The sequence below is a fragment of the Streptomyces varsoviensis genome, assembly GCF_000718635.1.
In the GTDB taxonomy this organism is placed as follows: domain Bacteria; phylum Actinomycetota; class Actinomycetes; order Streptomycetales; family Streptomycetaceae; genus Streptomyces; species Streptomyces varsoviensis.
In genome coordinates this window covers 1-56914 of sequence record NZ_JOBF01000017.1, presented here as the reverse complement: position 1 = coordinate 56914, position 56914 = coordinate 1, and the positions used below count along the sequence as shown (strand labels likewise).

The following is a 56914-nucleotide window of genomic DNA, read 5'->3' as shown; positions in this document are numbered from 1 at the left end:
CACGGCGGGGAAGGAGTGGGGCGCGTGAGCGACCGCACCGTGCACGGCCGGGTCGAGCTGGACCGGGACACCGTCGAGCGCGATCTGATGAAGCTGGTGCTCACCGTCGTGGAGCTGCTGCGTCAGTTGATGGAGCGGCAGGCGCTGCGACGGGTGGAGCAGGGCGATTTGACGGAGGAACAGGAGGAGCGGATGGGGCTGACCCTGATGCTGCTCTCGGAGCGGATGACGGAGCTGCGCGAGCGGTACGGGCTGTCGGCCGCCGATCTCAATCTGGACCTGGGCCCGCTCGGGCCGCTGCTGCCCCCGGAGCCTCCGGAATAGCCGGGAACACGAGACCGGACGGAGCCGGAACACGGCGTGATCCGCGCCCAGAAGCAACGCGACGCGCCCTCGCGCAACCGCCGGGCGGCGAGCATCATGGCCTGAGCCCGAATGCTCGTAGGCCCTGGGCCCCTGCCCGCGCTCAGGACCCCAATGGCTCACGCCCACGGCTCAGAGCCTGTGTCATATCCCTGGCCGGGCGCCCGACGCCTGGCCAGGGATATGACACAGGCTCTCAAGGCCCGGCGCGCGAGAGCCGAAGAACCCTTCATACCGCGGCACAGGCGACATCGAGGGAGCGCAGATGGGTGCGGACACCGCGCAGGCGGCCGCCGGTCCGGTGCGGGTGCGTCGGCCCGGAAGCATCGTCGTCGACTGGCTGACGACCACCGACCACAAGAAGATCGGCCATCTCTACCTGATCACGTCGTTCGGCTTCTTCCTGATCGGCGGTGTGCTGGCGCTGCTGATGCGCACCGAACTGGCCCGCCCCGGGCTCCAGATCATGACGAACGAGCAGTTCAACGAGGCGTTCACGGCGCACGGCACGATCATGCTGCTGCTGTTCGCGACGCCGGCGTTCGCGGGGTTCGCCAACGAGATCATGCCTCTGCAGATCGGTTCCCCCGATGTCGCCTTCCCGCGCCTGAACATGCTCTCCTACTGGCTGTTCCTGTTCGGCGGGCTGATCGTGGTGGCCAGCCTGCTGATGCCCGCGGGCGGCGCGGCCTTCGGCTGGACCGCGTACGCGCCGCTGAACAGCATGGTGCGGTCGCCGGGCGGCGGCGCCGATATGTGGATCATGGGGTTGGCGCTGTCCGGCTTCGGCACGATCCTCGGCGCGGTGAACTTCCTGACCACCATCATCGGGATGCGCGCGCCCGGTATGACGATGTTCCGGATGCCCGTCTTCACCTGGAACGTGCTCTTCACCTCGATCCTCGTGCTGATGGCCTTCCCGGTGCTGGCGGCGGCGCTGCTCTCGCTGGAGGCGGACCGGCGGTTCGGGGCGGTGGTCTTCGAGGCCCCGTACGGCGGCGCGCTGCTCTGGCAGCACCTGTTCTGGTTCTTCGGCCATCCCGAGGTCTACATCATCGCCCTGCCGTTCTTCGGCATCATCACGGAGATCATCCCGGTCTTCTCCCGGAAGCCGATCTTCGGCTATATCGCGCTGATCGGCGCGACGATGGCGATCACCGGGCTGTCGGTGGTCGTGTGGGCGCACCATATGTTCGCGACGGGGGCGGTGCTGCTGCCCTTCTTCTCGTTCATGTCGTTCCTGATCGCGGTGCCGACCGGGGTGAAGTTCTTCAACTGGATCGGCACGATGCTCAACGGCTCGCTGTCCTTCGAGACGCCGATGCTGTGGTCGATCGGGTTCCTGGTGAGCTTCCTGTTCGGCGGGCTCACGGGCGTGATCCTGGCCTCCCCGCCGCTGGACTTCCACGTCACGGACACCTACTTCGTCGTCGCGCACTTCCACTACGTGGTGTTCGGGACGGTGGTGTTCGCGATGTTCGCGGGGTTCTACTTCTGGTGGCCGAAGTTCACCGGCAAGCTGCTCGACGAACGGCTCGGGAAGATCCACTTCTGGACGCTGTTCGTGGGGTTCCACACCACGTTCCTGGTGCAGCACTGGCTGGGCGTGGAGGGCATGCCGCGCCGCTACGCGGACTATCTGGCCGCCGACGGCTTCACCACGCTCAACACCCTCTCCACGGTGGGCGCGTTCCTGCTGGGCATGTCCACGCTGCCGTTCCTCTACAACGTCTGGAAGACCGCGAAGTACGGGCAGCGGGTCGAGGTGGACGACCCATGGGGGTTCGGTCGCTCGCTGGAGTGGGCGACCTCCTGCCCGCCGCCGCGCCACAACTTCCTGACCCTGCCGCGCATCCGCTCCGAGTCCCCCGCCTTCGACCTGCACCATCCGGAGGTCGTACGGGCGGAGAAGGGGCTGCTCGACCAGACGGGGCCGCTCCGCACGGGGTCCGGGCCCACGGTGCCGGGGCCGTCCGGGCCGCCCGGTGCGGGCGGTACGGAGCAGTCGGCGACTCCGGAGAACGGCTGAGCCCGCCGGCCGTTCCGCGGGACGGTTGGAGCCCACCGTCCGTTCCTCGGGGCGGCTGGAGCCCACCGCGCGTCGCGGGACATGCCTGCGCCGGGCGCCTCGCGGACATGCCTGCGCCGGCCGCCGAGGAGCGTCGCTGCCTCGGCGGCCGGCGGTCGCGTGGATGTGACGGGGAGCGGGTCACGGCGTCCGGCGGCGAGCGCCGCCGGTCACCATCGGTACCAGCGTGACCTGCTCCCCCCGGCGGCAGTGGACCTGAAGAGGAAGCCGAGCAGCCAGATCACCAGGACCGCCACCGCGACCCACCACAGAACCTTGATCGCGAAACCTGCGCCGAAGAGGATCAGGGCGAGCAGGAGAACGAGAAGAACTGGAACCATTATTCGCACCTCCGCGGCTCCGAGTGCCCCTGGATGCGCGTTCCATACCCCTTTCTCCCCCGCCCAGCTTCTCCCCCGCCTGGCCCGCCCGGCGGGCCGTCAGCCGAAAGAGCGTCAGGGCGACGAGCCGTCGGGGTGACGGCTCGTCAGGCGGCGTTCCGTCAGCGGGCGGCGGGCTCGCGCTCGTCAACGCGCACCGACAGGTCGTTGTCGGCCGTGTAGTACGGGCCGGCCTGGGCGGGGGCGTACTCGGCGGCGACGGGGCGCGCCGGGTAGACGAACACCGGCTTCTTGTCCGCGATGTCGTCGAGGATGCGGGCGATACGGACCGGCTCGCCCTCGGCCGGGCGCAGCCACAGGTCCCAGACATCGAGCCCGCCGCGCCACACCTCGGCCAGCGGCCCGTACGGCAGGGTGAAGGCGAACTCCGCGCCCTCGGCGGTCGCCGGGACCGTATGGACCAGGGCGGCGTCGCGCCGGCAGCGGGCCTCGACCACGGCGCCGGCCAGCCACGCCTGCGGGTCCTGCACGCGGTAGAGGACACCGCGGGCGGTTATGCCGGCGCTCTCGACCTGGATGTCGGCGGCCTCGGCGTGCGGCAGCCGCAGCCAGCTCCGCAGCGAGAGGTTGCCGTGCTTGGTCGCGTACGGGATGCGGACGGCCAGCGGGGACGCGCTCTGGCTGGGCGTGCGGTCGACGAGCGAGCGCAGGTCGTTCAGGCCGGGCACGAGCCGCCGTACGTCGTCCTCGCCGCAGGCCACATGGATGTCCCAGCGGCCTTCGGGGAGCGCGACCGTGCTGGGCAGCACGGCCCTGAGCCGTCCGTCGCCGTTGGGCGACAGGGGCAGGCGGACCTCGTCGGAGTCGGCGTCGGCGTCCGCCACCCGGCGGCGCAGGACGAGCGCGGCCGTCCAGTCGCCGCTGGGGGCGGGACGGCCCCAGACGTCGACGTCGAAGGTGAGTCCGCCCGCGGAGTCCGCGATGCAGTCGGCGCGCGGCGGGGCAGACACGATGGTGGGCTCCTCGGGTGGGGTGACGGGGTGGTGACGCGGGGCGGAGGTCGTCATGCGGCTCGCCCCCGTCGCAACGCGGATCTGCCGGCGTCCTTGGTGCGGAACGCGTTGCTCAGCAGGGCGCCGCGGGTGCGGTGCAGCGAGCCGCGCAGCGCGCCGCGGGCCACGAGGTCGGCGAAGAGCGACTCGTAGCGGCCGGCGATCCGTGCCGGGTCGAAGCGCTCCGAGCGGGCGAGGGCCTCGCGGCCCATGCGCTTGCGGAGCTCGTCGTCGTTGATGAGGCGCAGCAGCCCGTCGGCGATGGCGTCGACCTTCCCGGTGGGGACGAGGAGGCCGTCGACTCCGCTGTCGATGATCTCGCCGGGGCCGTGCGGGCAGTCGGTGGAGACCACCGGCAGGCCGCAGCGCATGGCCTCGACGATGGTCATGCCGAAGGATTCGAGGCTGGAGGTGACGGCGGCGACGGAGCCCTTGACCCACTCGGGGTCCAGCGGGTTGGCGGGGCCCATCAGAAAGACGTGGTTGTAGAGGCCACGCTTATCGATCTGGGCCCGCAGCTTGGCGCGCTCGGCCCCGGCGCCGTAGATCCTCAGCCGCCAGTCGGGGCGCTGGGCGACGACCTTCTCGAAGGCGCGGATCAGCAGGTCGTACCGTTTGGCGGGGGCCAGCCGGCCGGCCGCGACGACCCATTTCCCGGTCCCGTCGGCGGGGGCGACCGCGGGCGCGGGTACGGAGTTGGGCACGGCCTCGACGCGCACGCCGGGCAGCCTCATGAGCTTGCGGTAGGTGGCGGCGTCGGCCTCGGTCACGGTGGTGACCGCGTCCAGCCGCGGGTAGACGGTGCGCAGCGTGCGCTTGAGCGGCGCGGAGTGGGTGGAGAGCGTCAGGTGCTCCTGGCCGACCCGGACGGGGCCGCGCCGGGCCTGCTGGGCGATGTGCACATTGAGGCCGGGGCGGGTGCCAATGACGACGTCGCAGTCCAGGGAGCGCAGGTGCGCGGCGATCCGCCGGTCGGTGAGGGCGCTGTACTGCTTGTAGCGGCCCTCGGCGGCGGGGAAGACGGTGGCGGGGCGCTCCTGCTCGGGGTCGTCGCCCTCGTAGCCGGGGGTGTCCTTGCGGAGGTCGACGAGGTGGCGCAGGCGCACGTCGCCGCCCGGCGCGAGGATCGGCTCGTCGCGGTGGCGGAATACCGAGACGATCTCCACGTCGTGCCGCTCGGCGAGCGCGCTCGCCAGGTTGAACGTCGTACGGATCGTTCCGCCGATGCCGTACGCATTGTGGATAAGGAATGAAAGGTGCATTCGACCCCGTATGCCGCTGATTTTCAGCGGACGTTACCACTCGCCCGCCTACCTTGAGATAAGACCGTCGCCCGGCGGCCGAGGTTGACCGTACTCACCAAGTCGTTCTTGAAGCGATGACGAATCGGTAGCCGAAACCGGGAACTTTTCACTCTCCCCCGCGTTACGGCCGGTAGGCAAGGAGCGGAACGGTGAAGCAATTGTGGATCATGTCGCCGCCCTCGGTGACCCAGCGCCCCGCCCCGCCGCCGGCCCCGTCCCGCCAGCGCGCCACCGACAGGCACGTACGGCGGCTCGCGGGCGGCTCGGCCAGCCGCTCGTACGAGACCGGGAGCAGCAGCCCACGCGCCGTATAGGGGGTCCGGCGCTCCATGAAGCGCTGTACGCAGTCCCGGGTGACGTCCCCGGAACAGCTCGTGGCGGCGTCGGCGAACCACATGGCGGCGGCCCAGCCCTCCAGCGCCCACTGCGACAGCGGCGTCTGCCGCGCGTAACGCTGCATTCCCGCCCGGAACGCCCGTACTTCCCGCGCGGCGGTGCCGTCAGCGGCCTTGGCGGAGTCGGTTGAGCCGGTTGAGTCAGCGGCCTCGGTGGAGTCAGTGGAGTCGGCGGCCTCGGTGGAATCGGTGGAGTCGGCGGCCTCGGCGGAGTCGTAATTTCGGCTGGAACCCGTCGCCCACAGAGCGTTACGGCAGCCCGGAGCCCCCTTGTAGTCCTCGCGGACGGTCGCGTTCCAGTTCTGCACGTTGGTGACCTTGGCGGTGACCTTCACCCCGGCGGCGTCCATCGCCGCGCACAACTGCGCGTTGCCGTGTGTGTCCAGAGCGTCGAAGACCAGGTCCGTGCCGCGAGCCCGCAGGTCCGCCGCGACCGCCCGGAAGTTCGGCAGCGCGAAGTCCACCTGCTCGCCGACCACGTCGTAGCCCTCCGCCTGGAGGCCGCGCGTCACGAGCCGGGCGTACGAGGCCGAGGCCGCCTGGTTGTAGGAGACGACGGCGGCGCTGCGGGCCCCCTGCGCGCGCTTGAAGTAGCGGTAGACCTCCGTACCGCCGTAGAGCCGGCCGTCCCAGCCGGGCTCGCCGTCGCGCGGGGCGAGGCTGCCGTAGATCCCGTACAGCCCCGGATAGGTGTCGTACGCGGCCCCGATCGGCTGGCCGCCGATGTCCGGCACGCCCGCCGCGCTGACGCGGGGCGCGCCCGCGTAGTCGAGCGCCGTGGTGGCGACCAGCGCCACCACCCTCTCCTGCTCCACCAGCCGCCGCACACAGTCGTTGTTCCCGACGCCGCTGCCGCCGTCGTCGCAGGTCACTGCCTGTATGGGACGGCCGGGGCGGCCTGGGCCACCGGCCAGGCCGCCCGCGGCGTTCAGCCGGGCGAAGTAGGCGCGGGCGCCGTCGCGGGGGCCGGTGAAGGCGGCGGCGCCGACGGGGCTGGTGGCGCTCGCGATGATGCCGACCTTGACGGGTTCGCTTGCCGCGGCGGTCGGCGCGGGGGCGCCGGACGCGGGGTCGGTCGGCGCGGGGGCGCCGGTCCCGCGGGTGAAGTCGCGCTCCGGGAGGCGGCTGCCGCAGGCGGCCACGGGCGCGAGCGCCATCAGCAGCGCGAGGAGCAGGGCGGGCGCCGCCGGGGCGGCGCGGTCAGCAGCCCGGCGCCTTCGGCGCATCGCCGCTCAGCTTCACCAGCGCGCACAGCGTCTTGACCGACACCTTCCAGGTCTTGTCCTGGAGTACGGACGTGCCGGACGCGCCCGGCAGCGCGGTCTGGCCGCTGAGCAGCAGCGCGTACCGCACCTCGGCCTCGGTGGCGGAGGAGAACGTCACGCCCGAGACGCGGGCCTCGACCTGCCCGCCGCGCTCGTCGCCGCTGAACGCGGCGAGCAGTGGCTTCAACTGCCGCCCGTTCTGGAGCAGTTCCGCCTTCTCGTCGCTGGAGGTCGCCGGGTCGAAGAACTTCTCCCAGTTCGCCTTCACCTGCCGCCGCGCGGCGGCCTCGTCGGCCGGCCGGTCGCCGGCGGATGAGGGGCTCCGCTCCGTCGCGGAGGGCGAGGGGGTGGGGGCCGACGCGGCCGGGTTCTTCGGCGGCTGGTCCGTACCGCCCGAGTCGTCGCTGCACCCGGCGAGCCCGGCGGTCGTGGCGGTCACGGCGGCCACGGTCAGTACGGCGGCCGATGCTCCCCGTGCGACGCGCCGCGCGCGGCTCACGCGGTTCTGGACCGGTCGGGCCGTCGCCGGTTGATCGTTCGCCGGTCGGGCCTTCGCCGGTTGGTCCTTCGCCGGTCGGACCTTCATCGGTCGGGCCTTCATCGGCTCACCACCGTCCGAGACTTGGGGGATTGGAGGTTGGAGGTTTTCCCTCACTCGGCATAGTGCATCCGCCCGGGTGTGATGCACAGTCATTGCACGGTCATCGCTCGGTCATCGGACAGCCGCCTCGGCCCCGGGGGTCTTGATGCGCACCACGCGATGGGGCGGCTGGGCCGCCCTGGCAGGCGGAGCGGTGCTCTGCGCGGTCGGCTGGTACGGGATCTCGGGCGAGCGCTTCGCCGAACGGCAACTCCCCTACCTGGCCTCCTGCACCGTGCCGGGCGCGGCCCTGATCGTGGCGGGGGCGGTCCTGCTGGCCTTCGGCGACCAGGGGGCGGCGGCGGAGCGGGTGGCGGAGCTGCACCGGCTGCTGGTGGCGGCGGAGCCGCCGGAGACCACGGAGCCCTCGGAGACGGAGGAGGACCCGGCGGGCGTCGGGGCCGCTCACGGCCGGCTGGTGACCGTACCCGGCGGCACGATGTACCACCGAGCGGACTGCCCGCTGGCCGAGGGGCGTACGGGCGTAGGGGCGCCGGACGCGTTCGACGGCCTGTCCCCGTGCCCGGTCTGCGAACCGGCCGCCCCTCCCCCGCCCTCCTGAACGGGCGGCGCGGGCGATGGGGTCGCTGACCTACGAACTCACCCTGGCGGGGCTGGCCGTCGGCAGCGCGGCGGCGCTGACCGGCATCGGACTGATCGTCACCTACCGGGCCACCGGCGTGCTCAACCTCGCGCACGGGGCGCTGGCGATGGTGACGGCGTACGCGCTGCGGCAGTTCGCCGTGGACTGGTCCTGGCCGCTGCCGCTGGCGGCGGCGGTCGCCCTGCTGGTGGTCGCGCCGGGCCTGGGGCTGCTCCTGGACCGCCTGGTCTTCCGCCCGGGCGCCGGGACGGCGCTGACCGCTGACGGGACCGACCAGGCCCGTTCCTTGGTCGCCTCGCTGGGCGTCTTCGTCCTCCTGGTGGGCGCGGCGAGCCTGCTGTGGGGGCCGGGGGCGCGGGCGGACGCGCCGGCGCTGCTGCCGTCCGACCCGTGGGCGCAACTGGGCACGGCGATCGCCCTGGCCGCCGCGGTGGGCGCCGCCACCCGCTGGACCGCCTTCGGCCGCCGGCTGCGCGCCGTGGTGGACAACCGCCCCCTCGCGGCGCTCAGCGGCGTGAACGCGGACCGCGTCGCGGCGGCCGGCTGGGCCTTCGGCTCCTTCACCGCGGGCCTGACGGGCGTACTCCTCGCCCCCTACCTGCGCCTCGATCCGTACGGCCTGCCGCTGCTGGTGATGGAGGTGATAGCGGTCGCGGCGCTCGCGGGCATGCGCAGCCTGCCGACAGCGGTACTCGCGGCGCTCGCCATCGGCATCGCCCAGAGCCAGTTGACCCGCCTCCACCCCACCGGCTGGGCCGCCCCCCTCCTCCAAGCCGTCGGCGCGAACCTCTTCGTCGTCGCACTGCTGGTGGCCGCGCTGATCCTGCCGGACTGGACGGGCGGGGGGCGGCGGGGCCCTCGGGCGAAGCGCCGAGGGTGGGCCGCGAGCACCAGGACGGCTCGGGCGGGCACAAGGCCGGGCATGCGGTCAGACACGTGGTCGCACAGGTGGTTGGGCATGCGGTCGGGCAGGTGGTCAGACACGTGGTCGGGCACGTGGTCGGGCACGTGGTCGGGCGATGGGACGGCGGCCGGGGCGGTCGGCCGGGCCTGGCCTCGGCTCGACCGGGACCCGCGGGCGTGGACGGTGTGCGGGGCGCTGTTCCTCCTGCCGCTGGGCTTCGCCGGTACGGACCTGCACACATCGGTGCAGGTGCCGGCGATGGGCGTGATCCTGCTCTCGCTGACCGTCGTCACCGGGCGCGGCGGACAGCTCTCCCTCGGCCAGGCGGCGTACGCCGGACTCGGCGCCCTCTTCACCGCGCTGCTGGCGGCCGGCCGCCTGCCGCTGCTCCCGCCGCTGCCGGAACTCGCCGCGCTGCCGCTGGCCGCGGCGCTCGTCGCCCCGCTCGGCCTGCTCACCGGCGTTCCCGCGATCCGCCGGCACGGCCTCGCGCTGGCGCTCGCCACGCTCGCCATCGGCGTAGCGGTGAGCCGCTTCGTCTTCGCCCAGCCGTACGCCACCGCCGGTCTGGGCCTGGGCCTCGGCCGCCCGGCCGGCTTCGGCCACGACCGCGCGTACTACGTCTTCGAACTGCTGGTCCTCGCCGCCGCGTTGACGGCGGTGGCCGCGCTGCGGCGTGGCCGGTACGGGCGCGCCCTCGCCGCCATGCGCGACCACGAGGCGGGCGCGGAGGCCGCGGGCGTGGCGGTGCCCGCCCTCAAACAAGCCGCGTTCACCGCCGGCGCGGCGCTAGCCGCCCTCGGCGGCGGCCTCCTCGCCCTGGGCGTCCGCGCCTTCGACCCGACCGCCTTCGACCCCATCCGCGGCCTCTTGTGGTTCGCCGCCTCAGTAGTCCTCGGCGCCGACAGCCCCCTCGCCGCCCTCACCGCCGCGGCCCTCCTCGTCGGCCTCGACTCCGGCACCCAGGGCGGCACAGCCGCCACCACCATCGGCCTCCTCGCCGCCACCCTCGGCCGCTTCCCCCGGGGGCGGCCGCGGGCGGCACGGCGGCGGGGCGGCGGGCTCCGGCCGGTGGGGGCGAATGTGGCGGCGCGTCGAGGGCGCAGGGGGCGTTTCCCGCCGGGAACGGGGAGGTGGGACGGCGGGCCTCCGCCGGTGGGGCGAAGTGCGACGGCCCGGCGAGGGCGCGGGGCGCGACTTCCGCTGGGTGCGGGCAAGCAGGACGGCGGCCCCCCGCCGGCGGCGGCCGACTCGGGGGTGCGACGAGGCCGCCGGGTGCTCCGCCCGCCCAGGGCGTGGACGAAGGCGAACGAGAGCGGCGCGTTCCTGCCGACGGGGCTACGCGCGGCAGCGCGCCGGGCCCGCCGGGCGCTCCTCCCGCCGAGGCCGCATGCGACGCGGAAGCGGAGTAACGCGTTCACGCTGGTGGGGCTACGCGCGGCGACGCGACGAGCGTTCCCTACGCCTCGGACGCGCGCGGCCGGGCAGCAGAGCGGCGCGCGCCGGGCAGCGTTCCTACCGGCGAGGCTACGTGCGGCAGCACGAGGAACGTTCCTCACGCCGAAGGCCCGCAGGGCGAGGAGACAGGGCGGCGCGCGCCTGCCGGTGGAGCTTCGCGCAGCGAACCGGCAGAATCCGGACCAACTCGCCCAGTCCGGGCCAGGCGTAGGAGCCCGGCAGGCTCGGGGCGCGCCGACGCCGCCCGGCCTGCGGGCGGGGGCGGCAGGGCAGCGGCCCGGCGGGCTCACGCCGTTGGGGGTGCGTACGCGTGAGCGCCTCGCGCCGCTCGTAGCGGCTCAGGCACAGGCCCAAGCGCAGGCACGCGATGGCGCGGGACGCGGTACGGGCGTCAGCGCAGCCGCCCGGCTGCTGCGCCACGCGGCGGCTCTGCGCCCCGTTCCGGCCCCCTCCGCCCGCCCGAACCCGCCACGGCTCCCGTCCGGCCCGGCGGCGCGCGGCAGGCACCTTGACCGCCCTCACACGCAGGCGGACCGCCCCCGGCCCGGTCGCCTTACGGCGCGTTCCGTTCGGGTGTCCTTCGACGGGTTCACCGTGCTCGACGGTGTGGACGTGTCCGTGGCCCCCGGCCGCGTAACGGCTCTCATCGGCCCGAACGGCGCGGGCAAGAGCACGCTCTTCCACTGCCTGTGCGGCACGCTGCGACCTGACTCGGGGCTGGTCCTGCTCGACGGCCGAGATGTCACCGGCCGCCCACCCCACGCCCGTACGCGCCTCGGCATCGCCCGCACCTTCCAGCGACTGGCGGTCTTCCCGTCGCTGACGGTGGCCCAGAACGTACAGGTCGGTGCCGAGCAGGGACGGGTCCGGGACCCCGCCGCCACCCAACGGGCCCTGCGCCTGACGGGCCTGGACGGGACCGTACGCGACGCGCTCGCCGGAGAACTGCCCACCGGTTCGCTGCGCCGCGTGGAACTGGCCCGCGCCCTGGCCGGCGGCCCGCGCGTACTGCTCCTCGACGAGCCGACGGCCGGCCTGGACACGGCGGAAGTGGAGGCTTTGGCACGGCTGTTGCGGGCCCTGGCCGCCGACGGCATGGCCCTGCTCATCGTCGAACACGACCTCGACCTGGTCGGTGAACTCGCCGACACCGCGTATGTCATGGCCGCGGGCCAGATCGTGGCCGCCGGCCCGGCCCGCCGCGTACTGAACACGGAGCCGCCATGACGGCCCCGGCCCGACACCCCTCGCCAAGCGCCTCCGGCGCGGCCTCGGTGGCCGACAGCCCCGCCCGCCCGGCACGGAGGCACCGCGACAGCCGCAGTCCCACTGCGCGCCGCGCACGTACGGCACGAGCCCCTGGCCGCGCACCACGCGAACGACCTCACGACACCACCACCACCGCGGCGCCGCAGGCTCAGCCGGGCCCAGACCCACCCCCTCGGGCACGGCACAGGGCCCCCGCTCCCCGGGGCCCCCGGCCGCGCCCCCCGAGCCGCAACGCGGCAAATCGCACCCCCGATGGCGGAGCCACCACGCCCCCACCCCCGAACCACGTACCGCGCGCGTACGGTATGGGCCCCGCAACCGGGTCACAACGGCGATCAGGTGCAGACCCGCCCAGCGGCCCCAGCACACGGCCCGCGCCGCCGGAGCCGCAGCGCGGCAGGCCACCCCCACCCGACGACGGAGCCGCCATGAGCATCGACATCGAGTTGCGCGCCGCGCGCGTGCGGTATGGGGCCCTGGAAGCGCTGCATGGGGTCGACCTCGCGGTGCCTGCCGGGCTGATGACTGTGCTGGTGGGGCGCAACGGGGCGGGGCGGACCACGGCGTTGCGGGCGCTGGCGGGGGTGGTGCCGCTCGCGGCGGGGCGGGTGGTGTGGCGGGGGGAGGATGTGACGCGGCTGCCCGCGTACGCGCGGGCCCGGCGCGGGCTGGTCTTCGTGCCCGACCAGCGCGCGGTCTTCGGAACGCTCACAGTTGCCGAGAACCTCGAACTCGCCCGGCCCGGTGGCGGTTCGGCCGAGGCGGCGCTGCCCTTTCCCGCGCTCCTACCGCTCCTGCCCCGCCGCGCCGGCACCCTCTCGGGCGGGGAGCAACGGATGCTGGCGCTCTCCCGCGCCCTGCTCTCCCCCGCCCCGCTCCTCCTGCTCGACGAGCCGACGCAGGGCATGTCGCCCGCCGCCACCGCCCGTACGCACACGCTCCTGGCCGAGGCTTGCGCCCACGGCCGTACGGTCGTCATCGCCGAACAGTTCCTCCCGCCCGGCCTGCGGCGGGCCGTGACCGTCGTCCACGAACTCCGCCGCGGCACGGTCGCCTTCAGCGGCGAGCCGACGACGCGGTGACCGTCGCGGCGCGTACGAGCCGCTCGACGCCCACCCGCGCCGTAAGCCCCAACCCGCCCCGAGCCATGAGCCGCAACGTCGGTCGGCCCCGCGGCGCGTACGGGCCGCTCGACGCCCATACGCGCCGTGAGCCCCGGCCCACCTCACCCCCAACGCCCGGCCCCACGCGAGGCGCGAGCCATGAGCCGCAACACCGGTCAGCCCCGCGGCGCGTACGGGTCCCCCGCACCCACCAGCCATCCCGTACGAGCCCGACACCGGCCCCCGCCGCCCAGGGCCACCTGGCCCGGGCCCACGCAAACCGGCCCGCCCGGTCGATGCGGCCGGGCGGGCCGTACAGCGGTGTCGGCGCGGTGCCACGCCTCTCTCTACGAGGCCCGGCCGCGCGGCCTGGTGCGGAACGGAACCCGTGCCGCTCACGCGGCCGCCGGCTACGGAGCCGTCACCACCGCGGACGGACGCCATGGGCGTCACCGTCACCGCCGCGCACGCGACCCGTCACAGGACGAGCCGCTGCCCCGGCAGGATCAGGTTCGGGTCCGCGCCGACGACGGCGCGATTGGCGGCGTGGAGGGCGTGCCACGTGGTGCCGTGGGCGGCGGCGATGCCGCCGAGGGTGTCGCCGGGGGCGACGGTGTAGTGGTGCCGACCGGACCGGGGGTACGAGCGGTGGACCGGTCCCGGTGCGGTCTTGCGCACGGTCCTCGGCGCGGCCTGCGGCGCCGCCTGGCGTGCGGGGGCGGACTTGGGGGCGGATCGCGGCGCGGACGGCGCCGCTTGGTGCCCGGGGGCCTTGCCGTAGGCCCCGGCGCGGGCCGAGCAGGTGGGCCAGGCGCCCCAGCCCTGCGAAGCCTGGACGCGGGAGGCGACGGCGATCTGCTGGGCGCGGCTGGCCCGGTCGGCGGTGGCGGCGTAGGCCCCGCCTCCGTGCGCCCGCCAGGTGCCGGCGCTGAACTGGAGGCCGCCGTAGTAGCCGTTGCCGGTGTTGACGTGCCAGTTTCCGCCGCTTTCGCAGGCGGCGATGCGGTCCCACACTCCGCTGTCCGCCGCCTCGGCCGGGCCGGTGGCGGCGAGCAGTGCCAGCGGGGCGAGAAGTACGGCCCCGGCCAACGCTGCTGTCTCGCGACGACGTCTGGACATGGATTCCCTCTCGACGGACCCGAGGTCCCCCTGCCGGTGCGGGGACCGCCGTATCGGACGCCGGTACTCCGCTCCGGTCTCGGGCGGTGCTCGCTGCACACGGCCGGTGAATGTAGGGAGCCGTTCGACCGGACGGCAACCGCTTCCTCTCTCGCAGCAGGCCAGCTCCCCGTTACCGTCGGTATCAGCCTTTTTCGGACACCCACTTGATGGTGAGATATCAGCATTTACCGCTCACTCCATCACGTGATCTGTGACCCAGCTCACCCGGTTAACTTCCATGCATTACCCACGCGTTGGCAGGGAGTGAGCGATTCCGCCGCCCTCCTCACCGTGTGCGCCGATTGCCGCGATCCCGGCGCGGCCGACGCGTGACCCTCGACACAGATCGCCCGTTGTCTTCTTCATGAGCCGGGAACAGCCCGGCGCACGCACCGAGTTCAAGGAGCCCCAGTGCCGCGCATGCTCGACGTCAGCGACGAGGTACGCGCCGAGATCGGCGACGAGGAAGCCGACCGGCTGCTCACCGGCGACAACGCCCCGGGCAGCTACGACTGCACCTCCTGCCGCACCGCCGGCGACACCGAACAGGAGCGCACCAGCACCGTGCTCTTCGTGGGCAAGGAGACGGCCGTACTCGCCTTCGCCCACGCGAGCTGCGTCCCCTCCCAGGTCGTCCCGGTCCCGGAGGAGCAGCTCCAGGGGGCCGTCCGGTCCATCAACGGACAGGCCGACGCGGCGTCCGCGCCCGTGCCCACCATCCCCGCGCCCACCCAGCAGATCGAGACGCTGCCGCGGCAGGCCGTCCTCGGCGTGACCAGCGGCCTCGTGCTGATCAGCGGCGATCTCTACCCGGCGCTCGTGGTCGAGCCGACCGAGCCGATCGTCCGCCCGGGCACGGACGGCCCCGAGGACGAGTTCCTCACGCTCCTGACCGAGCAGGGGTTCGTGCCGGTCGGCCACCTCAAGGAGGCGCCCGCCGACAACCCCGGCTGGTCCGTGCTCCTGGTCACCGGCCTGCTGCACGCCGTCCTGCAGCCCGGCCCCGGCGTCAAGCCGACCGCCTGGTGGCAGGCGCACCAGCCGCTCCAGGTCACCGACGACTGGCGGGCCACCGTCAACCGGACCAAGAAGGTGCTCGTGTTCGCCGCGCCGGTCGGCACCATCGGCGCGCAGCCGCGCGAGGACCTGCTGGCGGAGGCGCTGGAACGGGCGGCGGCGGCCGGGCTGCTGGTCGGCGCCGCCATGCCGCTGGCGGGCACGTGACCCCCGCACCGCACCGGACACAACCCCCACCAACGGGACATTCCCCGTCGCACCCGCATCCGAGCGGCAATCGGGTCGTTGGCACCTATGTGCACTCATACGACCCCTCGTCCCGGAACCCGTACCAGCATCAGATCCCCGGCATGCGCCCGTCGCACGACGGCTCGGCGGATCACCACGGCTCGGCCACGCCCATCTACGACGCGCTGTACTCCGAGTACCGGCGGTCCTTCCGGGCGCTGCCCGGCGACCGTACGGGCGAGGCGGACCTCGCCTTCACGGCCTTCGGCCGGCAGCAGGGCAGCGGCGCCTACCCCGGCCACTCCGGGCGCCCCGGGTACTGGGAACCGTTCGGGCGGGTGCCGATGGGCGGGCAGCCCGCGCTGCCGCCCGCCCCACGCGACGGCCGGGGGCGCGGGCGCTGACCGCCCGCGCCCCCGGGCGCCCCGGTCCGTACGCCCCTGCCCGTACGTCTCTGTCCGTACCCCGGCTCGTACGCTCCGGGCGCCCCGGGTCGTACGAGCCGGACGCGGCAGTCCGTACGCTCCGGCCCGTACGCCGCGGACCGCGGACCGGGCCCGCCCGCCCCGGCGGTTACTTCTTGCGGCCGCGCTTCTCGCGCACCCGGACGGAGATGTGGATCGGGGTGCCCTCGAAGCCGAACTCCTCGCGCAGCCGGCGCTCGACGAACCGCCGGTAGCCGGCCTCCAGGAAGCCGGAGGCGAAGAGGACGAACCGCGGCGGCCGGACGCCCGCCTGCGTCCCGAAGAGGATGCGGGGCTGCTTGCCACCGCGGATCGGGTGCGGGTGGGAGGCCACGATCTCGCCGAGGAAGGCGTTGAGCCGCCCGGTCGGCACCCGCGTCTCCCAGCCCGCCAGGGCCGTCTCGATCGCCGGGACCAGCTTCTCCATGTGGCGGCCGGTGAGCGCCGAGACGTTCACCCGCATCGCCCACGGAATCTGCACCAGGTCGCGCTCGATCTCGCGCTCCAGGTAGTAGCGGCGCTCCTCGTCGAGGGTGTCCCACTTGTTGTAGGCGATGACGATGGCGCGGCCCGCCTCGACGGCCATCGTGATGATCCGCTGGTCCTGCACGCTGATGGACTCGGAGGCGTCGATCAGTACGACCGCGACCTCCGCCTTCTCGACGGCGGCGGCGGTGCGCAGCGAGGCGTAGTAGTCGGCGCCCTCCTGGAGGTGGACGCGGCGCCGGATGCCGGCGGTGTCCACGAACTTCCAGGTCTTGCCGCCCAGCTCGATCAGTTCGTCGACGGGGTCGCGGGTGGTGCCGGCCTGCTCGTTGACGACGACCCGCTCCTCGCGGGCGACCTTGTTCAGGAGCGAGGACTTGCCGACGTTCGGGCGGCCGATGAGCGCGATCCGGCGCGGCCCGCCGAGGGCGGTGCCGAAGGTCTGCGCGGGCGCGTCGGGCAGCGCTTCGAGTACGGCGTCGAGCATGTCGCCGGTGCCGCGGCCGTGCAGCGCGGAGACGGGGTGGGGCTCGCCCAGGCCGAGCGACCAGAGCATGGCGGCGTCGGCCTCGGAGGACGGGCCGTCGACCTTGTTGGCGCAGAGCACGACGGGCTTGCCGGCCCGGCGCAGCAGCTTGACGACGGCCTCGTCGGTGTCGGTCGCGCCGACCGTGGCATCGACGACGAAGACCACGGCGTCGGCGGCGTCGATGGCGAACTCGGCCTGCGCGGCGACGGACGCGTCGATGCCGAGGACGTCCTGCTCCCAGCCGCCGGTGTCGACGACCTTGAAGCGGCGGCCGGCCCACTCGGCCTCGTAGGTGACGCGGTCGCGGGTGACGCCGGGCTTGTCCTCGACGACCGCCTCGCGGCGGCCGATGATGCGGTTCACCAGGGTCGACTTGCCGACATTGGGGCGGCCGACGACGGCGAGCACGGGCAGCGGGCCGTGGCCGGCCGCGGCGAGTTCGCTGTCGATGTCCTCGGGGTCGAAGCCTTCCTGCGCGGCGAGCTCCATGAACTCCGCGTACTCGGCGTCGCCAAGCTCACCGTGCTCGTGCTCGTCGCCGGAGGGAATCTGGTCGTTCATGAAGTCCGTTCCTCGTTCATCATCGATGGGCCGTGTCCGCGGCCCACTACTGAAGTCTCGTTCAGCGGCCGGTGAGCCGCTTGGCCTCGGCCAGGTGCGCCGCCAGCCGGGCCTGTACGCGCACGGTCGCCGCGTCCAGGGCCGCACGGGTCCGTCTGCCGCTGCCGTCGCCCGCGTCGAAGGCGTCGCCGAAGACCACGTCGACGCGGCCGCGCAGCGGCGGCAGGCCGGATATCAGCCGTCCGCGCCGGTCCGCGCTGCCGAGCACCGCCACCGGGACGACGGGGGCCCCGGAGCGCAGCGCGAAGTACGCGAGTCCGGCGCGGAGCGCCGCGAAGTCGCCCTCGCCCCGGCTGCCCTCGGGGAAGATGCCGAGCACCCCGCCGCCGGCCAGCACGTCGAGCGCGCCGGTGACCGCGGCGCGGTCGGCGCTGCCGCGGTCCACCTCGACCTGTCCGATGGCCCGCAGGAACGGGTCGAGCGGGCCGGTGAACGCCTCCCGCTTGATCAGGAAGTGCACGGGCCGCGGCGCGGTGCCCATCACCATCGGGCCGTCGACGTTGTGGGAGTGGTTGACCGCCATGATGACGGGGCCCGCGGCGGGCACCCGCCAGGAGCCCAGGACGCGCGGCTTCCACAGCCCGTACATCAGGCCGATGCCGATGCGGCGGCCGACGGCCGCGCCGGAGGCGGAGGGGGTCACGCGGTCCGCTTCTCCTCGATGAGGGTGACCACGCACTCGATGACCTGATTCAGCGTCAGTTCGGTGGTGTCCACCTCGACGGCGTCGTCCGCCTTGGCCAGCGGCGAGGTCTTGCGGCCCGAGTCGGCGGCGTCGCGCTTGACGAGCGCCGCCTGGGTCGCGGCCAGGTCCGCGCGGTCCTTGCCGGACAGCTCGCCGCTGCGGCGGGCGGCGCGCGCCTCGGCGGAGGCGGTCAGGAAGATCTTGACGTCGGCGTCGGGCAGCACGGTGGTGCCGATGTCCCGGCCCTCGACCACGATGCCGCGCGGGCCGTCGGCGGCGATGCCGCGCTGGAGCTCGGTCAGCCGGGCCCGTACCTCCGGGACGGCGCTGACGGCGCTCACCGCGGCGGTGACCTCCTGGGTGCGGATGGGGCCGGCCGCGTCCTGGCCGTCGACGGTGATCGTCGGGGCGGCCGGGTCGGTGCCGGAGACCAGCGACGGCTTGCCGGCGGCGTCGGCGACGGCCGCGGCGTCCCGCACGTCGATGCCGTTGTTCAGCATCCACCAGGTGATCGCCCGGTACTGGGCGCCGGTGTCGAGGTAGCGCAGCCCGAGCTTGGCCGCCACGGCCTTCGAGGTGCTGGACTTGCCCGTGCCGGAGGGGCCGTCGATGCCGACGATGACGGCTGCCGGAGCGGTCCGGGCGGCGGTTTCCACGGTGACAGACACCTTCCTTGTGCACGGGGCGGGGGTCGCGGGCCGGGGGCCTGATCGCGCGGGCCCGGGAAAGCGGGCCTCGACCAAGGTTACTGGCTCGTGCGACCGGCCCGTACGGCAACCGCGTCCGCCATCGCGCGGGCGCCCGTACGGCAACCGCCGCCACGGTCAGGCAGGGACTCGTACGGAGAGCGCCACCGCCGTCACGCGGGGCCCCGTATGGCAACCGCCGCCACCGTCACGCGGGCGCCCGGCGAGGTGCCGCCCTTAAGTCCGCAGCGACCAGCCCCGCTCGCGGAGGGCGGCGGTCAGGGCCGGGGCCGCCTGCGGCTCCACCATGAGCTGGATGAGGCCCGCCTGCTGCCCGTTGGCGTGCTCGATGCGGACGTCCTCGATATTGACGGCGGCCCGGCCCGCGTCGGCGAAGATACGGGCCAGCTCCCCCGGCTGGTCGCCGATGAGGACCCGGACCGTCTCGTAGGCGGTGGGCGCCGCGCCGTGCTTGCCCGGCACCCGGACGCGGCCCGCGTTGCCGCGGCGCAGCACGTCGTCGATGCCGGCGGTGCCCTCGGCCCGCTTCGTCTCGTCGGCGGACTGGAGCGCGCGCAGCGACCGTACGGTCTCGTCGAGGTCGGCGGCGACGGCCGCGAGGACGTCGGCGACCGGGCCGGGGTTGGCGGCGAGGATGTCGATCCACATCCGCGGGTCGGAGGCGGCGATCCGGGTCACGTCGCGGATGCCCTGGCCGCACAGGCGCACGGCGGTGTCGTCGGCATCCCGCAGCCGGGCCGCGACCATGCTGGAGAGCAGTTGCGGGGTGTGCGAGACGAGGGCGACGGCCCGGTCGTGGGCGTCGGCGTCCATGACGATGGGGACGGCGCGGCACAGCGCGACGAGTTCGAGGGCGAGGTTGAGCACCTCGGTGTCGCTGTCGCGGGTGGGGGTGAGCACCCACGGCCGGCCCTCGAAGAGGTCGGCGGTGGCGGCGAGCGGCCCGGAGGATTCGCGGCCGGCCATCGGGTGGGTGCCGATGTAGCGGGAGAGGTCGCAGCCGAGGGCCTGGAGGTCGCGGTGCGGGCCGCCCTTGACGCTGGCCACGTCGACGTAGCCGCGGGCGAGGCCGCGCCGCATGGCGTCGGCGAGCGTCGGCGCGGTGTGCGCGGGCGGCACGGCGACGATGGCGAGGTCGACGGTGGACTCGGGCTCCTCGTCGTACCCGGCGCCGAGGGCCGCGGCCGTACGGGCCTGGGCGGGGTCGTGGTCGACGAGGTGGACGCGGACGCCGCGGCCGGCGAGCACGAGGGCGGCGGACGTGCCGATCAGTCCGGTGCCGATGACGAGCGCGGTCCTCACTGGGCGATGTCCTTGCGCAGGGCGCCCGCGGCGCCGAGGTAGACGTGCGCGATCTTCGACCGCTCGGTGTCCGTCTCGACGTGCGCGAGGATGCGCACGACGCGCGGCATGGCCCCCTCGACCGCCAGTTCCTGCGCGCAGATCAGCGGTACGTCCGTGATGCCGAGCCGCCGGGCGGCGACGGCCGGGAAGTCGCTGCGCAGGTCGGGGGTGGCGGTGAACCAGACGCTGATCAGGTCGTCGGCGCCGAGGCCGTTGCGCTCCAGGATCGCGGTGAGCAGCTCCGAGACCTGCTCCTGCATGTGCCCGGTCTCGTCCCGCTCCAGTTGTACGGCTCCGCGGACCGCTCGTACCGCCACGTCATCGCTCCCTGTGTCCGCCCGGCGGCCCCGGTGGCCCCGCCGCGCTCTCAGCCTAACCAGTGGCGGGGCCCGCGCGGTCATGGTGTCCAACCGCGCGGGAATCGCCGGGCCCCGCCCGCGTCTGCCCCCGAGGGCGGGCCGCCGTCCGGTAGAACCGTGTGCATGATCTTCCATGTGGTGCCCCTGGACGACTGGCTCACCGCTCCGGACCGCCCCTACGCCCCCGCCTCGCTCGCCGCCGAGGGGTTCGTGCACTGCTCCCCGGACGAGACCATCGCGCTCGCCGTCGCCACGGCGTTCTACCGCGAGGCGGTGGGGCCGCTGATGGTGCTGCTGATCGACGAGCACAAGCTGGACGTCATGGTGCGCTGGGAGGACGCGGTGGGCACGCCGCCGCCGGGGATCTCGCCGGGCACGCTGTTCCCGCACGTCTACGGGCGCGTCAACCGCACGGCGGTCCAGGGGATGATGGAGGTGCGGCGCGACGAGACGGGGCGGGCCACGGAGCTGGCGGTGTGGTCCTGAGCCGAAAACCGGCGGCCGCCGAGCGGGCGCCCATGGCACCATCCCGTCATGGTCGAATCTCCCGAAACCGCTGGTCACGCCCTGGTCCGCGAGCACACCGTCTATGAGTGCGTGATGGGGTCGCGGGCGTTCGGGCTGGCGACGGAGGACAGCGACACCGACCGGCGCGGCGTCTTCGTCGCGCCGACGCCGCTGTTCTGGCGGTTCGACAAGCCGCCGACCCATGTGGACGGCCCGGAGGCCGAACAGTTCTCCTGGGAGCTGGAGCGGTTCTGCGAGCTGGCGCTGCGGGCCAACCCGAACGTCCTGGAGTGCCTGCACTCCCCGCTCGTGACCCGCCTCGACGCCACCGGCCGCGAACTGCTCGCCCTGCGCTCCGCGTTCCTCTCCCGCCGCGCGCACCAGTCCTTCGCCGGGTACGCGATCAGCCAGCGCAAGAAGCTCGACGCCGACCTCCGTACGCACGGCGCGCCGCGCTGGAAGCACGCCATGCACCTGCTGCGGCTGCTGACGTCCGCCCGCGACCTGCTGCGCACCGGCACGCTCACCGTGGACGTCGGCGAGGAACGCGAGCCGCTGCTGGCGGTCCGGCGCGGCGAGCTGCCCTGGGCCGCCGTCGCGTCCTGGATGGCCCGCCTGCACGAGGAGGCCGACGCCGCGGCCGTACGCACCCCGCTGCCGCCCGAGCCGGACCGCGCCCGCGTGGAGGACTTCCTGATCCGGGTGCGGCGGGCGTCGGCGGCGTGATGGCGCGGTGCGTGTACGGACGTACGGGCCGTACGGACATACCGCCCGTACGGGCATAGGGCTCGTACGGACACACGGCCCGTACGGACACACGGCCCGTACAGCGGCGCGCCCGCCCTCCGGACCGGCGGGGCGGGCGCGCGGAGCGCGTCGGCGGCGGGGGATTACAGGTCGACCTCGCGCATCAGCATGCCGACCTCGGTGTTGGTCATCCGGCGCAGCCAGCCGGACTTCTGGTCGCCGAGGGCGATCGGCCCGAAGTGGGTGCGGACGAGCTTGTCGACCGGGAAGCCGGCCTCGGACAGCATCCGGCGCACGATGTGCTTGCGGCCCTCGTGGAGGGTGACCTCGACGAGGTAGTTCTTGCCGACGTTGTCGACGATCCGGAAGTGGTCGGCGCGGGCGTAGCCGTCCTCCAGTTCGACGCCGTCCTTGAGCCGCTTGCCGAGGTCGCGCGGGAGCGGGCCCTGAATGGCGGCGAGGTAGGTCTTCTTGACGCCGTACCGGGGGTGGGTGAGGCGGTGGGCCAGCTCGCCGTGGTTGGTGAGCAGGATGATGCCCTCGGTCTCGGTGTCGAGGCGGCCGACGTGGAACAGCCGCGTCTCGCGGTTGGTCACGTAGTCGCCGAGGCACTGCCGGCCGTCCGGGTCCTCCATGGTGGAGACGACGCCGGCGGGCTTGTTGAGCGCGAAGAACAGGTACGACTGGGTGGCCACGGTCAGGCCGTCGACCCTGATCTCGTCCTTCTGGGGATCGACGCGGAGCCCCTGCTCCATGACGATCTCGCCGTTCACCTCGACGCGGGCCTGGTCGATCAGCTCCTCGCAGGCGCGCCGCGAGCCCATGCCGGCCCGGGCGAGGACCTTCTGCAGCCGCTCGCCCTCCTGCTCGCCGAAGGTCTTGGGCGTCGTGATCCGCGGCTTGTCGTACCGCTCGCGGTTGCGCTGCTCGATCTTCGCGTCGAGCTCACGGGAGCGGGCGGGCACCGACTTGCGCCCCCGGTTCCCGGTCGGCTTGCTGCTCGGCTTGGACCGCCCGACGCCGCCGGGCTTGTTCGCGCCCGACTGGCCGGTGTCGCCGACGTCGTAGCGGCGCTCCTCGGGCCGGGGGGTGCCCGAGCGCTTCTTGTCGCCCCGCCTGCCGCCGCCCGCGCCCCGTGGGTTCCGGTTGCCGCTGTTCCTGTCGCTGCTTCGCATCAAGGTTCCGTTGTCGAGTGGGTACTGTCTGCATCGTCCGGTGCATCCGGGTCGAACGACGGAACGCCCTCGCGGGAGTCCGCCTCGACGGCGTCCGCCTCCGGCAGGAACGGGGCGAGCTCAGGCAGCTCGTCCAGGCCGCGCAGACCCATCCGCTCCAAGAAGTAGTTCGTCGTCCTGTACAGGATCGCACCTGTTTCGGGTTCCGCGCCCGCCTCCCGCACCAGACCGCGCTGGAGGAGGGTCCGCATCACGCCGTCGCAGTTCACGCCGCGTACGGCCGAGACCCGGGAGCGGCTGACCGGCTGACGGTACGCGACGACGGCCAGCGTCTCCAGCGCGGCCTGCGTGAGGCGGGCCTGCTGCCCGTCCAGGACGAAGCTCTCGACCGCGTCCGCGTACTCGGCGCGCGTGTAGAACCGCCAGCCGCCGGCGATCAGCCGCAGGTCGAAGCCGCGCCCCTGGGCGGTGTACGCGTCCGACAGCGCGTGCAGCGCGTCCGAGACCTCCCGGCGGGGGCGCTGGAGGACCTTGGCGAGGTGCTCCTCGGTCACGGGCTCGTCGACGACCATGAGCACGGCCTCCAGGGCGGGCTGGAGGTCGAGGTCGGCGACGGCGCTCAGACCGACGGGAGGCTCGCCCGAGGGCCCCGAGGAGGCCGAGGATTCCGGGGGCCCAGGGGACTCCGAGGAGGGGGGCCCGGCCTCTTCCGGGGGCTGGACCTCATAGGTGTCGTCGGCCGCGTACGCGTCGCTCACGGTGCCTTCTCCACGGCGCTCTCCTCGTCATTCTCGTGGTTGCCGTCGTCGGCGTGGTCACCGTCGTCGGCGTCGAATTCGTCCGCCACCACGACCGGTCCCTCCCCTTCCGCCGCCCCGGTCCACCGGACCGTCAGCGCGCCCAGCGCCTCCTGCTGGTCGAGGGCGACCATCCGCTCGCGGTACAGCTCCAGCAGCGCGAGGAAGCGGGCGACGACGGTGAGGGTGTCGGCGGCGTCCTCGGCGAGCTGCGCGAAGCTCGCCTCCCCCGCCGCCCGCAGCCGGGCGATCACCACGTCCGCCTGTTCGCGCACGCTGACCAGCGGCGCGTGGATGTGGTCGACGTACACCTCGGGCTTCGCCTTGGGCCGCATCGCCTGCACCGCGAGCTTGGCGAAGCCCTCCGCGCCGATGCTGATGACCACTTCGGGCAGCAGCTCCGCGTGGTGCGGCTCCAGCCCGACCGTACGGGGGTACCGGCGCGCCTCGTCCCGGAGCCGGTCGCTGAAGATGTCCGCGATCCGTTTGTACGCGCGGTACTGGAGGAGCCGCGCGAACAGCAGGTCCCGCGCCTCCAGCAGGGCGAGGTCCGCCTCGTCCTCCACCTCGGCGGCCGGCAGCAGCCGGGCGGCCTTCAGGTCCAGCAGGGTCGCGGCGACGACCAGGAACTCCGTGGTCTGGTCGAGGTCCCAGTCGGCGCCCATGGCCCGGATGTGCGCCATGAACTCGTCGGTGACGCGGGAGAGCGCGACCTCCGTCACGTCCATCTTGTGCTTGGAGATGAGCTGGAGGAGCAGGTCGAAGGGGCCCTCGAAGTTGTCGAGCCGCACGGTGAACCGCCGGTCGTCGGCCCCGGTCGCGTTCTCGGCGTTCGCTGCGTGCTCGGCGTTCGCGCTGTTCTCGGCGTTTGCGCCGTTCTCAGCGTTCTCGGCCCGCTCGTCGCCCGCGCTCGTATCGCCCGCGCTCGTGTGGTCCGCGCTCGTGTGGTCCGCGGCCCCCGCGCCCGTACGCGAGTCGTCCGCGGGCTCCGGGCTCGTACGCGAGTCCTCCGCGGGCTCCGCGTCCGCATACGCCGCCCCCGGCCCCCGCCCCAGCGCCCGGCGGGGCGGTACGGGCGGTACGGCCGGTGCGGCGGCGGAGCCGGTGGCGGCTGAGGGGTCGTCGGCTGGCGGCATCGTGGTCCATCGGGCGGTTGCGGGCGGGGGGCGCGACGGACGTACGTACGGGCCCGGCAGCAGACGGGCAGGCTACCGCCCCCCGCGGTCAGCGACCGCGCAATCGGCGCACCAGGATGCTCGCGTCGCCCCGAGACTCCAGGTCGGCGAGGACGACGGCGACGGCCTCGCGCACGATGCGGCCGCGGTCGACGGCGAGGCCGTGCTCGCCGCGCAGCACCAGCCGGGCGTGTTCGAGGTCCATGAGCTCCTCGGCGGAGACATACACCGTGATCTTCTCGTCGTGGCGTTCGCGGCCGCTGGGGCGCCGGTTGGCCGCGCGTGCCCGGCGGCGGGCCGCCGCGGTGGAGCCCTGCTCGGGCTGCGGCTGGCGGCCCTTGGGGCGTTCCTGCGCGGTGGCGGGGGCCGGGGCCGTACGGCGCTCGGCGGACGTGTCCTGGCCCGTGCCCCGCGCGGCGGCGGCGTCACGGCCGCCGTGCTCGGGTTCGGCGGCGCCCGCGCGGGGCGGCCGGTCGCCGGTGCCGTTCGTGGCCTCGGGCTGGGCGGCGGCGTCGGGTTCGGCGGCCGGTCCCGGCACCCGCGGCTGCTCGCCGGCCGCGGGGCGGCGCGGCGAGGAGGGCTGGAGCGCCGTGCCCCCGGTGGTGCGGAACAGTTCGTCGGCGCCGGGCAGACTCACTCGGCGTGACACCGGGCGAGCACCTCCCTGGCGAGCTGTCGGTAGGCGGCCGCGCCGACGGAGTTGGACGCGTACGTGGTGATCGGCTCGCCCGCGACCGTGGTCTCGGGGAACCGGACGGTGCGGCCGATGACCGTGTGGTAGACGTGCTCGTCGAAGGCCTCGACCACGCGGGCGAGGACTTCGCGGCTGTGCACGGTGCGTGAGTCGTACATGGTGGCGAGGATGCCGTCGAGTTCCAGGTCGGGGTTGAGCCGCTCCTGGACCTTCTCGATGGTCTCGGTGAGCAGCGCGACGCCGCGCAGCGCGAAGAACTCGCACTCCAGCGGCACGATGACCTTGTGGGCGGCGGTGAGCGCGTTGACGGTGAGCAGGCCCAGGGAGGGCTGGCAGTCGATGACGATGTAGTCGTAGTCGGCCATGAGCGGCTTGAGGGCGCGCTGGAGCGTGGACTCGCGGGCGACCTCGCTGACCAACTGCACTTCAGCGGCTGACAAATCGATATTGCTGGGCAGCAGGTCCATATTGGGCACGGCCGTCTTCAGCAGGACCTCGTCGGCCGCCATGCCCCGCTCCATGAGCAGGTTGTAGACGGTGAGGTCGAGCTCCATCGGGTTGACGCCGAGGCCGACGGAGAGGGCGCCCTGCGGGTCGAAGTCGACGAGCAGCACCCGGCGTCCGTACTCCGCGAGGGCGGCGCCCAGGTTGATGGTCGAGGTGGTCTTGCCGACCCCGCCCTTCTGGTTGCACATCGCGATGATCTTCGCGGGGCCGTGGTCGGTCAGCGGTCCCGGGATCGGGAAGTACGGGAGGGGGCGGCCGGTGGGGCCGACGCGCTCCCGGCGCTGGCGGGCCGCGTCGGGGGCCAGCGTGGCCGCGTACTCCGGGTCGGGCTCGTACTCGGCATCGGGGTCGTAGAAGTGCCCCTGGGGGACTTCGTCGTAGTCGGCGAGACGGGCGGAGTCCGTGCCGCCGTGGTCGCCGGCCATGGCGTTCACGTGGGGGCCATCCATGCTCTGGTGGGCTGTGGTCGCGCTCTGCGCTTCGAAGGTGTGGACAGCGACGGAGCCGACAGCCTGGAACCCCGAGGCGCTCTGGCCCTGTGCAGGCATTCCTGGTTGACCACCCCCGGGAGCAAATGTCGACTCATTCACAAGTCGTCCTACCTCCTTGGTGACCAGGAAACATCTCGATAGGTCAGCGTGGCACCATGCCGACGGTGGCCGACTCTATGGCGTGTCGGCCTTCCGCAGCAACACAATCCGCCGGAGACGGCACGATGTGTCGGCAATCGAACACCCCTCTGTCAAGGGTGTACGGGGTGCGTTCCGGAGATTTCGCGAGTGGGTGAAACGCGCCGGCCGGACCGCGTTCCGTACGGTCCGGCCGGGCGCGTCGCGTTGACCGGGGCGCGCTCGCGCGTCAGCCGAGGAGCGCGCTCAGCTCCACGTGCGGCAGGTCGTGGGCCTCGGCGACGGAGGCGTAAGTGACCTGGCCCTCGTGGATGTTGAGCCCCTTGGCGAGGGCGGCGTCCCGGCTCAGCGCCTCGCGCCAGCCGCGGTTCGCCAGCTCCACGATGTAGGGCAGCGTGGCGTTGGTGAGGGCGTGGGTGGAGGTGTGCGGGACGGCGCCCGGCATGTTCGCGACGCAGTAGAAGACGGAGTCGTGGACCGGGAAGGTCGGCTCGGCGTGCGTGGTCGGCTTCGAGTCCTCGAAGCAGCCGCCCTGGTCGATCGCGATGTCGACAAGGACACTTCCGGGCTTCATCCGGGCGACCAGCTCGTTGGTGACCAGCTTCGGGGCCTTGGCGCCGGGGATGAGCACCGCGCCGATCACGAGGTCGGCGTCGAGGACGGCCTTCTCCAGCTCGTAGGCGTTGGAGGTGATCGTCTGCACCTTGGTGCCGAAGACCTTGTCGGCCTCGCGCAGCTTGTTGATGTCCTTGTCGAGGAGGGTGACGTGGAAGCCCATGCCGATGGCGATCTGCGCGGCGTTCCAGCCGGAGACGCCGCCGCCGATGACGACGGCCCGGCCGGCGGCGACGCCGGGGACGCCGCCCGGCAGCACGCCGCGGCCGCCGGCCGCGCGCATCAGGTGGTACGCGCCGACCTGCGGGGCGAGCCGGCCGGCGACCTCGGACATCGGGGCGAGCAGCGGTAGCTGGCGGCTCGCGGTCTCGACCGTCTCATAGGCGATGGCGGTGGTGCCGGACTCCAGGAGGGCGTCGGTGCAGGCGCGGGAGGCGGCGAGGTGGAGGTAGGTGAAGAGGGTCTGGCCCTTGCGGAGGCGGTGGTACTCCTCGGCGATCGGCTCCTTGACCTTCAGCAGCAGGTCGGCGGCGGCCCACACCTCGTCGGCGGTGTCCAGGATGGCGGCGCCCGCGGCGATGTACTCCGCGTCCGTGATGGAGGAGCCGACTCCGGCATTCCGCTCGACGTGGACCTGGTGGCCGTGGCGCACCAGTTCATGCACGCCGGCGGGGGTGATGGCCACGCGGAATTCGTTGTTCTTGACCTCGCGGGGGATGCCGACCTTCACGTCGATCACGGTCCTTGTATCGGAGAATTACAGGCTAATCCGGATATGCCACGGCACACCAGAGCAGACCGCGGCGCCCGCGGCGCGGCCAGTCTAATGAAGGATCTCGTGGTGTCTAGCCTTGCAAAGCACTAATCTTCGCGAGATGAGCTACTGATTTCGTAGGTCGAGAGCGGTTCTCCGCCTTCCGCTTCCGCGGCCGGAACCGGCGGGGAGCCGAGCAGCGCCTCCGCCGAGGCCCGGTGCACCCCCGCCGCGGCCGGGTCGCCGAGCCGCTCCAGGGTGTCCGCCAGCCTCAGCTCCAGCGCCGCCCGCAGCCGCACGTCGCCCGCCTCGCGCGCGTACTCCAGCGCCTCCCGGCAGATCCGCAGCGCCTCCCGCGGCCGGCCCGCGTACTCCTGCACCCGGGCCGTCTCGCCGAGCGCCCGCGCGTGGCCGGGCAGGTCCCGCAGCCGGCGGCAGGCGGCCGCCGCCGCCCGCCAGTCGCGCAGCGCCTCCGCCCAGCGGCCCGCGTAGGTGTGCACCGCGCCGAGCCGCCCGTACAGCCGCGCCTCGTCGGCGAGTTCACCGCGGGTCAGCCGCAGCTCCAGCGCCCGCCCGTACCAGTCGGCGGCCCGCTGCCAGTCGCCCAGCTCCTGGTACGAGGCGGCGATGGACTCCAGCGCGCGGCCGGTGGCGTACGGGTCGGCGGCCTCCCGCGCCGCCACCAGCGCCTCCCGGTAGCGGACCAGCGCGCCCTCCGTACGTTCCGCGCGCGCGTCCAGGTCGCCCAGATTCAGCAGCGCGGCGGCCTTCTCCACCGGCATCCGGCGCCGCCCCGCGACGTCCAGGACCAGTTGGTGGAGGTCGTAGAGGTCCGGCGCGGCCGCCTCCGCGCCCTGATGGGCGGTCAGCGCCCGCGCCAGCGCGGAGACCAACCGCCGTGCCAGGGTGTCCAGTTGGCCGTCGCGTACCGCGAGCCGGGCCGCCGCGAGCAGCGCGGGCCGGCGCAGCCGCAGCCACCGCGCGGCCTCGTCGGCGGAGCCGAAGCGCAGCGCGCGGGGCACCTCGGCCAGCCGCTTGCGCGCCGGGGAGTCCGCGGGCTCGGTGACCGCCCGGCAGGAGTGGAGCTGCCGTACGGTCCGCTCCAGCATCCGCGCCCGGGCCAGCTCCGCCTCCGCCGGGCGCTCCTGCGCGGCGAGCAGCGCCCGCAGCATCGGGTGCAGCGCGCCGGGCACCTCGTACTGCGGCGGCACGTCCGCGGCCGGGCCCGCCGGGGGCTCCGCCGCCGCGGGGCCGACCGCGTGCAGCAGGCCCTGCGCGGCGAAGTCCTCCAGCGCGGACTGGGCCGCGGAGAGCGAGCAGCCCGCGAGCGCGGAGGCGGTGTGGGCGTCGGCCAGCCCCGCCGGGGCGAGCGCGAGCAGCCGCAGGACGCGGGCGGCGGGCGCGGGCAGCGACTCGTACGCCAGCCGGAAGGCGCGGGCCAGCGGGCGGCCGCCGCTCTCCTGCGCCTCGTCCGCCGGCAACTGGCGCAGCAGGTTGACGGCGTCGGCGACGGACGCCTTGGGGCGGGCCGCCAGCCAGCCGCCGATCAGGACCAGGGCGGCGGGCTGGCCGCCGCACTCCTCCACCACCGAATCCGCGGAGACCGGGTCGCAGGTGATGCGGGTCGAGCCCGCGTACCGGCCGATCAGCTCCACGGCGGCGCCCTTGTCGAGCCCGCCCAGCGTGCACGGCCGGACATCGGGCACCCCGGTGAGCGGGCCCCGTGCGACGGCGACGAGCAGCGAGTCGGGGGCGTCCGGGAGCAGCGCGTCGACCTGTTCGGCGCTCGCCGCGTCGTCGAGGAGGAGCAGCACCCGCCGCTGGTGGAGCGCGGTCCGCAGCGCCTGGGACAGTTCGTCCTCGCCGGCGCCGGGCACCGAGCCGGCGCCGAGCGCGCCGAGGAGTTCGCGGGCGGCCCGACCGACCGGTACGGGCTCGCCGCCGGGTTCCGTCAGGCGTGCCCGCAGCACGCCGTCCGGGTAGTCCTTCGCCAGCCGCCGGGCCAGCTCCTCGGCCAGCGCGCTGCGGCCGGAGCCGGGGCGGCCCGCGATGAGCAGCACCCGGCTGCGGGGGGCCTTGCGGCCGGAGATGGTGTCGAGTCCGGCCCGGCCGATGTCGGACCGCAGGGCCTGGAGCTCGCGCCGCCGCCCGTAGAACGCGCCCGGTGCCGCCGCGGTGGCGGCGGCCGTACGCCCCGCCGAGGACGGCCGCCGCGCGGCGGCCCCCCGCTCCCCCACCGCCTGATCCGTCACGCGCCACGCTCCCGTCCACTCGCGCGTACGAGCCCGCCGCGGCTGCGAGCGGGAACTTCACGAGCCTAGTTCACCCGCGCCCGGCCCTCCGGCAGCGCACACCCCGTAGATCACTCAATCGGATCAGCACATCGATTCGCTCACGGCGGGGTACGTCGGCGGCGCGGACCTACGCGCCGAACGGCCGGGCCGGCCAGTCCGCGTCCGCGGGGCGGAGCCCGTCGAGGCCGCCGCCCGTCAGCGCGGCGTGGAGCGAAAGGACGCCTACGACCAGGCAGTTGTTGTGGAGGTCGCCGGCGAGGACGCCGTGGATGAGGTCGGGCAGCGGGACGCGGGCGAGTTCCATGTCGGCCTCTTCCTCGGAGACCTCGAAGCGCTCGCCCTCGATCTCGGAGATGCCGCGGGCGAGGAAGATCCGTACGGCCTCGTCGCAGCCGCCGGGCGTGGTGTAGACGTCGGTGAGGACGCGCCAGTCCTCGGCCTTGACGTGGGCCTCCTCGTACAGCTCCCGCTGGGCGGCGTGCAGCGGGTTCTCGCCGGGGACGTCGAGGAGGCCGGCCGGGATCTCCCAGAGCTTGTGGCGCACCGGGTGCCGGTACTGGTTGAGGACGAGCACGCGCTGCTCGTCGTCGAGGGCGAGGACGGCGACGGAGCCGGGGTGGACCTGATAGTCACGCGTGACGGTGGCGCCGTCCGGCATGACGACCTCGTCCGTACGGACACTGGTCTTGTTCCCGACGAACGGCGTCGCGGTCGCGGTGACCTGCCACTCGGCGGCGGTGTCCTTGATACCCATGTACGTCCTCCTGAACGACGGAACCGGGGCACGGGCCGCAAAACGCCCGCACCCCGGTCCACCGTATAGGTCAACCGCCGAGGTCAGCCCTGCTGCCGCTGAACGGCCGCCTTCACCAGGCCCGCGAAGAGCGGGTGCGGGCGGGTCGGGCGGGAGCGCAGCTCCGGGTGGGCCTGGGTGGCGACCAGGTAGGGGTGCACGTCGCGCGGGTACTCGACGTACTCCACCAGCTTGTTGTCCGGGGAGGTGCCGGAGAACTGGAGGCCGGCCTTCTTCTCCAGGTCCGCGCGGTAGGAGTTGTTGACCTCGTAGCGGTGGCGGTGACGCTCCTCCACGTACGGCTGGTCGCCATAGGTCTCGCGCACGATGGAGCCCTCGGCGAGCTTCGCCGGGTACATGCCGAGCCGCATCGTGCCGCCCATGTCGCCGTCGCCGGCCACGATGTCGAGCTGCTCGGCCATGGTGGAGATGACCGGGTTGGCGGTGGCCGGGTCGAACTCGGTGGAGTTGGCGCCCTCGATGCCCGCGAGGTTGCGGGCCGCCTCGATGACCACGCACTGGAGGCCCAGGCAGAGGCCGAGCAGCGGGATGCCGCGCTCACGGGCGTAGGTGATCGCGCCGACCTTGCCGTTGACGCCGCGGTCGCCGAAGCCGCCGGGGATGCAGACCGCGTCCACGTCGCCGAGCTGCTCCTGGGCCCCGGCCGGGGTGGTGCAGTCGTCGGAGGTGACCCACTTGATCTTCACGCGGGCCTGGTTGGCGAAGCCGCCGGCCCGGATCGCCTCGGTCACCGAGAGATAGGCGTCCGGCAGGTCGATGTACTTGCCGACGAGGGCGACCTTGACCTCGTGCTTCGGCTCGTGGACCCGCTTGAGCAGGTCGTCCCACTCGGTCCAGTCGACGTCCCGGAAGGGCAGGTCGAGGCGGCGCACCACGTACGCGTCCAGGCCCTCGGTGTGCAGCACCTTCGGGATGTCGTAGATCGACGGCGCGTCCTTGCAGGCCACCACGGCGTCCTCGTCGACATCGCACATCAGCGAGATCTTGCGCTTGATGGCGGTCGGCACGTCGCGGTCGGCGCGCAGCACGATGGCGTCCGGCTGGATGCCGATGTTGCGCAGGGCGGCGACCGAGTGCTGGGTGGGCTTGGTCTTCAGCTCGCCGGACGGGCCGATGTACGGGAGCAGCGAGATGTGCACGACGAAGACGTTGTCGCGGCCGACCTCGTGCCGGGTCTGGCGCACGGCCTCCAGGAACGGCAGCGACTCGATGTCGCCGACGGTGCCGCCGACCTCGGTGATGACGACGTCCACGTCATCGGTGGCCATCCGCCGGACGCGGTGCTTGATCTCGTTGGTGATGTGCGGGATGACCTGCACCGTGTCGCCCAGGTACTCGCCGCGCCGCTCCTTGGCGATCACGGTGGAGTAGACCTGGCCGGTGGTGACGTTGGCGGACCCGTCGAGGTCGACGTCGAGGAACCGCTCGTAGTGGCCGATGTCCAGGTCCGTCTCGGCGCCGTCGTTGGTGACGAACACCTCGCCGTGCTGGAACGGGTTCATCGTGCCCGGGTCGACGTTCAGGTACGGGTCGAGCTTCTGCATCGTGACCCGCAGGCCCCGCGCCTTGAGCAGCGCGCCCAGGCTGGAGGCGGTGAGGCCCTTGCCGAGCGAGGAGGCGACACCCCCGGTGACGAAGAGGTGCTTGGTCGTCGTGGGCTTTGCGGCAATGGCCAAGAGGGGGCTCCCGTGGTCGCGAGGTGAAATGCGAAGCGGCGCCTGCCCTGATTCTCGGGGGCCGCCGTCGCTGCGGTTCGGGGGTTCTGCTCCCACCGGTCCACGGGCTACCAGGGTATCAGCGACCCGGGGCGGTCGCTTCCGGCGACGCCCCACGGCGCGATATGCGCCCTGCGTAGCGGCGTGGGGACCCCTGCGTAGCGGTGCCGGGGCCGCCGTGTAGCGGCGCGGTCACAGGCCACCCATTCGGCTCAGGTTCCTGCGCGGACCGTCGCGCGTCACACCAACTGGGCGTCGTATCCTGCACGGACACAGCAGCGAGCCGGCCGGCATGGCACTACCCCGCCCCTTCCCGGAACAAGAGCTCGTCGAAGATCGCTTGACCGCAAGAAAGCCCTTCGGGGCGACGTGGCCGTTCGACTGGAGATGCACGTGGCCGGGCGCATCGAGGATTACGCACTCATTGGCGATATGCAGACCGCCGCCCTCGTCTGCCGGGACGGGACAGCCGACTGGCTGTGCCTCCCCCGTTTCGACTCCCATGCCGTTTTCGCCGGCCTGCTCGGCAGCGACGAGCACGGCTTCTGGCGCATCGGCCCCGCCCATGCGTCCGGGGCCACGCCGCCGCCGGCCGACCGGCGCCGCTACAGAGGCGACTCGCTCGTACTGGAATCCGAGTGGGACACCCCGCGCGGCACCGTCCGGGTGATCGATTTCATGCCGCCGCGCGACGGGGCGCCGCAGCTCATCCGGATCGTGGAGGGCGTCAGCGGACGGGTGCCGATGCGCTCCGCGCTGCGGATGCGCTTCTCCTACGGGCGCATCACGCCGTGGGTGCACACCGACGCGGACGGCCGCACGGTGGCCGTCGCCGGTCCCGACTCGGTGTGGTTCGACACCGAAGCGGAGACGTACGGCAAGGATCTGACGACCTATGCGGACTTCACCGTCGCGCCGGGCGACCGGGTCGCCTTCACCATCAGTTGGGAGGCCTCGCACAAGGAGCCCCCGGCGCTGCCCGAACCGGAGGGCGCGCTGGAGGCGACGGAGGGCTTCTGGCGGGAGTGGGTCGAGCACTGTACGTACCACGGGCCCTACCGGGACGCCGTCGTCCGCTCGCTCATCACCCTCAAGGCGCTGACCTACGCCCCGACCGGCGGCATCGTGGCGGCGCCCACCACCTCGCTGCCCGAGGACATCGGCGGCTCCCGCAACTGGGACTACCGCTTCACCTGGCTCCGGGACGCGGCGATCACCCTGTCCTCGCTGCTGCGCACGGGCTACCGCGAGGAGGCCCGCGCCTGGCGCGAGTGGCTGCTGCGGGCCGTGGCCGGCGACCCCGAGAACCTCCAGATCATGTACGGGATCGCGGGCGAGCGGGAGCTGGGCGAGGCCGAGCTGTCATGGCTGCCGGGGTACGAGAACTCCGGGCCGGTGCGGATCGGCAACGGCGCGGCCGGCCAGCTCCAGCTCGACGTCTACGGCGAGGTCACCGAGGCGCTGCACCTCGGGCACATGACGGGCCTGGCCCGCAACGACTACGCCAGCATCCTCCAGCTCAAGCTGATCCAGTACCTGGAGGCCCACTGGATGGAACCGGACGAGGGCATCTGGGAGGTGCGCGGCCCGCGCCGGCACTTCGTGCACTCGAAGGTCATGGCCTGGGTGGCGGTCGACCGGACCATCAAGCTCATCGAATCGGGTGATGTGGACGGCCCGTTGGAGAAGTGGCGCGAGCTGCGCGACGACATCCACCGCGACGTCTGCGAGAAGGGCTACGACAAGGAGCGCAACACCTTCACCCAGTCGTACGGGTCCAAGGAGCTGGACGCGTCCTTGCTGCTCATCCCGCAGATGGGGTTCCTGCCGCCGGACGACAAGCGGGTCATCGGCACCATCGAGGCGATCCAGCGGGAGCTGTCCACGGAGGACGGCTTCGTGCTGCGCTACCCGACGAGCGGCGGCGACGCGGGCGTGGACGGGCTGGAGGGCGACGAAGGGGCGTTCCTGGCCTGCTCGTTCTGGCTGGCCGACGATCTCGCGATGATCGGCCGGGTGGACGAGGCGCGCAAGCTGTTCGAGCGGCTGCTCTCGCTCCGCAACGACCTCGGGCTGCTGGCCGAGGAGTGGGACCCCCGGCTCCAGCGCCAAGTGGGCAATTTCCCGCAGGCGTTCAGCCACGTTCCGCTGATCGACACGGCGCTGCGGCTCACCGCGTCAAGCGCGTTCGTAGGCTGAAGAACAGCGCGCAGGCGCTGACCGGCACGACGAGTACGGCCGCGGCGGCGTTCAGGCCGCCGTAGCCGACGAGGGCCACGAGGCCGCCGGAGAGCGCGCCGCCCGCCGCTCCGACGAGGTTCATGAGGGTGTCGGACACCCCTTGGACCTCGGAGCGGTGCTCGGCGTCGATGGACTCGGTCAGCAGCGTGGAACCCGCGACCGTGGCGCACGACCAGCCGGAGCCGAGCAGGAAGAGCCCGGCGGTGACCGCCCACCGGTCGCCGCCGGAGGTCCCCGCGAGGAGCGTCGCGACGACGTATACCGCCTGCCCGAGCAGGATCACGGGCACCCGGCCGAGCCGGTCGGCGGCCCATCCCACCAGCGGCGACAGCGCGTACATCCCGGCGATGTGCAGACTGATCGTGAACCCGACGACGCTGAGCGAGGCCCCGTGGTGGGCGAGGTGCACGGGCGTCATCGTCATCACCGACACCATCACCGCGTGGCCGATGACCAGGGCCGTCAGCCCGGTGAGGGCGGCGGGGCGGGTGGCCACGTGGCGCATGGCGGTGCCCATACGGGCGAGGAACGCGGGCTGCGGGGCGGCGGGCACCGGATTTCCCTCGCGTTCCGCGCTGCCGGCCGCTGCCCCCGCCTGGGCGGCGGCGGCCAGCAGCAGCGGGTCCGGGCGCAGCCGGAGCCGGATGACCAGCCAGCCGGCGAGGAACGCCGCCACGGAGAAGACGAAGGTGCCCGCGGCCTCCGGGAGGGCGAGGGCGCGGGCGACGGCCTCGCCGGGGCCGCTCAGGTTGGGCCCCAGGACGCTGCCGAGGGTCGTGGACCAGACGACGAGGGACAGCGAACGGGCGCGGGTCGCGGAGGTCGCGAGGTCGGCGGCGGCGTAGCGGGACTGGAGGTTGGCGGCGGTGCCGGAGCCGACGAGCAGCATGCCCGCGAGCATCAGCGGGAACCAGCCGAGCCGGGCCGCCGCCAGCACGGTCAGCGCGCCGGCCGCCGCGACCAGCCAGCCGACGCCGAGCCCGGTCCGGCGGCCCCGGGCCCGGGAGAGGGCGGCGAGCGGTACGGACAGCAGGGCCGCGCCGAGGGTGGTCATGGTGGTGGCGAGCCCGGCGGCGCCCTCGGAGCCGGTGAGGTGCTCGACGAGCAGGCCGCCGGAGGAGAGCATCGAGCCCATGCCGATGCCGGCGACGACCTGGGCCGACATGAGGACCTTGACGGTGCGCCGCTGGACGGCGGCGAGGTCGGGCGGCGTTCCTGACCCCCCGGCGCCTCCGGGCGGGGCGGTCGCCGATATCCGTATGTCGTCCCCGTGGGATCTCTCGTCCCCGTCCGGTCTCTCGGGCTTCCCGCCCGGACGGAGTTGCTGGGCATCGGCGGCTTCGGTCATGCGGAACAGCGTATGGGCAGGGCTGAGCAGGTGTGGCGGTCCTGGTCGGATGCCGTTTTCGGCCATGGCCGAGTACCGTCTGTGACCATGGAATCGGACGGCCCTGACCCCGGCCCACAGGGGACGATCACGGTGGCGCGGGCCCTGGAACTGCCCGCGCTGCGGCGCGGGCTCCCCGAGGTCGTGGCCGCCGCCGACCGTCTGGAACGGCCCGTGCGCTGGGTGCACGCCGGCGAGACCCCGAACATCGCGGCGCTCCTCAAGGGCGGCGAACTGCTGCTGACCACCGGCATCGGCCTGGGCAGCCGCGCCGCCGAGCAGCGGGCGTTCGTGCGCAAGCTCGCGGACCGGGACATCGCGGCGCTCGTGGTCGAGTTGGGCGGGCGGTTCGCGGCGCTGCCGGCCGCGGTCGTCGACACGGCGCGCTCGTACGGGCTGCCGCTGGTGCAGTTGCACCGCGAGGTGCCGTTCGTCGCGGTGACGGAGGAGATCCACACCGAGATCGTCAACGAGCACTACGCGCTGCTGCGGCGCGCCGAGGAGGTGCACCGGCGGGGCACGGACGCGCTGCTGGGCGGCGGGGGCGTGCCGGAGATCCTGCGGCTGTTCGCCGAGTTCGCGGGGAACCCGGCGTTCCTGGAGACGCCGGACGGGCGGCTGCTGTACGCGGCCGGGCCCGGCGCGCAGCCGGGGGCGGCCGATCCGCTCCAGGTGTGGGACGGGCTGCGGGCCCAGCGGGCGGCGCCGCGCCCCGAGCCGCCGGCGGGCAGCGTCGTCGCGGACATCCCGGGCGGCGGGCACGGGCCGGGCGCGGTACGGGCCCGGCTGACCGTACTGCCGGTGAACGCGCCGCTGGCGCCCGTACACCGGATCGCCGCCGACCGTACGGCGGGGCTGCTGGCGGTCGTACTCCTCCAGGCGCGCCAGGAGGAGGAGTTGGCGGCGCGGGGGCGCGGCGACTTCCTCACCGATCTGGCGGAGGGCCGGATCGAGGCGGCGGAGGCGCCCGCGCAGGCGCGGGTGCTGGGCTTCAAGCCGGGGGACGGGCCGCTGCTGCCGGTCGTGCTGCGGCCCGCCGCGGAGCCCGCGTTCCTCGACGCGTCGGACAGTTGGGCGGCGCTGGCGTGCGCGGTGCAGGAGGAATTGGCGTCGGTCGGCGCGCCGGTGCTGCTGGGGGTGCGGCTGCCGGAGGGCCGGCTGCCGCTGCTGGTCGGGCTGCGGGCGGAGACCGAACGGGCGGCCGTCGCCGAGCGGGTGGCGGCGGCGCTACGGGCCGGGGTCGAGCGGGCCTGGACGGAACGGTCCGGGTCCCGGCCGGTGGTCGTCGTGGGCCTGGCGGGCGGCTGGTCCGCCGCCGGCGCGGGACTGCGGCACGCGGCGGAGGCCGCGACGGCGGCCGAGGGGCTGGCGCCGCGGCCGTGGCACGACGTGCGGCGGCTGGACGTGGACCTGCTGCTGTGGCGACTGCGCGCGCACGGCGACCTGACGGCCTTCGTGGACCGCGTCATCGGCCCCCTCCTGGCCCACGACCGCTCGTCCCGCCCGCCCCTGCTGCCCACCCTGGAGACCTACCTGGCCCACGCCGGCCGCAAAGCGGAGACCGCCCGCGAACTCCACCTCAACCGCCAGACCCTCTACGACCGCCTCGCCCGCATCGCCCGCCTCCTCGGCAGCGACCTAGAAGACCCCCAAACAGCCCTGGCCCTGAGCCTGGCCCTACGAGCCCGCCGCCACGTGAAGTAAGGCAGCCCGACACCAGCACTGGCCGCCCGGCGGGCCGGGGCGCGGGCGGCGGGGACCGACGCGGACCGCCGCCGACCGGCCAAGTGCGGGCGCCGCGGGGCGACCCGGTGAGGACCGGCGCGGGCCGCCGCCCGGCCGCCGGGGCCGCGGAGACGAGCGGGTCCAATACCGCTGCTCGCCGGACCAGGCTGCGGAAGCGAGCCGGCCGGATACCGGCGCGAGCCGCCGCCCGCCGGGCGGGACGGCGGAGACGAGCGGGTCCAATACCGCTGCCCGCCGGACCAGGCTGCGGAAGCGAGCCGGCCGGATACCGGCGCGAGCCGCCGCCCGCCGGGCGGGACGGCGGAGGCGAGCAGCGCCGGTACGGGCGCAGGCCACCGCTCGCCGGCCCGGGGCCGGTCCCGGCCTGGGGGGGCGGCGCGAGGCGGCCGCCGTCGGGCGGGCACACTCACGGTCCCACCGCCCAGCGGGCGGACCGGCGGGCAGCGCATGGCCCCAAAGCCCAGCGGCCAGCGACCTGGTCAGGCCGGCCGGTTTTGCATCAACTCGTCGTAGACGCTGAGGACCTGGGCGACCGTGTCGTCCTCCGTCGGCCACTCAGCGGCGCGTGCCCGCCCGGCGCGGGCCAGTTCAGTGCGGCGTCGGGGGTCGGCGAGGAGGCGGGCGACGGCGGTCGCGAGGGCGTCGGGGTCGCCGTAGGGGACGAGTTCGGCGGCGTCGCCGACGAGTTCGGGGATGCCGCCGACGGCCGTGGCGACGAGCGGGACGCCCGCGTGCAGCGCCTCGTGGGCGAGCAGGGCGCGCGCCTCCCAGCGGCTCGGGAGTACGGCGAGGTCGGCGGCGGCGAGCAGGTCGGGGACGTCCTCGCGGCGGCCCAGGAGCAGTACCGGCAGCGACTCCTCCTCGATGCGGCGCTGCAACTCGGCGCGCCGGCCGCCCTCTCCGGCGATGACGAGCAGCGGTTCGGGGTCGAGGTCCCGCCAGGAGCGCGCGGCGTCGAGCAGCGTCCCGTACCCCCGGCCCGCGTCCAGTCGGCCGACGGCCAGCAGCAACGGGCGGCCCACGGCGCCGATTTCGGCCCGTGTCTTGTGCCCCGAGGGGTCGGTCTCCGCGTCCGGCACGGCGCTCGGCACGGGCAGCGCCACGGGCGCGAGCCGGGCGTCGCGCGCTCCACGCCCGCGGGCGCGCTCCACGAGGTCCGAGGACGCGCCGAGCACGACGGCGGCGGCCCGCGCCACCCGACGCTCCGTGAGGCGTACGAGGCGGGCGCGGGCGCCCTCCGCGGCGGACCTGGTGTGCCAGGTGACGACCAGCGGCGTCGGCCGGCCGCGCAGCGCCAGCGAGGCGAGCAGCCCGGAGCGCAGCCCGTGCGCGTGCACGACGTCGGCCTCCGCGCAGGCGGCCCGCAGCGCGGCGACGGCTCCCGGGTCCGTACGCGTCCGCAACGGCGTGAACTGGGCCCCGGCGTCCGCGAAGCCGTACCCGTCGCCCGTTCCCCGCGGCGCGCAGACGGTGATCCGCAGTCCGCGCGCGACGAGCCCCGCCGCCAGCGATCTGACGTGTGCCCCGCTGCCCGAGGCGCCCGTGCCCAGCACCTGGACGGCGTGCAGCGGCTGCTGTCCGTTGGTTGGTGCCGGTGTGCTGCTCACGCGGGCTGAGCTCCTGTATCGGCTATCGGCTATCAGCTACTGGCGTCGGTTCGACGGCTTCGGGTCGAGGGCGATCGGATGCGGTCGGACGCGGAGGGCGGTAGGGGGAAAGCCGGCCGGACCGCACTGGCGGCGGCCGGACCGAGGGCTGCTGGTTCGATCGAAGGGCTGGTCCGTCGAGGCGGCCGTACGATTCCGGTTCGGGTTCGGATCGGCGGCGCGCCCGTACGCGGGGTGAGTGCGCTGGGCCCAGGATGCCAGCCCGCACCGTCATCCCGGCACCGTCGCCGCCGGTTTCCGGCCCTGGCTCGCCCGTACGTCCACAAAATCAGCCGCATGGGTGAGTTTGCGGCGCTTCTTCCTCTTAAGACGCGCCTCCCGTGCGCGCCGCCGCCAGCAGTTCCTCCGCGTGCGCCCGCGCCAGCTCCGAGTCCTCCTGGCCCGCCAGCATCCGGGACAGCTCCCGGACCCGGTCCTCGCCGGTCATCGCCTGGACGCCGCTGCGCGTCACGGAGCCGTCGTTCGTCTTCTCCACCACCAGGTGCCGGTCGGCGAAGGCGGCGACCTGCGGCAGGTGGGTGACCACCACGACCTGCGCGGACTTGGCGAGCCGGGCGAGCCTGCGGCCCACCTCGACGGCCGCCTTGCCGCCGACGCCCGCGTCGACCTCGTCGAAGAGATACGTCGGCACGGGGTCGGAGCCCGCGAAGACCACCTCGACCGCGAGCATCACCCGCGACAGCTCGCCGCCGGACGCGCCCTTGGCGATCGGCCGGGGCTGCGCCCCGGGGTGCGGGGCGAGGTGGAGTTCGACCTCGTCGGCGCCGTGCGGGCCGTACGCGACGACGCGCCCGCCCACCTCGATGCCGGAGTCCTCGTCGGCCGCGGGCGTCTGCCGGATCTCGAACGACACCCGTGCGTGCGGCATGGCCAGCTCCGCCAGCTCCGCGGTGACCGCCCCGGCGAACCGCTCCGCCGCTTCCGTACGGGCGTCCGTGAGGGCCTGCGCCAGCGCGCCGAGTTCGGCGCGCAGCGCGTCGCGCTCGCCGGTGAGTTCGGCGATCCGGTCGTCGTCGCCCTCCAGCTCGGTGAGGCGGGCGGCGCTCTCCTCGGCCCAGGCCAGGACGGCGGCGATGTCCTCGCCGTACTTGCGGGTCAGGGCGGTGAGCGCGGCCCGGCGCTCCTCCACGGCCGCGAGCCGCAGCGGATCGGCGTCCAGGTTGTCCGCGTAACCGGCCAGCTCCCCCGCCACGTCGGCGAGGAGGATGCCGACCTCGCCGAGCCGGTCGGCGAGCGCGGCGAGGGCCGGGTCGTGGGCGCGTACGGCCTCCAGGGCGCGGTGCGCGCCGCCGGTGAGGGTGGTGGCGTCGACGCCCTCGGGGTCCTCGGGGTTCCCGGCGAGCGCGGCGTGCGCTATGGCCGCAGCGGAGGCCAGGGACTCGGCGTGGCCGAGGCGCTCGGCCTCGGCGGCGAGTTCGGCGTCCTCGCCGGGAAGGGGTTCGACGGCGGCGACCTCGTCGAGGCCGAACCGCAGCAGCCCCGCCTCCTGGGCGCGTTCGCGGGCGCGCGTGGTCAGCTCCTCCAGCTCGGCCGCGACGGCCCGCAGCCGCCGGTACGCGCCGGCGTACTTCGCGAGCGGCGCCGCCACCGCGTCCCCCGCGTACCGGTCCAGCGCCTCGCGCTGCCGCGCCGGCCGCAGCAGGCCCTGCTGGTCGGTCTGCCCGTGCACGGCGACGAGATCGTCCGCCAGTTCCGCCAGCAGCCCCACGGGGGCGCTCCGGCCGCCGACGTGGGCGCGGGAGCGCCCCTCGGCGGAGAGCGTGCGGCTGATCAGGAGCGCGCCCTCGTCGAGTTCGGCGCCCGCCTCGACGGCCCGTACGGCCGCGGCCGAGCCGTCCTTCACGACGATCCGTCCCTCGACCACGGCGGCCTTGGCCCCGATCCGTACCAGGGCGGGGTCGGCGCGTCCGCCGAGCAGCAGGCCGAGGCTGGTGACGACCATGGTCTTGCCGGCGCCGGTCTCGCCGGTCACCGCGGTGAAACCGGGCGACAGCTCGACGACGGCGTCATCAATGACGCCCAGTGAACGAATCCGCATCTCCTCCAACACGGATACGACCATACGAGGTTCCGGGGCCGACTTTCGACGGCAACCCCCTGGGGGCGGTCCCTGGGGCGGTCCTGGGAACGGACCCAGGGCGGCCCTGGAGTGGCCCGGGGGCGGCCCTGGGGAGGGCCCTGGGGACAGCCCCACCCCCCTTAGGGGTGGGCGCTCCATGGCCCTGGCACCACCAGGGGACGGAGGGTGGACGGTGATCGAACAACGCTCACCGCGAGAGGTCCCTCCATGCCCAACGGACTGGCGCGCGCCGCTCTGCGCGGCCACCGGCCCGCGTTCGCCGGCACCGCCGTCGCCGCCCTGTTCGCCGCCACGGTCGTCAGCGCGTCGATCACGATGATGGCGGCCACCGGCGCCGACGGTCTGTCCCCCGCCGCCCGCGCGGCCCTGGACTCGAACGGCGTGGGCTCCATGGCCGTCGTCATGCTGATCGGCTCGGTCTATCTGTCGATATTCGTGATCGTGTCGACGATGGGTACGGCCGTGGCACAGCAGCACCGCGAGTTCGCGATGCTGCGGGCCATCGGCGCCCGGCCCCGGCAGCTCCGGCGCGCCGTGGCCGTACAGGCCCTCGCGGCGGCGGTCCCCTCGGCGGCGGCGGGGTTCGGGCTCGGCGTCCTGGTGGCCCGCTGGTGGTTCGCGGCGCTGGCGGGGCACGGGCTGATCCCGGCGGAGGTCCGCTTCCGCTTCACCCTGCTCGCGCTGCCGGCCTGCCTGGGCGTCGCCGCCGTGACGTCGGCGCTGGCGGGCATGGGCGCCGCCGCCCGGTTCACCTGGCTGCGCCCCGCGCGGGCGCTGGCGGAGGCCGCCACGGGGCGGCGGGGGCTCGGGCTGGTCCGCACGCCGCTCGGGGTGCTCGCCCTCGCCGGCGGCGCGACGCTGAGCGCGGTGGTCTCCACGCTGCCGGCCGAGAAGGCGGGCCAGTCGGCGTTCCTGGTGCTGATCCTGTTCTGCGCGGGGGTGGGGCTGCTCGGGCCGCGGATCGTCGGCCCCGCGGCGTGGCTGGCCGCGCGCGTCACCCGGCCGTTCGGCAGCTCCGCGGAGCTGGCGATGGTCAACGTGACCTCGCAGCCGCGGCGGTTCGCGGCGGCGGTGGTCCCGCTGACCCTGGTCGTCGGGTTCGGCGTCACGAAGATCGCCGTGCACACCACGGCCGCGTACCGCACGGGGTCGGCGGGCGCCCCGGGCGAGCTCTGGCTCGACTACATCGGCACCGGCCTGTACGCGGCCTTCGCGGCCATCGCCGCCGCCAACACCCTCGCCATGATCACCTACGAGCGGCGGCGCGACCTCGCCCTGCTGCGCGTGGTCGGCACCGCCCCTGGCCAACTGCGCACCATGGCCGCTTGGGAGGCCCTGGTAGTGGCCCTGACGGCGCTCCTCCTCGGCACAGCCGTCGCCCTCCTCACCCTCGCCCCCATCCTCCGCACCGCCTACGGCTCCGCCCTCCCCCACCTCCCCTGGCCCATAGCCGCCGCCATCGCCTGCGGCACCCTCGCCCTGACCCTCCTGTCCACCGGCATCCCCGTACTGACCAGCCTCCGCCGCCGCGCCATCACAGCACTGTGAGAGCCCCCCACCAGGGGCACGACGAACCCGCGGCCGACAACGCCACAACCAGCCCCGAAAGGGGCGCGGGGAACTGCGCGACCAACCACAACGAACCCGCAGCCGACAACGGCGCACCCAACCCGGCCCCCGGACGCACGTGAAAGCCCAGCGCAACCCAGAACCCAAAGGGGCGCGAGGAACTGCGCGTCCAGCCACAACCAACCCGCGGTCGACAACGGCGCACCAAACCCCCAAAGGGGCGCGGGGAACTGCGCGACCAACCACGACGGACCCGCGGTCGACGAGGCACAAGCAGCCCCCAAAGGGGCGCGAGGAACTGCGCGACCAGCCACAACCAACCCGCAGACAGCGACGTAACCCATCCCGGCCAGCCCCCCCGGGGCGAAGCCCCCCGGCGGCAGCCCCCCGGCGAGGGACTAGTGCGGAGCCCCCCGCCACCCGGCGACCGGCAACGCGAACTTCGCCACCAGACGGTCCGTGAAGGACGCATGGTGCAGCCGCGCCAACCGCACCGGCACGGCCCCGCGCCGCACCTCCACCCGCGCCCCCGCGGGCAGTTCGACGGTGCGGCGTCCGTCGCACCACAGCACCCCGTGCGGCGTCTGCGGCTGCACCTCCACCGCGAGCACCGAGTCCGGCGCGGTGACGAGCGGCTTGGCGAACAGCGCGTGCGCGCTGATCGGCACCATCAGCAGCGCCTCCACCTCGGGCCACACCACCGGCCCGCCCGCCGAGAACGCGTACGCGGTGGACCCGGTCGGGGTCGCGCAGACCACCCCGTCGCCGCCGAAGCGGGAGACGGGCCGCCCGTCGACCTCCGTGACGACTTCCAGCAGCCGTTCCCGCGCGGCCTTCTCGACCGACGCCTCGTTCCAGGCCCAGTCGGTGTGCACGACGTGCCCGTCGTTGCGGACGAGGATGTCGAGCGTCATGCGCTCCTCGACCTCGTACGCCCGCGTGGCGACGCGGTCCACGACCTTGTCGAGGTCGTCCCGCTCGGCCTCGGCGAGGAACCCGACCCGGCCGAGGTTGACGCCGAGCATCGGCACCCCGGAGACGCGGGCGAACTCGGCGCCGCGCAGCAGCGTGCCGTCGCCGCCGAGGACGACGAGCAGTTCGCAGCCGGCCAGCACGTCCGGCGCCTGCGGCCCCGCCTCGACCAGCTCCACCTCGGGCGGCAGCGGCAGGTCGGCGGCCTCGCCGGCGAGGGCCCGGACGCCGATGCCGCAGCGCAGCAGCCCCTGGACGACGAGTTCGGCGCTGCGGATGGCCGCGGGGCGGCCGGTGTGGGCGAGCAGGAAGACGGTGCGCCGCTCGTCGGCCGCCGCCGGCCCGGCCGAGGATGACGCTGCTGAAGCTGCTGGTGATGTGGTCAACGAGGCCCCTCCGCCACGGCACGGTCAACGTCGGCCGGGTCCAGTTCGGGCGCACCGGCACGCAGCCACAGAAAGTACTCGACATTCCCGGACGGCCCCGGCAGCGGGCTCGCGGTCACGCCGAGCACGCCGAGGCCGAGCGCCGCGGCCCGCTCCGCCACCGCCCGTACCGCCTCGGCGCGCAGCTCCGCGCTCCGTACGACGCCGCCGCTGCCGAGCCGTTCCTTGCCGACCTCGAACTGCGGCTTGACCATGAGCACGAGGTCCGCGCCGGGGGCCGCGCAGCGCACCAGCGCGGGCAGCACCAGTCCGAGCGGGATGAAGGACAGGTCGCCGACGACCACGTCGACGGGTTCGCCGTCGATGTGCTCCAGTATCAGCTCGCGGACGTTGGTCCGGTCCTTGACGGTGACCCGCTCGTCGTTCCGGAGCGACCAGGCGAGCTGCCCGTATCCGACGTCCACGGCGACGACGCGCGCGGCCCCGGCCCTTAGCAGCACATCGGTGAAGCCGCCGGTCGACGCTCCGGCGTCGAGCGCCCGGCGGCCCTCGACGGTGAGGCCCAGCGGCCCGAACGCGGCCAGCGCGCCGGCGAGCTTGTGGCCGCCGCGCGAGACGTACTCGGGGTCGTCGTCGGCCTTGGCGACGACGAGGGCGGCGCTGGTCTCCACCTGGGTGGCGGGTTTGGTCGCGGTGGCGCCGGCCACCGTCACCCGGCCGGCGGCGATGAGCTGGCTCGCGTGCTCGCGCGAGCGGGCGAGTTTGCGGCGCACCAGTTCGGCGTCGAGTCGCGCGAGCCGGCCGCGCCCGCTCTGGTGGCTGTTCTTGCCACGTGCCACTGCCACGTGTGGTTCAGCTCCTGTTGTCGTACGGACCGGAGGGCGCGTCAGGCCCGGGGCGCTGGTCGAGCGCGGTCAGCGCGGAACGCAGTCCCCGGTGCACATCCTCGTACACCTCCAGGTGGCCGCTCGCCGCGAGGTGGTCGGCGTCCGCGAGCCGGTCCAGTTGCGTGTCCACGTCGGCGTTGCCGGTGGGGGCGCGGTGCACGCCGAGCGGCCGCGGCCCGGAGTCGACGGACTGCTCGGAGTCGACGGGCTGCCCACCGTCAGCGGACGGCTCGGCGTCGCCGGACGCCCCGCCATCCGTGCGTTCCCCGCCGCCCACGGGCGAACCGCCCTCCGAGTCGCCACCCGGCCCCGGCTCGTCCCCCGGCATCTGCTCCGGCCCCGGCTCGTCCACCGGCTCGTATCCCGGCCCCGGCTCGCCACCGGTCATCGGATCGGTCATGGCTCCGACGCTACCCCGGAACGGCCCCTCTCCCGTCCGCAAGCCCGCCGCGAGCCCGCCGCAAGGCCGCCACAAGCCGCTCCGTAAGCCCATCCGCGAACCCGCCCGAAAGCCGTCCGTAAGCCCATCGGCAGCCGCCCGGCAGCCGCCCGGCAGCTAACGAGCAGCCGCCCAGAAGCCGCGACGCGAGCTCCCCCTGGGGTACCGTCGATCACAATGGCGACCATCGAGGAGTGCCGGGGCGCGCTCGACCGGCTGGCGGAGAACCTCGCGGGGGCGGACGGCGACCTGCGCACCGCCGCCGCGCTCAACCGCTCGCTGAGCTGCCACCTCACCGACCTCGGCACCACGTTCGTGGGCCGGCTCGCGAACGGCCGGATCGAGGACGTCACGGCCGTACCCGGCCCGCCGCCCGGCCGCGCCGATATCCGGCTCACGATGACCGGCGACGACCTGGTCGCCCTGGTCGGCGGCGAGCTGAACTTCGCGAAGGCGTGGGGCAGCGGCCGGGTCAAGCTCCAGGCGGGCCTCAGGGACGTGCTGCGGCTCCGCTCCCTGCTGTGACGGCCCGCGCCTCGTCCTCGGCCGTACGGGCCTGAGCCGTACGGTCCTGGGCGGTACGGGCCTTGGCCACCCGCTCCCCCGGCGTGCGCGCGGCGCGGGCGGCGGGCACCACGAGCGGGGTGCTGGTCTCCGGGTCGTCGATGACCTGGCAGCGCAGCCCGAAGACGCTCTCCACCAGCTCCGCCGTGACGACCTCGGCGGGCTCCCCCTCGGCGACGATCCGCCCGTCGCGCATGGCGATCAGGTGCGTCGCGTAGCGCGCGGCGTGGTTGAGGTCGTGCAACACGGCCACCAGCGTGCGCCCCTGCTCCTCGTGGAGCTGCGCGCACAGGTCGAGGACCTCGATCTGGTGCTGGATGTCGAGGAAGGTGGTCGGCTCGTCGAGGAGCAGCAGCGGGGTCTGCTGGGCGAGCGCCATGGCGATCCAGACGCGCTGCCGCTGGCCGCCGGAGAGTTCGTCGACGTAGCGGTCGGCGAGGGCGCCGACGCCGGTCGCCGCCATGGACTCCGCGACGATCCGCTCGTCGTCCGCGGACCACTGGCGCAGCACGCCCTGGTGCGGGTACCGGCCGCGGGCGACGAGGTCGCCGACGGTGATGCCGTCCGGGGCCACCGAGGACTGCGGCAGCAGCCCGAGCGTACGGGCGACCTTCTTGGCCGGGTACGAGCCGATGGCCTGCCCGTCCAGCAGTACGGAGCCGGCGGAGGGCTTGAGCATCCGGGAGAGGGCGCGCAGCAGCGTGGACTTGCCGCAGGCGTTGGGGCCGACGATGACGGTGAAGGAGTTGTCGGGTATCGCCACGGAGAGGTTCTCCGCGATGACGCGCTGGTCGTAGGCGAGGGTGACGGACTCGGCCGCAAGACGGCTCACGGTATCTCTCCTGTTGCTGGTGGTTTCCGGGGCGCGTGCGCCTGCCGCGGGTACGTCCGTACCGCCCGTACGCGCCTCGCTGGTACCCGTCCCGCTCGTCTCCGAGGAACGCTCGTCCGCAGGTCTCATATCCGCCCCGCCCGGCGCTCGGCGCACAGCAGCCACAGCAGATAGCAGCCGCCCAGCATCCCGGTCAGCGCGCCGACCGGCAGCCGGTCGGCGCCGAAGATCCACTGCGAGGCCCAGTCGGCGGTGACGAGCAGCGCCGCGCCCATGCAGGCGGCGGCCGCCAGATTGGGGCCCGGCGCGCGGGTCAGCCGCCGGGCGACCTGGGGCGAGGCCAGGGCGATGAAGGCGACGGGCCCGGCGGCGGCCGTGGCGGCGGCGGTCAGCAGCACGGCGGCGAGCATGAGTACGAGCCGGGTCCGCTCCACCCGCACGCCGAGCGCGTACGCGGCGTCGTCCCCCATCTCCAGCATCTTCAGGCCGCGGCCGTGGCCGAGGACGACCGGGAAGAGCACCGCGCACACGGCGAGCAGCGGCCAGACCTGGTCCCAGTCCCGGCCGCTGAGCGAGCCGACCATCCAGGCCACGGACCGGGAGGCGTCGGAAGGGTTGGCCTCGATCAGCAGATAGCCGATGAGACCGGTGAGCATGGCGGCCGAGCCGATGCCGACGAGGACGAGGCGGTAGCCGTGCACGCCCTTCTTCCAGGCGAGCGCGTAGATGGCGACCCCGGTGACCAGCCCGCCGACGATGGATCCGGCGGAGACCGCGTAGGTGCTGCCGTGGAAGAGGACGATGACGGCGAGCGCGCCGACCGTCGAGCCCTGGCCGAAACCGATCACGTCCGGGCTGCCCAGCGGGTTGCGGGCGACGGACTGGAAGACCGCGCCGGACATCCCGAGCGCCGCGCCGACGAGCAGCGCCACCAGGGCGCGCGGCAGCCGCAGGTCCTGGACGATGAACTCCTGGGCGGTGGTGCCGCCGCCGGTCAGCGTCCGCAGGACGTCGACGGCGGATATCGGGAAGTCGCCGGTGCCGATGAGGACGACGGACGCGGCGAGCGCGACGGCCACGAGGAGCAGCGAGACGAGGAGCGCCCGCGGGTCGAGGCGGACGGAGAGCCCGCCGGGGGTGCGTACGGCCCTCGTGCGGCGGCTCTTCGCGGCGGGCTCGCACGCGACGCCGGCCGCCGGGGCCCGGTCCTCTTCCGCGTCGAGGCGGTGCGTGGGTGCGCTGTTCACAGGTGGGCCATCTTCCGCCGGCGGACGAGGTAGATGAAGACGGGCCCGCCGATCACCGCCGTCACGATGCCGACCTGGAGTTCGGAGGGCCGGGCGACGACGCGGCCGACGATGTCGGTGCCGAGCAGCAGGACGGGCGCGAGCACCGCCGCGTACGGCAGGGTCCAGCGCATGTCGGGGCCGGTGATGGCCCGTACCACGTGCGGCACCATCAGCCCGACGAAGACGATCGGGCCGCAGGCGGCCGTCGCGGCGCCGCACAGCAGGGTGACCGTGACCATCGCGAGGACGCGGGTGCGGGTCAGGTTGGCGCCGAGGGCCCGCGCGGTGTCGTCGCCGAGCGCCACCGCGTTCAGCGGCCGGGCGAGGGCGAGCGCGAGGACCACGCCGACCAGGATGAACGGCGCGATCCGCGCGACGATGCCGCCGTTGGCGGAGGCCAGCGAGCCGACCGTCCAGAACCGCAGCCTGTCGAGGGCCGCGTTGTCCATGAGCTGTACGGAGTTGACGTACCCGAAGAGCGCGGCGGTCACGGCGGTGCCCGCGAGCGCGAGCCGTACGGGCGTGGCGCTGCGGCTGCCGCCCAGTACGTAGACGGCGACCGAGACGGCCCCGGCGCCGAGGAAGGCGAACCAGACGTACCCGGTCAGCGAGGTGACGCCGAGGAAGCTGATGGCGGAGACGACGGCGGCCGCGGCGCCCGCGTTGACGCCGAGGATGCCGGGCTCGGCGAGCGGGTTGCGGGTGAGGGCCTGCATGACCGCGCCCCCGAGGCCGAGGGCCGCGCCCGCCAGCACGCCGAGCAGCGTGCGCGGCAGCCGTACGTCCTGGATGACCACGTCCGTGTCGGTGCCGGAGTAGTGGAACAGGCCGTGCCAGACCTGGTCGACCGGGATCTGTTTGGCGCCGATGGCGATGCTCGCCACCACGACGAGCAGCAGCACGCCCGCCGCGACGAGCAGCCCGGCCGCGCGGGTGGCGTTGCGGCTCCGGGCGGCGGCCTCGGGGGCGGCACGGGTTTCGGGGGGACTGTCGACCAACACGCAGTTAGGTTAGCCTAACCTGGCAACTGCCCTCCAGGAGAGAAGCACATCCCCCATGAGCAACCCCCGCACCCTCACCCTGTCCCGCCGCGGCCTCCTCGCCGCGGGCGGCGCCGTCTCCGTCGGCGCCCTCCTCACCGCCTGCGGGGGCGGCAGCTCATCATCGGGCTCCTCGAATTCAGGTTCCTCGAAGAAGGACAGCGGCCCGTGGACGTTCAAGGACGACCGCGGCGAGACGGTCAAGGCCGGCCACACCCCGAAGAATATCGTCGCCTTCACCGGCGCCGCCGCGGCCCTGCACGACTTCGGCATCGACTGCGTCGGCGTCTTCGGCCCCACCAAGCTCAAGGACGGCAAGGCCGACCCGCAGGCCGGTGACATCGACATCGACAAGGTCACCATCCTCGGCAACGCCTTCGGCGAGTTCAGCGTCGAGAAGTACGCCGCGCTCTCCCCCGACCTGCTGGTCACCAACATGATCCAGGACCACGACCTGTGGGCCGTGCCCGAGGAGAGCAAGAAGAAGATCCTCTCGCTCGCCCCCAGCGTCGGCATCACCACCTCCCACACCCCGCTCCTCACCCCCATCCGGCGCTACGCGGCGCTCGCCGAGGCGCTGGGCGCGGACCTCAAGGACAAGAAGGTCACCGACGCCAAGGCCCGCTTCGAGAAGGCCGCCGAGACGGTCCGCAAGGCCGCGAAGGCCAAGAAGGGCCTCAAGGTCCTCGCCGCCTCCGGCAGCGCCAACCTGCTGTACGTCTCCGACCCGACCGTCTACTCCGACCTCAGCTTCTTCAAGGAACTCGGCGTCGACATCATCGTCCCCACCAAGGTCACCGGCGGCTTCTTCGAGAACCTCAGTTGGGAGAACGCCGACAAGTACCCGGCCGACCTGATCCTCCTCGACAACCGCACCGCCACCCTCCAGCCCAAGGACCTCGCCGCCAAGCCCACCTGGGCGAAGCTCCCCGCCGTCAAGGCCGGACAGGTCATCCCCTGGCTCAGCGAACCGCGCTACTCCTACGCCGGCTGCGCCCCGGTCCTCGAAGCCCTCGCGGCCGCCGTCGAGAAGGCCAAGAAGGTCACCTGACGCGGCGCGGCGCCGGGCCCCGCCCCGGCGCCGCCCACCCAGCACCGCCCGGTACCCGAGAGGAGCACGCACCCATGCCCGCAACGCCCTTCCGCTTCTTCGACGTGCGCGTCCTACGCGCCCAGCGGCTCAGCCCCGCCATGGTCCGCGTCACCTTCGTGGGCGACGACCTGTCCGCCTTCGTCAGCGGCGGCCGCGACCAGCGCTTCAAACTCTTCCTCCCGCACCCCGGCCAGGACGCCCCCGTCCTCCCCGCCGACCTGGGCGACGGCTGGTTCGCCGCGTGGCGCGAGATGGACCCGGCCGTACGGGCCGTCATGCGTACGTACACGGTCCGCGACCAGCGCCGCGACCCCGACGAGGTGGACGTCGACTTCGCCCTGCACACCGGCGACCACGCCCCCGCCGGCGCCACCGACGGCCCGGCCTCCTCCTGGGCCCGCACTGCCCGCCCCGGCGACCGCGCCGCCCTGCTCGGCCCGGTCGAGGAGGACAACGGCGGCGTCGACTTCCGCCCGCCGCCCGGCACCGACTGGACCCTGCTCACCGGCGACGAGACGGCGCTCCCGGCCATCGCCGGAATCCTCGCCCGACTGGCGCCCGACGCCCCCGCCAAGGTGTGGATCGAGATCCCCAGCGCCGAGGACGCCCAGCCCCTCCCCACCAAGGCCGCCGCCGACATCACCTGGCTGGTGCGCGAGGGCGCCCGCACCAGCCCCGTACTCGACGCCGTACGCGCCGCCGACCTGCCCCCCGGCACCCCCTACGCCTGGATCGCCGGCGAATCCGCCGCCGTCCGCACCCTCCGCCGCCACCTCGTCGACGACCGCCAATTCGACCGCAAGGCAATCAAGTTCACCGGCTACTGGCGCCAAGGCGTCACAGAAGACGACCTCATCGCAGAAATAGCCTGAAGCCCCACCTAACCCCCGCCCCACTCAAGCCCGTCCGACCAAAATCCAGCCCGTCCGGCGATTGAGGACATCGAACCCCGGCCAAAATCAAGCCCGTCCGGCGCTTGAGGACCGGGGTCCGGGGCGGAGCCCCGCCTACGTGCTCCCCCACCCAGCCCGTCCGGCGCTTGAGGACCGGGGTCCGGGACGGAGCCCCGAGGGGTCCGGGGCAGCGCCCCGGTTACGGGAAGGGGCGGGGTGGGGAAAAATCACGAAGCCGGCTAAAGCCCCAACCGCCCCAGCACACCCCCCGAGTCCAACTCACAGACCCCACCCCCAGCCAAAGACCACCCCACCCCACACAACGCCCGCAACCCATCAATCGCCGCCCCACCCCCCGAAAGCACAAACTCCCCACCCTCGGCAGAGGCCGTCCACCCCCCACAAGAAAACCCACCATCCCCCTCCGCCAAAACCATTGGCTGAGGGGACAGCAACCCCCGCAAATCCAAAGCAACATACGTAGGCCGATGCCGAGGAGAAGCCCCCAGCAACTCCCCCGCCGACGTAACCCCCGTCAACACCAACAGCGAATCCACACCCCCCACATAAGCCCCCTCGATATCCGTATCCAGCCGGTCCCCCACCACCAACGGCCGCGAAGCCCCCGTCCGCAGCACCGTCTCCCGGTGCATGGGAGGCAGCGGCTTCCCCGCCACCTGAGGCTCCGCCCCCGTGGCGATCCGTACCACCTCCACCGCCGCCCCGTTCCCCGGCGAGATCCCCCGCGCGCTAGGAATCGTCAGATCGGTGTTGGAGGCGAACCACGGCACCCCCCGCGCCACCGCGTACGACGCCTCCTGCAACCGCTCCCACGTCATGCCGGGCCCGCCGTACCCCTGCGCGACGGCCGCCGGATCGTCGTCGGCGGAGAACACCGGCTCCAGCCCGCGTTCCCGCAGCGCGACCTCCAGCCCCTCCGCGCCGATCACCAACACCCGGGCCCCGGCCGGGACCTGATCGGCGATCAGCCGCGCCACCGCCTGCGCCGAGGTGATCACGTCCGTCGGCTCCGTGGCCACGCCGAGCCGCGTCAGATGCTCGGCGACCGTCCGCGGCGTCCGGGCCGCGTTGTTGGTGACGTACGCCAGGTGCATCCCGCCGTCCCGGGCCGCCCCCAGCGACTCGACGGCGTGCGCGATCGCCTCGCCCCCCGCGTACACCACCCCGTCGAGGTCCAGCAGCGCGGTGTCGTACGCGGCGCTCAGCCGCTCCTCGCTGCCGTCGGGGCTGGTCCGGACGGTCTGGTTCATGGCGCGCGCTCCTCGTGCTTCCGTGTGTCTGTCCCCCGATCATCGCTCATCCCGGTATGCGGCATAACATTTCCCAATGAGCACTCCAGGGCACGCCGGACAGGGTCTCCAACTGGCCCCCTTCAGAGGGCTGCGCTATGTGCCGGAGCGGGTCGGCAGCCTGGCCGCCGTGACCTCGCCCCCGTACGACGTGGTGGTACGGCCGGACGGCCTGCGCCATCTGGAGACGGCCGATCCGCACAACATCGTCCGCTTGATCCTCCCGCAGGCCGCGACCGCGGCCGACCGCCACCGCCAGGCCGGCGAGACCCTGCGCCGCTGGCAGGAAGAGGGCGTCCTCGCCCCCGACCACGAACCCGCGCTCTACGTCTACGAGCAGAACCACGGCCGCACCCTCCAGCGCGGCCTCATCGGCGCCCTGCGCCTGACCCCGCGCGAGGCGGGCGTCGTCCTCCCTCACGAGGACGTGATGCCGCACATCGTGGAGGACCGCGCCGCGCTCATGCGCGACACGTACGCCAACCTCGAACCGCTCCTGTTCGCCTATCGCGGCAACGGTTCCGCCACCGGCGCCGCGGCCGTCATCGAGCGCACGATCCACACCGAACCGCTGCTCGCCACGACCACGGAGGACGGCTTCGCCCACCGGCTGTGGTCCCTCACCGACCCGGACGACCTGGCCCGCGTCGACGAGGACCTCTCCCAGCGCCAGGCCCTCATCGCCGACGGCCACCACCGCTGGGCCACCTACCTGCGGCTCCACTCCGAACAGGCCGCGCCCGGCCCGTGGGACTACGGCCTGGTCCTCCTCGTGGACACCGCCCGCTACCCCCTGCTCGTACGGGCCATCCACCGCCTCCTGCACCGCCTCCCGATCAAGGACGCCCTCAACGCGGTGTCGGACTCCTTCCGGACCACCGCCGTCGAGGGCCCGCTGCCCAAGGCCCTCGAAGCCCTCGCGGACGCGTCACGGACCGGCGGCACCGCCTTCCTGCTCGCCGGCGACGGCGGCTTCCACCTCATCGACCGCCCGGACCCCGGCCTCCTCGCCCGTACGATCCCCGACGGCCGGCCCCAGGCCTGGCGTTCGCTCGACGCGACCGTCCTCCACTCGACCCTGCTCGAACACGTCTGGCAGGTCCCCGACGACCCCGACCACATCGGCTACCTCCACGAGGCGGCGGCCGCCGTCGAACAGGCCGAACGGCACGGCGGTACGGCCGTCCTGATGCACCCGGTACGCGAGGAAGTCGTACGCGAACTGGCCCAGCAAGGCGTGACGATGCCCCGCAAGTCCACCTCCTTCGGCCCGAAACCGGCCACGGGCCTGGTACTCCGCAACCTGGCACTGGGCTGAGACGGCCCGCGCCTCCGGGGAAGAACGACGAGGGCGGGGCTCCATCAGGAACCCCGCCCTCGCACCGGCCGCCGATCAACGATCAGCGGCGAGGATCAGCCCTTGCTGCCGCCCTCGCCCCCGGCGTCCTCCGCGTCCGCGTCCTCGTCCAAGGCGTCCACGAACTCGACGCCGTCCAGCTCGGCCAGCCGGTCGGAGGCGTCCGTCGTACCGCCCTGGTCGGCCTCCAGCGCCTTGCCGAACCACTCGCGCGCCTCGTCCTCGCGCCCCACCGCCAGCAGCGCGTCGGCGTAGGCGTAGCGGAGACGGGCGGTCCACGGCTGGATCGAGTTCGAGGCCAGCTCGGGGCTCTGCAACGTCACGACCGCCGCGTCCGCCTGCCCCATGTCCTTACGGGCCCCGGCCGCGACCAGTCGCATCTCGACCTGCCCGGCCTTGTCCAGCCGCTGCACCTCGGGCTCGCCGGCCATCGCCATGGCCCGCTCCGGCCGGCCCATGCCGCGCTCGCAGTCGGCCATGACGGGCCACAGGTCGACGGACCCGGTCATCCGGCGCGCCGCCCGGAACTCGGCCAGCGCCTCGGAGTACTTCCCGACGGCGTACGCGGCGAAGCCCGCCGCCTCGCGCACGGCGGCGACCCTGGACGCGAGCCGCAGCGCGATACGGGAGTACTCGTACGCCTGCTCCGGGTCCTCGTCCAGCAGCTTCGCCACCATCACCAGGTTCCGGGCGACATCCTCGGCGAGCGTCTTCGGCAGGCTCAGCAGCTCCTGCCGCACCTCCGGGTCGATCTCATTGCCCGTCACATCCTCGGGGATCGGCAGCCGGCGTACGGGCTCCCGGTCCCGCTCCCGGTCATCGCGCCGCCCGAACCCACCGGACCCGCGGTCGTCCCGCCCCCGGTACCCGCCGCCACCGCGCCGGTCGTCCCGCGAGGGCCCCCGGCGGTCGCCGCCGCCCCGGTCATCGCGCCGGAACCCACCGGAGGGCCGCCCACCCCGGTCGTCGTCCCGCCGAGGAGCCCGCTCATCACGAGGGAACCCCGAGCGCCGGTCATCGCGCCGCTCATCCCGCCGCTCGTCGCGCCGGAACCCACCCCGGTCCCGGTCGTCATCCCGACGCGGCGCCCGCTCGTCCCGCGGAAAACCACCCCGGTCGTCACGGCGATCGTCCCGGCGGTAGCCGCCGCCACGGTCCCCACGCTCCTCACGACGGAACCCACCACCACGGTCGTCCCGACGCCCGTAACCGCCACCGCCGGCAGGCCGGCCGCCGCGGTCGTCATCACGGCGCGGCCCGCGCGGCCGGTCGTCATCCCGCCGGAACGCCGGCCGCTCATCGCGGCGGAACCCACCACGGTCATCGTCCCGACGCGGCCCACGGTCATCACGCCGGAAATTAGGCCGGTCATCACGCCGGTCGCTGCCACCACGCTCATCACGCCGACCGTAGCCACCGCGGTCATCCTGCCGCGGCCCACGCGAACGGTCATCGCGCTGACCATAGCCACCGCCACCGGAGGGCCGCCCACCCCGGTCATCACGGCGGAACCCACCCCGGTCGTCATCCCGACGCGGCCCACGGTCATCACGCCGGAAACCAGGCCGGTCGTCACGCCGACCGTAGCTGCCACCGCCACCGGAGGGCCGGCCGCCACGGTCATCACGGCGGAACCCACCCCGATCGTCATCCCGGCGCGGCCCACGGTCGTCACGCCAGTCGCCGCCCCGACGGTCATCCCGCCGGAACCCACCGCGATCGTCCCGACGCGGCGCCCGCTCATCGCGCGGGAAACCACCCCGGTCGTCACGGCGATCGTCACGGCGGTCGCTGCCGCCCCGGTCTCCACGGTCATCACGACGGAAGCCACCACGGTCGTCCCGACGCCCATAACCGCCACCACCGCCACCAGGCCGGCCGCCCCGGTCGTCATCACGGCGGAACGCCGGACGGTCATCACGGCGGCCGCCGCCACGCGCGTCGTCGCGACGCGGCCCGCGAGGACCACCGCGCCGAGGCTCGCGATCCGACCGATCGTCGGAAGAGTTGGGGGACATCGTCGTGACTCCTGTCTTCGGGTAACGCAGTCATTCTCGCGCACCCCACAGGGTCCCCCCTGCAGTACCATCGGCGCTGAAAGGCTTAGCTTCCGGGTTCGGAATGTAACCGGGCGTTTCCCTAACGCAATGACCACCGAAACACCTTCGGGTGTTCCAAGCGAACAAGCACACTTTTTAATTAATCCATCCCGCGAAGCGGGATGGTAAAGCATTACTGGTTCAGCCGGTGCGACTGTTCGCAACCCGGGAACCACACAGTGGACGCGAGCAACTGAGGACAAGCCCTCGGCCTATTAGTACCAGTCAACTCCACACCTTACGGCGCTTCCATATCTGGCCTATCAACCCAGT

Annotated in this window: 48 protein-coding genes, 1 rRNA gene and 1 pseudogene (1 of these 50 cut by a window edge); 17 read left to right on the top strand and 33 right to left on the bottom strand. The window is 73.7% G+C overall.

Annotated features, from left to right (window positions below; all coding sequences use genetic code 11):
* The 3 genes from IF55_RS24040 to ctaD form a co-directional block, all read left to right on the top strand.
* A protein-coding gene (locus tag IF55_RS24040) for a gas vesicle protein (RefSeq protein WP_048832382.1) crosses the window boundary here: on the top strand, positions 1-28 show its 3' end. It extends 188 nt beyond the left edge of the window; only the last 28 of its 216 coding nucleotides appear in the window; the start codon falls outside the window, past its left edge; the stop codon is at positions 26-28.
* Positions 25-324, top strand: a complete 300-nt coding sequence (locus tag IF55_RS24035) for a gas vesicle protein K (RefSeq protein ID WP_281181035.1) — start codon at positions 25-27, stop codon at positions 322-324. The genes IF55_RS24040 and IF55_RS24035 overlap by 4 nt, the downstream gene beginning before the upstream one ends.
* A 304-nt stretch (positions 325-628) precedes the next feature.
* The gene (ctaD, locus tag IF55_RS24030) at positions 629-2392 is read left to right on the top strand and encodes an aa3-type cytochrome oxidase subunit I (protein ID WP_063764029.1); all 1764 of its coding nucleotides are present in this window, start codon (positions 629-631) and stop codon (positions 2390-2392) included.
* A gap of 209 nt (positions 2393-2601) precedes the next feature.
* Here the strand turns inward: ctaD and IF55_RS24025 are convergent, their stop codons facing one another.
* The 5 genes from IF55_RS24025 to IF55_RS24005 form a co-directional block, all read right to left on the bottom strand.
* Complete coding sequence (locus tag IF55_RS24025) at positions 2602-2772, bottom strand: hypothetical protein (RefSeq protein WP_030886818.1); 171 nt, start codon at positions 2770-2772, stop codon at positions 2602-2604.
* Between the two features lie 161 nt (positions 2773-2933).
* Positions 2934-3839 (bottom strand): hypothetical protein, encoded by a 906-nt coding sequence (locus tag IF55_RS24020; protein ID WP_048832381.1) that lies wholly within the window; start codon positions 3837-3839, stop codon positions 2934-2936.
* Complete coding sequence (locus IF55_RS24015; RefSeq protein ID WP_030886823.1) at positions 3836-5086, bottom strand: glycosyltransferase family 4 protein; 1251 nt, start codon at positions 5084-5086, stop codon at positions 3836-3838. Before IF55_RS24015 ends, IF55_RS24020 begins: the two co-directional genes overlap by 4 nt.
* A gap of 163 nt (positions 5087-5249) precedes the next feature.
* Complete coding sequence (locus tag IF55_RS24010) at positions 5250-6749, bottom strand: ABC transporter substrate-binding protein (protein WP_030886826.1); 1500 nt, start codon at positions 6747-6749, stop codon at positions 5250-5252.
* Positions 6724-7227, bottom strand: coding sequence for an MTB12 C-terminal domain-containing protein (locus tag IF55_RS24005; protein WP_398245463.1), 504 nt, complete (start codon positions 7225-7227; stop codon positions 6724-6726). Before IF55_RS24005 ends, IF55_RS24010 begins: the two co-directional genes overlap by 26 nt.
* Before the next feature lie 307 nt (positions 7228-7534).
* Between IF55_RS24005 and IF55_RS24000 the strand changes: the two genes are divergently transcribed.
* The 3 genes from IF55_RS24000 (at position 7535) to IF55_RS23990 (ending at position 12745) form a co-directional block, all read left to right on the top strand.
* Positions 7535-7990: a hypothetical protein gene (locus IF55_RS24000; RefSeq protein ID WP_030886832.1), complete on the top strand. Its 456-nt coding sequence runs from the start codon at positions 7535-7537 to the stop codon at positions 7988-7990.
* A 16-nt stretch (positions 7991-8006) separates the two neighbouring features.
* Complete coding sequence (locus IF55_RS38770; protein ID WP_051776198.1) at positions 8007-11621, top strand: ABC transporter permease subunit; 3615 nt, start codon at positions 8007-8009, stop codon at positions 11619-11621.
* A gap of 470 nt (positions 11622-12091) precedes the next feature.
* A complete protein-coding gene (locus IF55_RS23990; protein WP_030886835.1) occupies positions 12092-12745 on the top strand; it encodes an ATP-binding cassette domain-containing protein in 654 nt (217 codons plus the stop codon).
* Between the two features lie 498 nt (positions 12746-13243).
* Here the strand turns inward: IF55_RS23990 and IF55_RS23985 are convergent, their stop codons facing one another.
* Positions 13244-13885 (bottom strand): LysM peptidoglycan-binding domain-containing protein, encoded by a 642-nt coding sequence (locus tag IF55_RS23985; protein ID WP_030886837.1) that lies wholly within the window; start codon positions 13883-13885, stop codon positions 13244-13246.
* A gap of 453 nt (positions 13886-14338) precedes the next feature.
* On the opposite strand from IF55_RS23985, the gene IF55_RS23980 reads away from it, so the two are divergent.
* Together IF55_RS23980 and IF55_RS23975 are read left to right on the top strand one after the other, a co-directional pair.
* Positions 14339-15151, top strand: a complete 813-nt coding sequence (locus IF55_RS23980) for a hypothetical protein (RefSeq protein WP_030886839.1) — start codon at positions 14339-14341, stop codon at positions 15149-15151.
* Between the two features lie 143 nt (positions 15152-15294).
* Positions 15295-15576: a hypothetical protein gene (locus IF55_RS23975; protein ID WP_030886842.1), complete on the top strand. Its 282-nt coding sequence runs from the start codon at positions 15295-15297 to the stop codon at positions 15574-15576.
* A gap of 169 nt (positions 15577-15745) precedes the next feature.
* Here the strand turns inward: IF55_RS23975 and der are convergent, their stop codons facing one another.
* From der to aroH, 5 genes are all read right to left on the bottom strand, one after another.
* Entirely contained in the window at positions 15746-17212 is a 1467-nt protein-coding gene (gene der, locus IF55_RS23970; protein WP_030886844.1) for a ribosome biogenesis GTPase Der, read from the bottom strand.
* 61 nt (positions 17213-17273) lie between these two features.
* Complete coding sequence (locus IF55_RS23965) at positions 17274-17861, bottom strand: lysophospholipid acyltransferase family protein (protein ID WP_106980469.1); 588 nt, start codon at positions 17859-17861, stop codon at positions 17274-17276.
* Positions 17862-17911: 50 nt separating this feature from the next.
* Positions 17912-18625 carry a (d)CMP kinase gene (cmk, locus tag IF55_RS23960; RefSeq protein WP_030886848.1) on the bottom strand — a complete coding sequence of 238 codons (714 nt, stop codon included), beginning with the start codon at positions 18623-18625 and terminating at the stop codon, positions 17912-17914.
* 255 nt (positions 18626-18880) lie between these two features.
* The gene (locus tag IF55_RS23955) at positions 18881-19966 is read right to left on the bottom strand and encodes a prephenate dehydrogenase (protein WP_030886851.1); all 1086 of its coding nucleotides are present in this window, start codon (positions 19964-19966) and stop codon (positions 18881-18883) included.
* A complete protein-coding gene (gene aroH, locus IF55_RS23950) occupies positions 19963-20325 on the bottom strand; it encodes a chorismate mutase (RefSeq protein WP_030886853.1) in 363 nt (120 codons plus the stop codon). The genes IF55_RS23955 and aroH overlap by 4 nt, the downstream gene beginning before the upstream one ends.
* Positions 20326-20490: 165 nt before the next feature.
* On the opposite strand from aroH, the gene IF55_RS23945 reads away from it, so the two are divergent.
* Both IF55_RS23945 and IF55_RS23940 read left to right on the top strand, forming a co-directional pair.
* Positions 20491-20853: a DUF952 domain-containing protein gene (locus tag IF55_RS23945; RefSeq protein WP_030886854.1), complete on the top strand. Its 363-nt coding sequence runs from the start codon at positions 20491-20493 to the stop codon at positions 20851-20853.
* A 48-nt stretch (positions 20854-20901) separates the two neighbouring features.
* Positions 20902-21600, top strand: coding sequence for a nucleotidyltransferase domain-containing protein (locus IF55_RS23940; RefSeq protein ID WP_030886856.1), 699 nt, complete (start codon positions 20902-20904; stop codon positions 21598-21600).
* 164 nt (positions 21601-21764) lie between these two features.
* Here the strand turns inward: IF55_RS23940 and IF55_RS23935 are convergent, their stop codons facing one another.
* The 9 genes from IF55_RS23935 to IF55_RS23895 all read right to left on the bottom strand — a co-directional run bounded on the left by IF55_RS23935 (position 21765) and on the right by IF55_RS23895 (position 32751).
* Entirely contained in the window at positions 21765-22796 is a 1032-nt protein-coding gene (locus IF55_RS23935; RefSeq protein ID WP_030886858.1) for a pseudouridine synthase, read from the bottom strand.
* Positions 22796-23419, bottom strand: a complete 624-nt coding sequence (gene scpB / locus IF55_RS23930) for an SMC-Scp complex subunit ScpB (RefSeq protein ID WP_030886859.1) — start codon at positions 23417-23419, stop codon at positions 22796-22798. The genes IF55_RS23935 and scpB overlap by 1 nt, the downstream gene beginning before the upstream one ends.
* A 131-nt stretch (positions 23420-23550) precedes the next feature.
* Complete coding sequence (locus IF55_RS23925; protein WP_048832379.1) at positions 23551-24729, bottom strand: segregation and condensation protein A; 1179 nt, start codon at positions 24727-24729, stop codon at positions 23551-23553.
* 88 nt (positions 24730-24817) lie between these two features.
* Positions 24818-25417, bottom strand: a complete 600-nt coding sequence (locus tag IF55_RS23920; protein ID WP_245661370.1) for a hypothetical protein — start codon at positions 25415-25417, stop codon at positions 24818-24820.
* Entirely contained in the window at positions 25402-26517 is a 1116-nt protein-coding gene (locus IF55_RS23915; RefSeq protein ID WP_030886862.1) for a ParA family protein, read from the bottom strand. Before IF55_RS23915 ends, IF55_RS23920 begins: the two co-directional genes overlap by 16 nt.
* A 310-nt stretch (positions 26518-26827) precedes the next feature.
* Positions 26828-27943 carry an alanine dehydrogenase gene (gene ald, locus IF55_RS23910; protein WP_030886864.1) on the bottom strand — a complete coding sequence of 372 codons (1116 nt, stop codon included), beginning with the start codon at positions 27941-27943 and terminating at the stop codon, positions 26828-26830.
* A 131-nt stretch (positions 27944-28074) separates the two neighbouring features.
* Positions 28075-30219: a tetratricopeptide repeat protein gene (locus IF55_RS23905; RefSeq protein ID WP_048832378.1), complete on the bottom strand. Its 2145-nt coding sequence runs from the start codon at positions 30217-30219 to the stop codon at positions 28075-28077.
* 169 nt (positions 30220-30388) lie between these two features.
* Positions 30389-31015 carry an NUDIX domain-containing protein gene (locus IF55_RS23900; RefSeq protein ID WP_030886869.1) on the bottom strand — a complete coding sequence of 209 codons (627 nt, stop codon included), beginning with the start codon at positions 31013-31015 and terminating at the stop codon, positions 30389-30391.
* An 83-nt stretch (positions 31016-31098) separates the two neighbouring features.
* Positions 31099-32751, bottom strand: a complete 1653-nt coding sequence (locus IF55_RS23895; protein ID WP_030886872.1) for a CTP synthase — start codon at positions 32749-32751, stop codon at positions 31099-31101.
* Between the two features lie 426 nt (positions 32752-33177).
* Between IF55_RS23895 and IF55_RS23890 the strand changes: the two genes are divergently transcribed.
* Complete coding sequence (locus IF55_RS23890; RefSeq protein ID WP_030886874.1) at positions 33178-34989, top strand: glycoside hydrolase family 15 protein; 1812 nt, start codon at positions 33178-33180, stop codon at positions 34987-34989.
* Here the strand turns inward: IF55_RS23890 and IF55_RS23885 are convergent.
* Positions 34961-36379, bottom strand: a complete 1419-nt coding sequence (locus tag IF55_RS23885; RefSeq protein WP_078645094.1) for an MFS transporter — start codon at positions 36377-36379, stop codon at positions 34961-34963. The genes IF55_RS23890 and IF55_RS23885 overlap by 29 nt on opposite strands.
* A gap of 87 nt (positions 36380-36466) precedes the next feature.
* On the opposite strand from IF55_RS23885, the gene IF55_RS23880 reads away from it, so the two are divergent.
* Positions 36467-38122 carry a PucR family transcriptional regulator gene (locus tag IF55_RS23880; RefSeq protein ID WP_048832393.1) on the top strand — a complete coding sequence of 552 codons (1656 nt, stop codon included), beginning with the start codon at positions 36467-36469 and terminating at the stop codon, positions 38120-38122.
* Between the two features lie 521 nt (positions 38123-38643).
* Here the strand turns inward: IF55_RS23880 and IF55_RS23875 are convergent.
* Together IF55_RS23875 and recN are read right to left on the bottom strand one after the other, a co-directional pair.
* Complete coding sequence (locus tag IF55_RS23875; protein ID WP_030886880.1) at positions 38644-39771, bottom strand: glycosyltransferase family 4 protein; 1128 nt, start codon at positions 39769-39771, stop codon at positions 38644-38646.
* Between the two features lie 364 nt (positions 39772-40135).
* The gene (recN, locus tag IF55_RS23870; protein WP_030886882.1) at positions 40136-41893 is read right to left on the bottom strand and encodes a DNA repair protein RecN; all 1758 of its coding nucleotides are present in this window, start codon (positions 41891-41893) and stop codon (positions 40136-40138) included.
* A 225-nt stretch (positions 41894-42118) separates the two neighbouring features.
* Between recN and IF55_RS23865 the strand changes: the two genes are divergently transcribed.
* Entirely contained in the window at positions 42119-43459 is a 1341-nt protein-coding gene (locus IF55_RS23865) for an ABC transporter permease (RefSeq protein WP_030886884.1), read from the top strand.
* Positions 43460-43878: 419 nt separating this feature from the next.
* On the opposite strand, the gene IF55_RS23860 is transcribed toward IF55_RS23865, so the two are convergent.
* From IF55_RS23860 to IF55_RS23850, 3 genes are read right to left on the bottom strand one after another with little or no spacing between them, the layout of a single operon-like run.
* Entirely contained in the window at positions 43879-44838 is a 960-nt protein-coding gene (locus IF55_RS23860; RefSeq protein WP_030886887.1) for an NAD kinase, read from the bottom strand.
* Positions 44835-45677, bottom strand: a complete 843-nt coding sequence (locus IF55_RS23855) for a TlyA family RNA methyltransferase (protein ID WP_030886890.1) — start codon at positions 45675-45677, stop codon at positions 44835-44837. The genes IF55_RS23860 and IF55_RS23855 overlap by 4 nt, the downstream gene beginning before the upstream one ends.
* A 13-nt stretch (positions 45678-45690) precedes the next feature.
* The gene (locus IF55_RS23850) at positions 45691-46053 is read right to left on the bottom strand and encodes a hypothetical protein (protein WP_398245482.1); all 363 of its coding nucleotides are present in this window, start codon (positions 46051-46053) and stop codon (positions 45691-45693) included.
* Between the two features lie 288 nt (positions 46054-46341).
* On the opposite strand from IF55_RS23850, the gene IF55_RS23845 reads away from it, so the two are divergent.
* Positions 46342-46689 (top strand): SCP2 sterol-binding domain-containing protein, encoded by a 348-nt coding sequence (locus IF55_RS23845; protein WP_030886897.1) that lies wholly within the window; start codon positions 46342-46344, stop codon positions 46687-46689.
* On the opposite strand, the gene IF55_RS23840 is transcribed toward IF55_RS23845, so the two are convergent.
* From IF55_RS23840 to IF55_RS23830, 3 genes are read right to left on the bottom strand one after another with little or no spacing between them, the layout of a single operon-like run.
* Positions 46655-47689: an ATP-binding cassette domain-containing protein gene (locus IF55_RS23840; protein WP_078645091.1), complete on the bottom strand. Its 1035-nt coding sequence runs from the start codon at positions 47687-47689 to the stop codon at positions 46655-46657. The genes IF55_RS23845 and IF55_RS23840 overlap by 35 nt on opposite strands.
* Complete coding sequence (locus IF55_RS23835) at positions 47686-48807, bottom strand: FecCD family ABC transporter permease (RefSeq protein WP_048832377.1); 1122 nt, start codon at positions 48805-48807, stop codon at positions 47686-47688. The genes IF55_RS23840 and IF55_RS23835 overlap by 4 nt, the downstream gene beginning before the upstream one ends.
* Entirely contained in the window at positions 48804-49850 is a 1047-nt protein-coding gene (locus IF55_RS23830) for a FecCD family ABC transporter permease (RefSeq protein WP_030886908.1), read from the bottom strand. Before IF55_RS23830 ends, IF55_RS23835 begins: the two co-directional genes overlap by 4 nt.
* A 55-nt stretch (positions 49851-49905) precedes the next feature.
* Between IF55_RS23830 and IF55_RS23825 the strand changes: the two genes are divergently transcribed.
* Together IF55_RS23825 and IF55_RS23820 are read left to right on the top strand one after the other, a co-directional pair.
* Complete coding sequence (locus tag IF55_RS23825; protein ID WP_030886911.1) at positions 49906-50940, top strand: ABC transporter substrate-binding protein; 1035 nt, start codon at positions 49906-49908, stop codon at positions 50938-50940.
* A gap of 74 nt (positions 50941-51014) precedes the next feature.
* Positions 51015-51854 carry a siderophore-interacting protein gene (locus IF55_RS23820; RefSeq protein ID WP_030886914.1) on the top strand — a complete coding sequence of 280 codons (840 nt, stop codon included), beginning with the start codon at positions 51015-51017 and terminating at the stop codon, positions 51852-51854.
* 260 nt (positions 51855-52114) lie between these two features.
* Here the strand turns inward: IF55_RS23820 and IF55_RS23815 are convergent, their stop codons facing one another.
* Positions 52115-53146, bottom strand: coding sequence for an HAD-IIA family hydrolase (locus IF55_RS23815; RefSeq protein ID WP_030886917.1), 1032 nt, complete (start codon positions 53144-53146; stop codon positions 52115-52117).
* A 76-nt stretch (positions 53147-53222) separates the two neighbouring features.
* Here IF55_RS23815 and IF55_RS23810 point away from each other — a divergent pair, with 76 nt between their 5' ends.
* Complete coding sequence (locus tag IF55_RS23810; protein WP_030886919.1) at positions 53223-54503, top strand: DUF1015 family protein; 1281 nt, start codon at positions 53223-53225, stop codon at positions 54501-54503.
* A gap of 95 nt (positions 54504-54598) precedes the next feature.
* On the opposite strand, the gene IF55_RS40125 is transcribed toward IF55_RS23810, so the two are convergent.
* The 3 genes and pseudogenes from IF55_RS40125 to rrf form a co-directional block, all read right to left on the bottom strand.
* The gene (locus tag IF55_RS40125) at positions 54599-55327 is read right to left on the bottom strand and encodes a tetratricopeptide repeat protein (RefSeq protein WP_211270029.1); all 729 of its coding nucleotides are present in this window, start codon (positions 55325-55327) and stop codon (positions 54599-54601) included.
* A 402-nt stretch (positions 55328-55729) separates the two neighbouring features.
* A pseudogene (locus tag IF55_RS41225) lies at positions 55730-56467 on the bottom strand (hypothetical protein); the annotation flags it as partial.
* 117 nt (positions 56468-56584) lie between these two features.
* Positions 56585-56701: ribosomal RNA gene (rrf, locus tag IF55_RS23795) — 5S ribosomal RNA — on the bottom strand.
* Positions 56702-56914: the final 213 nt, after the last annotated feature.

What these genes read in the sequence shown, in the direction of transcription:
- IF55_RS23945 (WP_030886854.1), top strand. Translation starts at nt 20,491, where the DNA reads ATGATCTTCCATGTGGTGCCCCTGGACGACTGGCTCACCGCTCCGGAC.
- IF55_RS23935 (WP_030886858.1), bottom strand. Translation starts at nt 22,796, where the DNA reads ATGCGAAGCAGCGACAGGAACAGCGGCAACCGGAACCCACGGGGCGCG.
- IF55_RS23975 (WP_030886842.1), top strand. Translation starts at nt 15,295, where the DNA reads ATGCGCCCGTCGCACGACGGCTCGGCGGATCACCACGGCTCGGCCACG.
- IF55_RS23900 (WP_030886869.1), bottom strand. Translation starts at nt 31,015, where the DNA reads ATGGGTATCAAGGACACCGCCGCCGAGTGGCAGGTCACCGCGACCGCG.
- IF55_RS23915 (WP_030886862.1), bottom strand. Translation starts at nt 26,517, where the DNA reads ATGCCTGCACAGGGCCAGAGCGCCTCGGGGTTCCAGGCTGTCGGCTCC.
- ctaD (WP_063764029.1), top strand. Translation starts at nt 629, where the DNA reads ATGGGTGCGGACACCGCGCAGGCGGCCGCCGGTCCGGTGCGGGTGCGT.
- der (WP_030886844.1), bottom strand. Translation starts at nt 17,212, where the DNA reads ATGAACGACCAGATTCCCTCCGGCGACGAGCACGAGCACGGTGAGCTT.
- IF55_RS24010 (WP_030886826.1), bottom strand. Translation starts at nt 6,749, where the DNA reads ATGCGCCGAAGGCGCCGGGCTGCTGACCGCGCCGCCCCGGCGGCGCCC.
- IF55_RS23985 (WP_030886837.1), bottom strand. Translation starts at nt 13,885, where the DNA reads ATGTCCAGACGTCGTCGCGAGACAGCAGCGTTGGCCGGGGCCGTACTT.
- IF55_RS23840 (WP_078645091.1), bottom strand. Translation starts at nt 47,689, where the DNA reads ATGAGACCTGCGGACGAGCGTTCCTCGGAGACGAGCGGGACGGGTACC.
- IF55_RS23865 (WP_030886884.1), top strand. Translation starts at nt 42,119, where the DNA reads ATGCCCAACGGACTGGCGCGCGCCGCTCTGCGCGGCCACCGGCCCGCG.
- IF55_RS23880 (WP_048832393.1), top strand. Translation starts at nt 36,467, where the DNA reads ATGGAATCGGACGGCCCTGACCCCGGCCCACAGGGGACGATCACGGTG.
- IF55_RS24020 (WP_048832381.1), bottom strand. Translation starts at nt 3,839, where the DNA reads ATGACGACCTCCGCCCCGCGTCACCACCCCGTCACCCCACCCGAGGAG.
- IF55_RS23820 (WP_030886914.1), top strand. Translation starts at nt 51,015, where the DNA reads ATGCCCGCAACGCCCTTCCGCTTCTTCGACGTGCGCGTCCTACGCGCC.
- IF55_RS23965 (WP_106980469.1), bottom strand. Translation starts at nt 17,861, where the DNA reads ATGTACGGGCTGTGGAAGCCGCGCGTCCTGGGCTCCTGGCGGGTGCCC.
- IF55_RS23940 (WP_030886856.1), top strand. Translation starts at nt 20,902, where the DNA reads ATGGTCGAATCTCCCGAAACCGCTGGTCACGCCCTGGTCCGCGAGCAC.
- IF55_RS23845 (WP_030886897.1), top strand. Translation starts at nt 46,342, where the DNA reads ATGGCGACCATCGAGGAGTGCCGGGGCGCGCTCGACCGGCTGGCGGAG.
- IF55_RS23885 (WP_078645094.1), bottom strand. Translation starts at nt 36,379, where the DNA reads ATGACCGAAGCCGCCGATGCCCAGCAACTCCGTCCGGGCGGGAAGCCC.
- IF55_RS38770 (WP_051776198.1), top strand. Translation starts at nt 8,007, where the DNA reads ATGGGGTCGCTGACCTACGAACTCACCCTGGCGGGGCTGGCCGTCGGC.
- IF55_RS23990 (WP_030886835.1), top strand. Translation starts at nt 12,092, where the DNA reads ATGAGCATCGACATCGAGTTGCGCGCCGCGCGCGTGCGGTATGGGGCC.
- IF55_RS24015 (WP_030886823.1), bottom strand. Translation starts at nt 5,086, where the DNA reads ATGCACCTTTCATTCCTTATCCACAATGCGTACGGCATCGGCGGAACG.
- IF55_RS24000 (WP_030886832.1), top strand. Translation starts at nt 7,535, where the DNA reads ATGCGCACCACGCGATGGGGCGGCTGGGCCGCCCTGGCAGGCGGAGCG.
- IF55_RS23850 (WP_398245482.1), bottom strand. Translation starts at nt 46,053, where the DNA reads ATGCCGGGGGACGAGCCGGGGCCGGGTGGCGACTCGGAGGGCGGTTCG.
- IF55_RS23810 (WP_030886919.1), top strand. Translation starts at nt 53,223, where the DNA reads ATGAGCACTCCAGGGCACGCCGGACAGGGTCTCCAACTGGCCCCCTTC.
- IF55_RS23815 (WP_030886917.1), bottom strand. Translation starts at nt 53,146, where the DNA reads ATGAACCAGACCGTCCGGACCAGCCCCGACGGCAGCGAGGAGCGGCTG.
- IF55_RS23925 (WP_048832379.1), bottom strand. Translation starts at nt 24,729, where the DNA reads ATGCCGCCAGCCGACGACCCCTCAGCCGCCACCGGCTCCGCCGCCGCA.
- IF55_RS23825 (WP_030886911.1), top strand. Translation starts at nt 49,906, where the DNA reads ATGAGCAACCCCCGCACCCTCACCCTGTCCCGCCGCGGCCTCCTCGCC.
- IF55_RS24025 (WP_030886818.1), bottom strand. Translation starts at nt 2,772, where the DNA reads ATGGTTCCAGTTCTTCTCGTTCTCCTGCTCGCCCTGATCCTCTTCGGC.
- recN (WP_030886882.1), bottom strand. Translation starts at nt 41,893, where the DNA reads ATGGTCGTATCCGTGTTGGAGGAGATGCGGATTCGTTCACTGGGCGTC.
- IF55_RS23890 (WP_030886874.1), top strand. Translation starts at nt 33,178, where the DNA reads ATGCACGTGGCCGGGCGCATCGAGGATTACGCACTCATTGGCGATATG.